The 55,945-nt window shown below is 65.9% G+C and carries 51 protein-coding genes; 32 read left to right on the top strand and 19 right to left on the bottom strand.

Going from position 1 to position 55,945, the window contains the following annotated elements:
• Positions 1-399 precede the first annotated feature (399 nt).
• The 5 genes from OEJ36_RS22290 (at position 400) to OEJ36_RS22270 (ending at position 6,120) form a co-directional block, all read left to right on the top strand.
• Positions 400-1,317, top strand: a complete 918-nt coding sequence (locus OEJ36_RS22290) for an AAA family ATPase (RefSeq protein WP_021220371.1) — start codon at positions 400-402, stop codon at positions 1,315-1,317.
• Complete coding sequence (locus OEJ36_RS22285) at positions 1,317-2,276, top strand: DUF58 domain-containing protein (protein WP_263403401.1); 960 nt, start codon at positions 1,317-1,319, stop codon at positions 2,274-2,276. Before OEJ36_RS22290 ends, OEJ36_RS22285 begins: the two co-directional genes overlap by 1 nt.
• Entirely contained in the window at positions 2,273-4,267 is a 1,995-nt protein-coding gene (locus tag OEJ36_RS22280; RefSeq protein ID WP_263403400.1) for a DUF3488 and DUF4129 domain-containing transglutaminase family protein, read from the top strand. Before OEJ36_RS22285 ends, OEJ36_RS22280 begins: the two co-directional genes overlap by 4 nt.
• A gap of 34 nt (positions 4,268-4,301) precedes the next feature.
• Positions 4,302-5,063 carry a CHAD domain-containing protein gene (locus tag OEJ36_RS22275; RefSeq protein WP_263403399.1) on the top strand — a complete coding sequence of 254 codons (762 nt, stop codon included), beginning with the start codon at positions 4,302-4,304 and terminating at the stop codon, positions 5,061-5,063.
• 259 nt (positions 5,064-5,322) lie between these two features.
• A complete protein-coding gene (locus OEJ36_RS22270) occupies positions 5,323-6,120 on the top strand; it encodes an acyl-CoA thioesterase (protein WP_263403398.1) in 798 nt (265 codons plus the stop codon).
• Between the two features lie 4 nt (positions 6,121-6,124).
• Here OEJ36_RS22270 and OEJ36_RS22265 read toward each other — a convergent pair whose 3' ends face one another.
• The 5 genes from OEJ36_RS22265 to OEJ36_RS22245 form a co-directional block, all read right to left on the bottom strand.
• Complete coding sequence (locus OEJ36_RS22265) at positions 6,125-7,699, bottom strand: GGDEF domain-containing protein (RefSeq protein WP_263403397.1); 1,575 nt, start codon at positions 7,697-7,699, stop codon at positions 6,125-6,127.
• Between the two features lie 5 nt (positions 7,700-7,704).
• Positions 7,705-8,208, bottom strand: a complete 504-nt coding sequence (locus OEJ36_RS22260; RefSeq protein WP_263403396.1) for an oxidoreductase — start codon at positions 8,206-8,208, stop codon at positions 7,705-7,707.
• A gap of 103 nt (positions 8,209-8,311) precedes the next feature.
• The gene (locus OEJ36_RS22255; protein ID WP_263403395.1) at positions 8,312-8,668 is read right to left on the bottom strand and encodes an Mpo1-like protein; all 357 of its coding nucleotides are present in this window, start codon (positions 8,666-8,668) and stop codon (positions 8,312-8,314) included.
• A gap of 90 nt (positions 8,669-8,758) precedes the next feature.
• Positions 8,759-10,240 (bottom strand): methyl-accepting chemotaxis protein, encoded by a 1,482-nt coding sequence (locus OEJ36_RS22250; RefSeq protein WP_263403394.1) that lies wholly within the window; start codon positions 10,238-10,240, stop codon positions 8,759-8,761.
• Positions 10,241-10,344: 104 nt separating this feature from the next.
• Positions 10,345-11,151: a TatD family hydrolase gene (locus OEJ36_RS22245; protein ID WP_263403393.1), complete on the bottom strand. Its 807-nt coding sequence runs from the start codon at positions 11,149-11,151 to the stop codon at positions 10,345-10,347.
• 229 nt (positions 11,152-11,380) lie between these two features.
• Here OEJ36_RS22245 and OEJ36_RS22240 point away from each other — a divergent pair, with 229 nt between their 5' ends.
• Positions 11,381-12,802 carry a transglycosylase SLT domain-containing protein gene (locus OEJ36_RS22240; protein WP_263403392.1) on the top strand — a complete coding sequence of 474 codons (1,422 nt, stop codon included), beginning with the start codon at positions 11,381-11,383 and terminating at the stop codon, positions 12,800-12,802.
• A gap of 111 nt (positions 12,803-12,913) precedes the next feature.
• Positions 12,914-13,348 (top strand): DoxX family protein, encoded by a 435-nt coding sequence (locus tag OEJ36_RS22235; protein ID WP_263403391.1) that lies wholly within the window; start codon positions 12,914-12,916, stop codon positions 13,346-13,348.
• Between the two features lie 48 nt (positions 13,349-13,396).
• Here the strand turns inward: OEJ36_RS22235 and OEJ36_RS22230 are convergent, their stop codons facing one another.
• Both OEJ36_RS22230 and OEJ36_RS22225 read right to left on the bottom strand, forming a co-directional pair.
• Complete coding sequence (locus OEJ36_RS22230; RefSeq protein WP_263403390.1) at positions 13,397-14,434, bottom strand: lipase secretion chaperone; 1,038 nt, start codon at positions 14,432-14,434, stop codon at positions 13,397-13,399.
• A 55-nt stretch (positions 14,435-14,489) separates the two neighbouring features.
• Complete coding sequence (locus OEJ36_RS22225; protein WP_263403389.1) at positions 14,490-15,422, bottom strand: triacylglycerol lipase; 933 nt, start codon at positions 15,420-15,422, stop codon at positions 14,490-14,492.
• A 603-nt stretch (positions 15,423-16,025) separates the two neighbouring features.
• Here OEJ36_RS22225 and OEJ36_RS22220 point away from each other — a divergent pair.
• Together OEJ36_RS22220 and OEJ36_RS22215 are read left to right on the top strand one after the other, a co-directional pair.
• Positions 16,026-16,886 carry a hypothetical protein gene (locus OEJ36_RS22220; protein ID WP_263403388.1) on the top strand — a complete coding sequence of 287 codons (861 nt, stop codon included), beginning with the start codon at positions 16,026-16,028 and terminating at the stop codon, positions 16,884-16,886.
• Positions 16,887-17,130: 244 nt separating this feature from the next.
• Positions 17,131-17,439 (top strand): hypothetical protein, encoded by a 309-nt coding sequence (locus OEJ36_RS22215; RefSeq protein ID WP_021220356.1) that lies wholly within the window; start codon positions 17,131-17,133, stop codon positions 17,437-17,439.
• An 11-nt stretch (positions 17,440-17,450) separates the two neighbouring features.
• On the opposite strand, the gene greB is transcribed toward OEJ36_RS22215, so the two are convergent.
• The 3 genes from greB to OEJ36_RS22200 all read right to left on the bottom strand — a co-directional run bounded on the left by greB (position 17,451) and on the right by OEJ36_RS22200 (position 21,221).
• Positions 17,451-17,948, bottom strand: coding sequence for a transcription elongation factor GreB (gene greB / locus OEJ36_RS22210; protein WP_263403387.1), 498 nt, complete (start codon positions 17,946-17,948; stop codon positions 17,451-17,453).
• An 85-nt stretch (positions 17,949-18,033) separates the two neighbouring features.
• A complete protein-coding gene (locus OEJ36_RS22205; RefSeq protein WP_263403386.1) occupies positions 18,034-20,538 on the bottom strand; it encodes an ABC transporter permease in 2,505 nt (834 codons plus the stop codon).
• Positions 20,538-21,221 (bottom strand): ABC transporter ATP-binding protein, encoded by a 684-nt coding sequence (locus OEJ36_RS22200; RefSeq protein WP_263403385.1) that lies wholly within the window; start codon positions 21,219-21,221, stop codon positions 20,538-20,540. The genes OEJ36_RS22205 and OEJ36_RS22200 overlap by 1 nt, the downstream gene beginning before the upstream one ends.
• Before the next feature lie 10 nt (positions 21,222-21,231).
• Here OEJ36_RS22200 and OEJ36_RS22195 point away from each other — a divergent pair, with 10 nt between their 5' ends.
• The 3 genes from OEJ36_RS22195 to OEJ36_RS22185 all read left to right on the top strand — a co-directional run bounded on the left by OEJ36_RS22195 (position 21,232) and on the right by OEJ36_RS22185 (position 23,227).
• Positions 21,232-21,837, top strand: coding sequence for an arylesterase (locus OEJ36_RS22195; RefSeq protein WP_263403384.1), 606 nt, complete (start codon positions 21,232-21,234; stop codon positions 21,835-21,837).
• A gap of 68 nt (positions 21,838-21,905) precedes the next feature.
• On the top strand, positions 21,906-22,187 hold the full coding sequence (locus tag OEJ36_RS22190; RefSeq protein WP_263403383.1) for a hypothetical protein: 282 nt from the start codon (positions 21,906-21,908) through the stop codon (positions 22,185-22,187).
• 74 nt (positions 22,188-22,261) lie between these two features.
• Positions 22,262-23,227 carry a L,D-transpeptidase family protein gene (locus OEJ36_RS22185; protein ID WP_263403382.1) on the top strand — a complete coding sequence of 322 codons (966 nt, stop codon included), beginning with the start codon at positions 22,262-22,264 and terminating at the stop codon, positions 23,225-23,227.
• 138 nt (positions 23,228-23,365) lie between these two features.
• On the opposite strand, the gene oprI is transcribed toward OEJ36_RS22185, so the two are convergent.
• Positions 23,366-23,617: an outer membrane lipoprotei OprI gene (gene oprI, locus OEJ36_RS22180; RefSeq protein ID WP_003448337.1), complete on the bottom strand. Its 252-nt coding sequence runs from the start codon at positions 23,615-23,617 to the stop codon at positions 23,366-23,368.
• Positions 23,618-24,070: 453 nt separating this feature from the next.
• On the opposite strand from oprI, the gene OEJ36_RS22175 reads away from it, so the two are divergent.
• Both OEJ36_RS22175 and OEJ36_RS22170 read left to right on the top strand, forming a co-directional pair.
• Positions 24,071-25,342, top strand: coding sequence for a hypothetical protein (locus OEJ36_RS22175; protein WP_263403381.1), 1,272 nt, complete (start codon positions 24,071-24,073; stop codon positions 25,340-25,342).
• Between the two features lie 19 nt (positions 25,343-25,361).
• Positions 25,362-25,643, top strand: coding sequence for a GNAT family N-acetyltransferase (locus OEJ36_RS22170; RefSeq protein WP_021220347.1), 282 nt, complete (start codon positions 25,362-25,364; stop codon positions 25,641-25,643).
• Positions 25,644-25,702: 59 nt separating this feature from the next.
• Here OEJ36_RS22170 and OEJ36_RS22165 read toward each other — a convergent pair whose 3' ends face one another.
• Positions 25,703-26,779, bottom strand: coding sequence for a 3-deoxy-7-phosphoheptulonate synthase (locus OEJ36_RS22165; RefSeq protein WP_263403380.1), 1,077 nt, complete (start codon positions 26,777-26,779; stop codon positions 25,703-25,705).
• A gap of 161 nt (positions 26,780-26,940) precedes the next feature.
• Positions 26,941-27,360, bottom strand: coding sequence for a PilZ domain-containing protein (locus OEJ36_RS22160; RefSeq protein WP_021220345.1), 420 nt, complete (start codon positions 27,358-27,360; stop codon positions 26,941-26,943).
• A gap of 51 nt (positions 27,361-27,411) precedes the next feature.
• Here OEJ36_RS22160 and OEJ36_RS22155 point away from each other — a divergent pair, with 51 nt between their 5' ends.
• The 5 genes from OEJ36_RS22155 (at position 27,412) to cysB (ending at position 31,259) form a co-directional block, all read left to right on the top strand.
• Positions 27,412-27,747: a hypothetical protein gene (locus OEJ36_RS22155; RefSeq protein ID WP_021220344.1), complete on the top strand. Its 336-nt coding sequence runs from the start codon at positions 27,412-27,414 to the stop codon at positions 27,745-27,747.
• Positions 27,747-28,703, top strand: coding sequence for a putative 2-dehydropantoate 2-reductase (locus OEJ36_RS22150; RefSeq protein WP_263403379.1), 957 nt, complete (start codon positions 27,747-27,749; stop codon positions 28,701-28,703). The genes OEJ36_RS22155 and OEJ36_RS22150 overlap by 1 nt, the downstream gene beginning before the upstream one ends.
• Positions 28,704-28,713: 10 nt before the next feature.
• Positions 28,714-29,619, top strand: coding sequence for a 5'-nucleotidase (locus OEJ36_RS22145; RefSeq protein WP_021220342.1), 906 nt, complete (start codon positions 28,714-28,716; stop codon positions 29,617-29,619).
• Positions 29,620-29,662: 43 nt separating this feature from the next.
• Positions 29,663-30,163, top strand: a complete 501-nt coding sequence (locus OEJ36_RS22140; RefSeq protein WP_263403378.1) for a universal stress protein — start codon at positions 29,663-29,665, stop codon at positions 30,161-30,163.
• 121 nt (positions 30,164-30,284) lie between these two features.
• Positions 30,285-31,259 (top strand): HTH-type transcriptional regulator CysB, encoded by a 975-nt coding sequence (cysB, locus tag OEJ36_RS22135; RefSeq protein ID WP_263403377.1) that lies wholly within the window; start codon positions 30,285-30,287, stop codon positions 31,257-31,259.
• Between the two features lie 44 nt (positions 31,260-31,303).
• Here the strand turns inward: cysB and OEJ36_RS22130 are convergent, their stop codons facing one another.
• Together OEJ36_RS22130 and OEJ36_RS22125 are read right to left on the bottom strand one after the other, a co-directional pair.
• Positions 31,304-31,579 (bottom strand): hypothetical protein, encoded by a 276-nt coding sequence (locus tag OEJ36_RS22130; protein WP_021220339.1) that lies wholly within the window; start codon positions 31,577-31,579, stop codon positions 31,304-31,306.
• A 4-nt stretch (positions 31,580-31,583) separates the two neighbouring features.
• The gene (locus OEJ36_RS22125) at positions 31,584-32,318 is read right to left on the bottom strand and encodes a phosphoadenylyl-sulfate reductase (protein WP_021220338.1); all 735 of its coding nucleotides are present in this window, start codon (positions 32,316-32,318) and stop codon (positions 31,584-31,586) included.
• A gap of 190 nt (positions 32,319-32,508) precedes the next feature.
• Between OEJ36_RS22125 and thrH the strand changes: the two genes are divergently transcribed.
• Positions 32,509-33,126: a bifunctional phosphoserine phosphatase/homoserine phosphotransferase ThrH gene (thrH, locus tag OEJ36_RS22120; protein WP_021220337.1), complete on the top strand. Its 618-nt coding sequence runs from the start codon at positions 32,509-32,511 to the stop codon at positions 33,124-33,126.
• Positions 33,127-33,201: 75 nt separating this feature from the next.
• Here the strand turns inward: thrH and pabB are convergent, their stop codons facing one another.
• A complete protein-coding gene (pabB, locus tag OEJ36_RS22115; protein ID WP_263403376.1) occupies positions 33,202-34,548 on the bottom strand; it encodes an aminodeoxychorismate synthase component I in 1,347 nt (448 codons plus the stop codon).
• 163 nt (positions 34,549-34,711) lie between these two features.
• Between pabB and OEJ36_RS22110 the strand changes: the two genes are divergently transcribed.
• From OEJ36_RS22110 to OEJ36_RS22080, 7 genes are all read left to right on the top strand, one after another.
• The gene (locus OEJ36_RS22110; RefSeq protein ID WP_263403375.1) at positions 34,712-37,426 is read left to right on the top strand and encodes a LuxR C-terminal-related transcriptional regulator; all 2,715 of its coding nucleotides are present in this window, start codon (positions 34,712-34,714) and stop codon (positions 37,424-37,426) included.
• Complete coding sequence (locus tag OEJ36_RS22105) at positions 37,423-40,131, top strand: helix-turn-helix transcriptional regulator (protein ID WP_263403374.1); 2,709 nt, start codon at positions 37,423-37,425, stop codon at positions 40,129-40,131. The genes OEJ36_RS22110 and OEJ36_RS22105 overlap by 4 nt, the downstream gene beginning before the upstream one ends.
• 240 nt (positions 40,132-40,371) lie before the next feature.
• Complete coding sequence (locus OEJ36_RS22100) at positions 40,372-40,818, top strand: DUF6160 family protein (RefSeq protein WP_263403373.1); 447 nt, start codon at positions 40,372-40,374, stop codon at positions 40,816-40,818.
• An 87-nt stretch (positions 40,819-40,905) separates the two neighbouring features.
• On the top strand, positions 40,906-41,667 hold the full coding sequence (locus OEJ36_RS22095) for a C39 family peptidase (protein WP_021220332.1): 762 nt from the start codon (positions 40,906-40,908) through the stop codon (positions 41,665-41,667).
• A gap of 43 nt (positions 41,668-41,710) precedes the next feature.
• Positions 41,711-42,715: a transporter gene (locus OEJ36_RS22090; RefSeq protein WP_263403372.1), complete on the top strand. Its 1,005-nt coding sequence runs from the start codon at positions 41,711-41,713 to the stop codon at positions 42,713-42,715.
• A gap of 16 nt (positions 42,716-42,731) precedes the next feature.
• Positions 42,732-44,324: an outer membrane protein transport protein gene (locus tag OEJ36_RS22085; RefSeq protein ID WP_263403371.1), complete on the top strand. Its 1,593-nt coding sequence runs from the start codon at positions 42,732-42,734 to the stop codon at positions 44,322-44,324.
• Complete coding sequence (locus tag OEJ36_RS22080) at positions 44,324-45,490, top strand: MalM family protein (RefSeq protein ID WP_263403370.1); 1,167 nt, start codon at positions 44,324-44,326, stop codon at positions 45,488-45,490. Before OEJ36_RS22085 ends, OEJ36_RS22080 begins: the two co-directional genes overlap by 1 nt.
• A gap of 162 nt (positions 45,491-45,652) precedes the next feature.
• Here OEJ36_RS22080 and OEJ36_RS22075 read toward each other — a convergent pair whose 3' ends face one another.
• The 3 genes from OEJ36_RS22075 to OEJ36_RS22065 are packed head-to-tail and all read right to left on the bottom strand — an operon-like array spanning position 45,653 to position 48,711.
• The gene (locus tag OEJ36_RS22075) at positions 45,653-46,639 is read right to left on the bottom strand and encodes an alpha-L-glutamate ligase-like protein (protein ID WP_043243282.1); all 987 of its coding nucleotides are present in this window, start codon (positions 46,637-46,639) and stop codon (positions 45,653-45,655) included.
• Positions 46,640-46,642: 3 nt separating this feature from the next.
• Positions 46,643-48,169, bottom strand: coding sequence for an inactive transglutaminase family protein (locus OEJ36_RS22070; RefSeq protein WP_263403369.1), 1,527 nt, complete (start codon positions 48,167-48,169; stop codon positions 46,643-46,645).
• Positions 48,170-48,174: 5 nt separating this feature from the next.
• The gene (locus OEJ36_RS22065; protein ID WP_263403368.1) at positions 48,175-48,711 is read right to left on the bottom strand and encodes an ATP-dependent zinc protease; all 537 of its coding nucleotides are present in this window, start codon (positions 48,709-48,711) and stop codon (positions 48,175-48,177) included.
• 285 nt (positions 48,712-48,996) lie between these two features.
• Here OEJ36_RS22065 and OEJ36_RS22060 point away from each other — a divergent pair, with 285 nt between their 5' ends.
• The 5 genes from OEJ36_RS22060 to prpF all read left to right on the top strand — a co-directional run bounded on the left by OEJ36_RS22060 (position 48,997) and on the right by prpF (position 55,816).
• The gene (locus OEJ36_RS22060; RefSeq protein ID WP_184489306.1) at positions 48,997-49,722 is read left to right on the top strand and encodes a GntR family transcriptional regulator; all 726 of its coding nucleotides are present in this window, start codon (positions 48,997-48,999) and stop codon (positions 49,720-49,722) included.
• Positions 49,719-50,606, top strand: coding sequence for a methylisocitrate lyase (prpB, locus tag OEJ36_RS22055; RefSeq protein ID WP_021220324.1), 888 nt, complete (start codon positions 49,719-49,721; stop codon positions 50,604-50,606). Before OEJ36_RS22060 ends, prpB begins: the two co-directional genes overlap by 4 nt.
• 101 nt (positions 50,607-50,707) lie before the next feature.
• The gene (prpC, locus tag OEJ36_RS22050; protein ID WP_263403367.1) at positions 50,708-51,868 is read left to right on the top strand and encodes a 2-methylcitrate synthase; all 1,161 of its coding nucleotides are present in this window, start codon (positions 50,708-50,710) and stop codon (positions 51,866-51,868) included.
• A gap of 30 nt (positions 51,869-51,898) precedes the next feature.
• Positions 51,899-54,508 carry a Fe/S-dependent 2-methylisocitrate dehydratase AcnD gene (gene acnD / locus OEJ36_RS22045; RefSeq protein ID WP_263403445.1) on the top strand — a complete coding sequence of 870 codons (2,610 nt, stop codon included), beginning with the start codon at positions 51,899-51,901 and terminating at the stop codon, positions 54,506-54,508.
• Between the two features lie 129 nt (positions 54,509-54,637).
• Positions 54,638-55,816 (top strand): 2-methylaconitate cis-trans isomerase PrpF, encoded by a 1,179-nt coding sequence (gene prpF, locus OEJ36_RS22040; protein ID WP_263403366.1) that lies wholly within the window; start codon positions 54,638-54,640, stop codon positions 55,814-55,816.
• Positions 55,817-55,945: the final 129 nt, after the last annotated feature.

Here is a 55,945-nt window from a genome sequence, read left to right as displayed (position 1 = left end):
TCTCGGGCCGCCGATGTGGGAGCGGTTTCAACCGCGAATGGCAGGGTGCCTGGGCAATCGGCGTAAACATCCACGTTCTCAGAACGTGGCTTTGCTTTTGGCCCTTTGGAAAGGGGAACAACCCGACCTCGTAGCATGCAACCGCCGCTCATTCCGGACGTAGGGTGTGCTGTGCGCACCTAGGGCTCGCCGGAGGCACCGAGCGGCGGTGCGCACGGCACACCCTACGGCACGAGCTCATCCTGTTGAGTCACAGGGGGTGCCGGAGCCCTCCGACGGCTCTGGCGTGCCGTTTCGCTGGGGCGGACCTGGCGCACGGTTTCGTCAGCAAAAATTGCAGGGCGCTTTGCCATCTCTGCGCTCGCCGGTAGCATCGGCCCATTGTTTCGGGAGCTTGCGATGCGAACCAGACTGGATGCCTGCCTCAACGCCGTTAACCAGGTCGTGCTGGGCAAGGAGCCCCAGGTGCGCCTGGCGCTGACCTGCCTGCTGGCCCGGGGTCACCTGCTGATCGAAGACCTGCCCGGGATGGGCAAGACCACCCTCAGCCATGCCCTGGCGCGGGTGCTGGGGCTGAGCTTCCAGCGCATCCAGTTCACCTCCGACCTGTTGCCCGGCGACATCCTCGGCACCTCGGTGTTCGACAAGGACACCGGCCAGTTCGTCTTCCACCCCGGCCCGGTATTCGCCGAGCTGGTGCTGGCCGACGAGATCAACCGCGCCACGCCCAAGAGCCAGAGTGCGCTGCTCGAAGCCATGGAGGAGGGCCAGGTGACCATCGAGGGTGCGACCCGGCCGCTGCCCGAACCCTTCTTCGTCATCGCCACGCAGAACCCGGTGAGCCAGGGCGGCACCTTCGCCCTGCCGGAATCGCAGCTGGACCGCTTCCTCATGCGCCTGTCCCTGGGCTACCCGGCCCGTGTGGCGGAGAAGGCCCTGCTGCTGGGCGAAGCGCGCCGGGAGATCCTGCCGCGCCTGGAGCCGGTGCTGGACCACGCCGAGCTGGCGCTGATCCAGGCCGAGGTGCCGAAGATCCGTGTCAGCGATGCGCTGGTGGACTATGTGTTGCGCCTGGTGGAGGCGACCCGTTCCCATGCCCAGTTCGCCTGGGGCCTGTCGCCGCGTGCCAGCCTGGCGCTGCTCGCCGCCGCCCGCGCCTGGGCGCTGCTGGCCGGGCGTGATTACGTGATCCCCGAGGACGTACAAGCCGTGCTGCCTTCGGTGGTCGGCCACCGCCTGCGTGAACAGGCCGACCCGGCCGGCCACGGCGGCGGCGCCCTGGTGCAGTGGTTGCTGCGCGAAGTCCCGGCGCTCTGATGCTCAGGCAGCGCGTGCGGCCGCGCTGGAACCGCTGGCTGGCGAAGCGGATTCCGCCCGCAGCCGAGGTGCGCCTCAACCAGCGACGCATCTTCATCATCCCTACGCGCACCGGCCTGGCCTTCGGCATCGCCCTGGTGCTGATGCTGCTGGCGGCGATCAACTACCAGAACAGCCTGGCCTATGGCCTGACCTTCCTGCTGCTGTCGGTGTTCATCCTGACCATCCTCCATACCTTCCGGAATCTTTCCGGCATGACCTTACGCGCCGCCGGGGCGCCAGCGGTGTTCGTCGGCGAGCGCGCGCGCTTCCGGGTGCGCCTGGAGAGCGAGCGCCAGCCCCACCAGGCCATCGCCCTAGGCTGGCCGCCGGCCGAGTTGCAGGCGCAAGACGTGCCCGCTGCCGGTTCCTGCGACTGCGAGGTGGACCTGCCGGCCGAGCGCCGTGGCTGGCTGCGCCCGGGGCGCCTGCGGGTGGAGAGCCGCTTCCCCCTCGGCTTGCTGGTGGCCTGGAGCTGGGTGGACCTGGACCAGGCGGCGCTGGTCTACCCGCGCCCGCTGCCCGGTGACCTGCCCATGGGCAACGGTGGCCGCCAGGATGATGAGGAGGAGGGCGTGCGCGTGCTCGGCCGTGGCGCAGACGATTACCAGGGGCTCAAGCCCTACCAGCCCGGCGATTCGCGGCGGCGCCTGCACTGGAAGGCCTATTCCCGGGGGCAGGGCCTGTTCATCAAGGATTTCGCCGCCCTCGCCGGTGCCGACCTGTGGCTCGACCTGGAGGGCCTGGAAGGCGAGCTGGAAAGCCGGCTGTCGCTGCTCTGCCACTGGGTGCTGACCTTCACCGAACGTGGCCAGCCCTTCGGCCTGCGCCTGGGTGGCCAGGAGCTGCGCCCGGCCGTCGGTGAGCCGCACCGCGATGCCTGTCTGCGCGCGCTGGCCCTCTATGGGGTGGCGCGATGAGCACGGTACAGCCGATTCCGCGCATCGCCCTGACCTGGCTGCTGGTGGCCCAGGTGCTGGTGATCCTGCCGCACCTGTTCCACCTGCCGCTGTGGATCATCGGCCTGTGGCTGGTGTGCGCCGGCTGGCGGGTGCAGGTGTTCCGCATGCGTGCGCGCTATCCCAGCGGCCTGGCCAAGGTGCTGCTGATGGTCGGCGCCGGCGCCGGGGTGCTGCTGTCCCGGGGCAGCCTGATCGGCCTGGACTCCGGCGTGGTGCTGCTGGTGGCGGCCTTCATTCTCAAGCTGGTGGAGATGCGCACCCGGCGTGATGCGCTGGTGCTGATCTTCCTTGGCTTCTTCACCGTGGTGACGGCCTACCTGTTCGACGATGGCATGCTCGCCGCCGTCTACAGCCTGTTGCCGGTGACCGCGCTGCTGGCGTCGCTGATCGGCCTGCAGCAGAGCGCCTTCGCCGCTCGCCCGCTGGCCACCCTGCGCCTGGCGGCGACCCTGCTGGCCCAGGCGTTGCCATTGATGCTGCTGCTGTTCCTGTTCTTCCCGCGAATGGGGCCGCTGTGGTCGTTGCCGCTGCCCAGCGACAAGGGCGTCACCGGGCTTTCCGACAGCATGGCGCCGGCCGATATCGCCGAGCTCAGCCAGTCCGCCGAGCTGGCCTTCCGCGCCAGCTTCGAGGGGCCACCGCCGCCGCGCCGTGAGCTCTACTGGCGTGCGCTGACCCTGGAGCGCTTCGATGGCCGCCGCTGGTCGCAGTCCGAAGCCAGCCAGTTCAACACCCCGGCGCAGTGGGAGAAGCGCGGCGAGCCGCTGAACTACAGCGTGGTGATGCAGCCCAGCGCGCGGCCCTGGCTGTTCGCCCTGGACGTGGGCGAGACCAGCCTCGAAGACACCCGGCAGATGATCGACTTCCACCTGCAGCGGCGGCGCCCCGTGGACCGCTCGCTGCTGTACCGGGTGACCTCCTGGCCGGACGCGCTGCGCGACCCGGCGCTCGACGACCGTGTACGCCGGCGCACCCTGCAGCTGCCCGAACAGGGCGACCCGCGCAGCCGCGCCTGGGCCGCCGAGCTCAAGGCCCGGCACCCGGCGACGGAGGACCTGGTGCAGGCGCTGCTGCAGCATTTCAATCGCGAGCCCTACGTCTACACGCTGAAGCCGCCGCCGGGCGGGGCGAACAGCGTGGACGAATTCCTCTTCGACAGCCGCCGGGGCTTCTGCGCCCACTACGCCGGGGCCATGACCTTCGTCCTGCGTTCGGCCGGCGTGCCGGCGCGGGTGGTGGCCGGCTACCAGGGCGGTGAGATCAACCCGGCGGGCAACTACGTGGCGGTGCGCCAGTTCGACGCCCATGCCTGGGTCGAGTACTGGACGCCGGAGAAGGGCTGGACCAGCGTCGACCCGACCTTCCAGGTCGCGCCCAACCGCATCGAGCAGGGGCTGGAGGAAGCGGTGGCCGAGGAGCAGAGCTTCCTCGAGAACTCGCCCTTCTCGCCGTTGCGCTACCGCCAGGTGGGCTGGGTGAACCAGCTGCGCCTGGCCTGGGACCAGCTCAATTACGGCTGGCAGCGCTGGGTCCTGGGTTACCAGGGCGAGGTGCAGATGCAGGTGCTGCAGCGCTGGTTCGGCTCGCTCGACGCCCGCACCTTCGCCCTGTTGCTGGTGGGCGGTGGCGGAGTCCTGGTGGGCCTGGTGGCGTTGTTCATGTTCAAGCCCTGGCGCCGCGAGCGTGACCCGCAGCTGCGCCTGTTCCAGGGCTTCGAGCGGGCCCTGGGCCGCCAGGGTGTGCGCCGGGGCAAGGGCGAGGGCCCGCGCGACTATGCGGCCAGGGCGGCCCACGCGTTGCCGGCGCAGGCGCCACTGATCGAGGAATTCGCCCGCCGCTACGAGGCGCTGCGGTATGCTGGCGAGCCTTTGCCACCGGCAGAGCTCGCGCAGGCATTGAAGGCCTTGCGCAGGGCGCTGCCCTGGCGTCTTACCCGCGTGGAGCGCTGATCGGAGCGCGCCCGCCCTCTCGGATGATCGCTCCATGCCCGCCATGCTCGACGACCTGATCGCCCAGGTCCTGACCCTCGAAATCAAGCTGCTGTCCTGCCGTGCACGCCTTGAGGCCGACACCGATGGCGAGGCGCTGCACGACCTGCGCATCAACATCCGTCGCCTGCGCAGCCTGCTGCGGCCCCTGCGCGACCTGCCCGCTGCCGACGTGCTCGATGCCGCCGCCCGCGAGGTGGGGGCGCTGAGTACGCCGCTGCGTGACCTGGAGGTGCTGATCGTCGAGCTGGAAAGCCACGGCCTGGTGCAACTGGCCGAGTTGCGCCGCCAGCGGGTGCGGGCGGGCTACACCGCGTTGCTGGCAGCGCCGGCCCTGGCGCAACTGTTCCGGGTGCTGGATGCCTGGCCGCAGCTGCTGCGCATCTCCCACCGCGAAGGCCTGCTGGAAAAGCCGCGCAAGAGCATCCGCAAGCGCCTGGCCAAGGATTGGAAGCGCCTGGAGCAGGCCCTGGCCGACCCGGCCCACGACCGTCACCGCCTGCGCCTGCTGATCAAGCGCGCCCGCTACGGCAGTGAGGCATACCCGCAGCTGGTGGACGTCACCGACAAGACCCAGCGTCTGCTCAAGGGCGCGCAGACCGCCCTCGGCAAATGGCACGACCGCCTGCAATGGCTGGCGATGGCCGAGCAGGAGTCCGACCTTGCACCCCGGGTGAAGGCCTGGAGCGTGGCCATGCACGGCGCCGAGGTGCGTTCGGAACGGGTGCTGGAGAAGCTGCAGGCGAGCCTGGGCTGATCCTGCCTCGTCGTCGATTCCGATGTAGGTCGGGTGTAACCCGACGATGCCGTGCAGGGTTGTTTCGTGGGTTCACCCGCCCGGCGGTGGGTGTTCCGAGAGGGCTCCTCCTACAGGAGCGCGTCGGCGCCATCAGTGCGCCTGATGGCCTGGCATTTTTCCCCTTCCCGTTGTCGCTACCCGCTTGAAGGTTGGCTTTCTAGCGCCGGGGCAATCCCCTAACATCCCCCCACTTTCGATTTCAGCGGGTGAGTTGAGCATGAAGTTTTCCCAGTTGATCCAGGCGGTGCGCAGCAACCCCGCAGCGGTGGTGGTGCCCAGTGCCTGGGCTCAGGGGCGGGCCAGCTTCGGTGGCCTGGTGGCCGCGCTGGCCTATGAGGCGATGAGCGCCAAGGTGAGCGACGGGCGCCCGGTGCGTTCGCTGGCGATCACCTTCGTCGGCCCGATGGAGGCCGAGGTGCCGGCCAGCGTCGAGGCCGAGGTGCTGCGCGAGGGCAAGGCGGTGAGCCAGATGTTCTGCCGCGCGGTGCAGAACGGCCAGACCGTGGCTGTGGTGCAGGGCAGCTTCGGCGCCTCGCGGGAGTCGGCCATCGATGTGGCGGCCGAGCCGGCGCCGGTGATCAAGCCCGCGGAGGAGTGCCAGGAGCTGCCCTTCCTGCGCGGCGTGACGCCGGAGTTCACGCGCTTCCTGGCCATGCGCTGGGGCATCGGCAGCATGCCGTTCACCAATAGTCCGGCCCGCGAAATGGGCGGCTGGGTGCGTTTCCGTGGTGATGTGGAAGACGAGCCCGTCGAGGTGGCGCACCTGCTGGCGCTGGTGGATGCCTGGCCACCGGCGGTGCTGCCGCACCTGCGCAGCCCGGTGCCGGGCAGCTCGCTGACCTGGACCATCGAGTTCGTGCAGCCGTTGCCGGCCGTGGGCACCCTGGAGTGGTGCCTGTACCGCGCCGAGATCGAACACGCCCGTGATGGCTACGGCCATATCTCGGCCCGCCTGTGGACGCCCTCCGGCGAGCTGGTGGCGCTGAGCCGGCAGACGGTCACCGTCTTCGGTTGAGCCCTCAGACGGGCGCGACTTCCACGCGGTTGCGCCCGGCCTGCTTGGCGCCATAGAGCGCCGCATCGGCGCGGCCAAGCAGGGATTCGAGGCTTTCGCCGGGGCGTTTCTCGGCGATGCCCAGGCTCAGGGTGACCCGCAGGACATCGCCACTGGGCAGGTCGACGCGCAGGGCCTCGATGCCGGCGCGCAGGCGCTCGGCCACCAGTGCGGCCTTGCCATCCCCCGTTTCCGGCAGGATCGCCGCGAACTCTTCCCCCCCCAGGCGCCCGAGCACGTCCACGCCGCGCAGGCAGTCGCGCATCACCCGTGCGGTGGCGCGCAGCGCGTCGTCGCCGATGGCGTGGCCGTGGCCGTCGTTGACCGCCTTGAAGTGGTCGATGTCCATCATCAGCACCGAGCACGGGTGCCCGAAGCGTTCGGCCTGGCGCAGCATGTCTTCGGCGCGCTGCATGAAGGCGCGGCGGTTGTCGAGGCCGGTGAGGCCGTCGGTGGTGGCCAGGGTCAGCAGCTCGTGTTCCATGCGCTTGCGCAGGCTGATGTCGTAGCTCCAGACCAGGTGCGCAGGCTCGCCCTCGAGCTCGACGATGCGGCCGAAGACCACGCCCCAGTAAGGCGCCGCCTTGCCCAGCAGGGCTTCCCAGTCGTCGATCTGGCGGCGCTCTTCGAGGGCGGCGCGGAAGCGATGGGCCTCGGATTCGGCGGCGAACAGCCGATCCAGGGAGAACAGCGAGCCCCGTTGCAGCCCCTGGCGGACGATCAGGCGCTGGTTGACGAAGTGCACCTTGCCGGACTCGGCGCCGATCAGGGCGACGTCGCTGGGGCTGGCTTCGAGGATGTGCTTGAGCAGCTCGCGGCCTTCGCTGAGGGCGAGGGTGCGGGCTTCGACACGGCTTTCCAGGGTGTGGGCGAGTTCGCCCAGGCTTTCGCTCAGCCGGCGGGCCTCGCGGAAGTTGTAGATCAGGTGGGTGACCAGCAGGGCGCCCCCCACCAGCAGCCCGAACAGGGCCCAGGCGAGCTTGCTGAAGTAGCCGTAGAGGCGCTGGCGCTCTTCGTCCAGCTCATTGGCCAGGGAAATGTTGGCCGCCACCATCACCTCGTGCATGGCGCGTTGCAGCGGCGGCAGCTCCTGGAGGATCTCGCCGCTGGTGGCCCGTGCGGAGGTCTGGTCGTTCCAGTCGACGCGGCTCAGCCAGCGCTGGCTGAGTTCGGCCACGCGCTGCAGGGTGCGGGTGGTGTCAGGGCGCGCAGTGGGCAGGAAGTCGAACAGGTGATGGCCTTCGATGGGGCGGGCCAGGCTGCGCAGCACGCCGAGGCGCACCACCAGTTGGGTGGCGCTGCTATGCCCCTGCTCGATGCGTTGCGCTTCCTCGACCAGGCGGTCCATGCCGTTGCGGATCTGGTAGACCTGCCACAGCTCGCCGTGGGAGCCGGGGCGGCCGAGCTGCCGCGCTTCGTTGACCACCAGCCATAGCGAACCACCGGCGGTGATCGCCATGACCAGCATGATGACCAGGAGGACCGCCATCACCAGCCGCTTGCGCGGCAGGGAAATACTGTCGGCAAAACTGTCGGGCATGGTCGCTACTCGATGTAGATATCACTCAGTTGCCAGATGGCACGGTTGTAGTACTTCTGCACGCGCAACTCGGCGTGGGCGTTGAAGGGGTACATGAGGAAGAGCGGGCCGTAGGCTTCCACCGCCATGGGCTGGCCGTCGCGGGAATAGGCGATCACCGGCTGGTAGCGCTCGATGTCGCTGGCGGGGATCACCACCGAGTAGTCGTTGAGGGCACGCAGGTGCAGTTCGGCGGGGTGCTGCAGGTTCGCCGGGAGCTGCTGGAGGAACTGGCTCAGGGGCACGCCGTACCAGTCGGAGACCTTGTCGTCGCTGGGCCCGCGTGCGCGCAGGTTGACGCCGGGCATCGCCTGGAGGTCGCGCAGGGTGAACACCAGGGGGCTGGCGCCGGGCAGGTGCAGGCGCAGGGCGGGGATATCCAGGGGATAGCTGGACTGCTCGCCCCGAGCGAGGGAGTACAGGGCGAAAGTCAGAAAAATGGTGACAAATATCTGTCGCTTTGACGGCATGCGACGTCCCTCATACAGCGTGGTGTCAGCATATCGTCATTTCTGCGGCCAGCTTGAGTCTTTCCGACGAAAGTAATGGCGCTTTGCTGGCAAGGATGCGGTGTCAGGGTCGGTTGCGCCAGTTGCGCCACCAGGCGCCGCTGAACAGGAAACGCGGGAAGGTGACGAACTGCTCGGTCAGCAGGCGGCCCACGGCGTCCTTGCGATCCTGGAAGGGCTCGGGGGCTTCCGCTTCCAGCCGGTGGCCGTGGGATTGCAGGCCCAGGGAGGCGACCAGGCCGATCACGCCGAGGACGACGGGCAGGAAGCGCCAGGTGAACAGGCCGTTGAGCAGCACCAGGGTGGCGACGATGAACAGCGGCACCGCCAGCAGGTGCAGCACCAGGTTGGTGGGGTTGCGGTGGTTCCTGGCGTAGGTGCGCCATTGCCAGGTGCGCATGTTGGGAAGACGTTTGCCCATGGTGCGGATTCCTTGAAGGATTGCGGGCAAGTCTAGGCCGGCCCCGGGAGGGCCGGCGAATGGGTTCTGACTATGGGCGGGATAGTTCGCTCAGAGCTTGAGCTGGCGGATGGCGCGAGACAGCTCGCTGGCGAGGTTGGCCAGCTCGGCGCTGGTGGAGGCGGAGCCGACGGTCTGGCTGACGGTGAGTTCGGTGACGTCGCGGATGCCGACCACGGCGCGGGTCATTTCCTCGGCCACATGGCTTTGTTGCTCCGCCGCCACGGCGATCTGCGTGTTGCTCTGGCGCATCTGCGCCACGGCACCGGTGATGGCGGCCAGGGCTTCGCCGGCTTCATGGGCCTGCTGCACGCAGCTGTCGGCCTTGAACGAGCTTTCCTGCATGAATTCCACGGCGTCGCGGGTGCCGGACTGCAGGGCGAGGATCATGCTGGTGATCTCGTCGGTGCTGTCCTGCACGCGCTTGGCGAGGTTGCGCACTTCGTCGGCCACCACGGCGAAGCCACGGCCCATTTCACCGGCGCGGGCGGCCTCGATGGCGGCGTTGAGGGCGAGGAGGTTGGTCTGCTCGGCGATGCCGTGGATGACGCTGACCACGCTGCTGATCTTCTGGCTGTCTTCGGCCAGCTTCTCGATCATCTCGGCGGTCTGCTGCACACCGCTGGAAAGCCCGGCGATGGACTCGCCTACACGGCTGACCACGCTCTGGCCGGCACCGGCGAGCTGGTCGGCGGTCTGCGACTGGTCGCGGGTGTCGGCGGCGTGCTGGGCGATGTGGTGGACGGTGGCGGACATCTCGTTGATGGCGGTGGCGGCCTGGTCGGTCTCGCTCTGCTGGCCGAGCATGCCCTGGCGCACCTCGCCCATGCTCGACGCCAGGCGCGCGGCCCCTTCGTCGAGGCGCTCGGTGACCTGGGCGACGGTGCCCACCACGCGCTGGAAGCCCGCCTGCATGGCATTGAAGGCGCTGGCCATCTGGCCCACTTCGTCGCGGCTGTCCAGCGGCACGCGGGCGGACAGGTCGCCGCTCTTCTCCACGTGCAGCATCACGTCCTTGAGGGTGTTGAGGTGGCTGAGGAGGAAGCGGATCAGCAGTTGCGAGGAGGCCAGCAGCGCCATCATCAGCAGGAACACGGTGACCGCGTAGTTGAACATGCGCGAGGCGAAGACTTCGGCGAGGCTCGGGGCGTGGGCCAATACGGCGATGCGCTGGCCGTCGGCGGCATCCTGCACCTGGGCGCCGATCACCGGGTCGCTGCCGAACAGGGCGTCGTGATCCAGTTCGACCCAGCCATTGGCGCGGGTCAGTGCGGCGCTGTCGACACCCTGCACCTGCGGCGCGCTGCCGGCGGCGAAGCGGACCACGCCGTTGCCGCTGGGCAGGGCCTGCCCGGCGGGCCAGGCGCGCAGCAGGGCTGCCTGGGCCTGGGCTGCTTCGCGGGCACTTTCCACGCGGGCGTCGCGCTCGAGGCTGATGGCGTGCAGCACCAGCAGCAGTGTGGTGATGAAGGCGACGGCGTTGACCGCCCAGAACTTGTACTTCAGGGAAAGATCTCGCATCCAGTTACCCATGTTCTGTTCTTTTTTCTCGGAGGCTAGGCAAGGTGCCAGCATTGTTTCGCAGCACTGTGACGTGATCGTTGATCCGTATCAATCTGCCTCTTTACAGGAACAGGTTAGGCGATGTTCGGCAGCCCGAAAAATGCGCGTGCACACGCGGTGGTGTGCTCGGCCAGGTGCTCGGGTGTTTCACCGCGGTGACGGGCCACTTCCATCAGCACCTCGGGCAGGAAGGCCGGCTCGTTGCGCCCGCTCTTGGGTTTCGGTCGCAGGCTGCGTGGCAGCAGGTAGGGCGCGTCGCTTTCCAGCATCAGCCGGCCCTGGGGAATCTCGCGCACCAGCGGGTGCAGGTGGGTGCCCCGGCGCTCGTCGCAGATCCAGCCGGTGATGCCGATGTGCAGGTCCAGGTCGAGGTAGGAGAAGAGGGCGCGCTGCTCGCCGGTGAAGCAGTGCACCACGGCTGCCGGCAGGCGGTCGCGGAACTGCTTGAGGATGGCCAGCAGGCGCTCATTGGCGTCGCGCTCGTGGAGGAACACCGGCAGGCCCAGTTCGACGGCCAGGGCCAGTTGCTCTTCCAGGGCCTTTTCCTGTTGCGGACGCGGGGAGAAGTCGCGGTTGAAATCCAGGCCGCATTCACCCACGGCGCGTACTTCCGGCTCGGCCAGCAGGGCGCGCAGGTGGCGGGCGCTGTCGGCGTTCCACTGGCTGGCTTCGTGGGGGTGCAGGCCGGCGGTGCTGAACAGGTGGCCGCCTTCGGGGTCGAGCTGACGCACCAGCGCCAGGGCTTCTTCGGCATCGGCCACGCTGGTGCCGGTGAGGACCAGTTGCGCCACGCCAGCGGCGAAGGCGCGTTCGAGCAGTGCTTCACGCTCTGCGGCAAAGCTTGAATGGGTCAGATTGACGCCAATGTCGATGAGTTGCATGGTGCTACCTCGGACGCGAGCGGAGCAGAATAGCAAAGCTTGTCGAATAGAAGAAAAGCCAATACTTACAATTGCTTATGGGTGTTTGTTGAAGTTGTTACAGCATTGTGGCTGGCGTCGACGGCCGAGCTGTGACACTCTCCGCGCCCCTCGCACGCCCGGAATTCCGTCCAGGCGTTGCGCTCTCAGACGGTCGGTTCGCACCCTGCAGCCCTGACCGGGAGATTCGATGACCCGACCGCTGCTGCTTCTGTTGTGCCTGCTCGCCCTGCTGCCGTTCCCGGCGGCAGCGCGCCTGGCTGGCCCGCCGGAAGCCTGGCAGCAGCCGAGCGAGGCCCGTGACCTGGCGCAGATCCGCCGCAGCGGTGTGCTGCGTGTGCTGGTGAACCAGAGCCGCAACAGCTCCGGCGAGATCAAGGGTGAAGCCATCGGCATCGAATACCACCGCATCCGCGCCTTCGAGCAGTACCTCAACCGCAATGCCCGCGACGGCCGTGAGCTGGAGGTGAAGATCATCCCCAGGGCCAAGGACCAGCTGCTCGCCGCCTTGCAGCGCGGCGAGGGCGACCTGGTAGCCCCCGGCGAGCTGGTGGACCCACGCAGCGGCGGCGAGGTCAGCGCCAGCGCCCCGATTCGCCGCCATGTGCCGCTGCTGCTGGTGAGCCGCAGTGGCGACCGTCGCTACCAGCGCCTGGAGCAGCTTTCCGGCCGCAGCATCGCGCTGCCCGCCGGCAGTGCGGCGGCCGAGGCCCTGCGCCGGGTCAACCAGCAACTGGCACAGCGCAAGCTGGCGCCCATCGTCATCGAGTGGGTCGATTCGAGCCTGGCGGTGGAGGACGTGCTGGAGATGGTCCAGGCCGGCATCTTCCCGCTCACCGCCGTCGAGCAGCCCATTGCCGAGCGCTGGGCCAAGGTGATGCCCAAGCTGCGTATAGAGAAGCACCTGGTGCTGGACAACCAGCGCGACATGACCTGGTTCGTGCGCCGTGACGCGCCGATGCTGCGGGCCAGCATCGACCGCTTCCTCGCCAGCTACAACGCGCCCTCCGACCAGGACGCCACCTTCCAGCGCGTCTATCGCCGCCTGTACAAGGTGCATAGCCCCCTGGCCCGAGCCGACCGGCAGCGTCTGGAGAAGGTGCGCCCGGTGCTGCAGCGCTTCGCCGACCAGCATGCCTTCGATTGGCTGAACCTGGCCGCCGTGGCCTTCAAGGAATCCAGCCTCAACCCGGCCGCCCGTGGCGCCAGTGGGGCCACCGGGCTGATGCAGATCACTCCGGGGGCGGCGCGCACCGTGGGCGTGGGCAATATCCATGCGCTGGAGAACAACGTACAGGCCTCGGCCAAGTACCTGGCGATGCTGCGCAAGGGCTTCTTCAACAGCGCCCAGCTCAATGAGCGCGAGCGCATGGCCTTCACCCTGGCGGCCTACAACGTCGGCCCGCAGCGGGTGCAAAGCCTGCGCGCGGAGGCCCGGCGCCGGGGGCTGAACCCCAACCAGTGGTTCTTCCAGGTGGAGCGCATCGCCGCCGAGCAACTGGGCATGGGGGTGGTCAGCTACGTCAGCGCGGTGAACAAGTACTACCTGGCCTATGACCGCGAGCGCTATCTGCTGGAGCCGCAGAAGAAAGTGGCTAGCAGAGGGAAATAATCGATTTTATCGATTTCAATACTGCGTTTTTTGCGGTTTTAATATCGAAAAAATCTACTAAGATGGCTTCCGTCTGAACCCACACACTCCTCACACGAAAGGAAACGCGACATGAGCAACCCGATCAAACGCATTCTCTCCACCAACGCCGGCATCGGCATCACCCTGCTGCGCGTGGTGACCGGCCTGACCTTCGCCGCCCACGGTTCGCAGAAGCTCTTCGGCCTCTTCGGCGGCTACGGCCTGGAAGGCACCGGCCAGTGGATGGAAAGCATCGGTCTGGCTCCTGGCTACCTGCTGGCCCTGATGGCAGGCAGCGCCGAGTTCTTCGGTGGCCTGGCCCTGGTGATCGGCCTGCTGGTTCGCCCTGCCGCTGCGTCGCTGATCGTCGCCATGGTGGTCGCCATCTTCAGCGTGCACTGGGCCAGCGGTTTCTTCATCACCAACGGTGGTTATGAGTACGCGCTGATCCTCGCCCTGATCTCCGGCACCCTGCTGATCGAAGGCGCCGGCCGCTTCTCCCTGGACCACAAATTCAGCCAGTAACCCGCTGCGAACTCGAAGAAGGCCCGCCATGTGCGGGCCTTCTGCGTTTCAGGGCTGCTGCGCGCGGGCGGCGGCCAGTTCCAGGGCGGCATCCAGGCGCTGGCGCTCGTGTTCGTCGAACTTCTCCTCGGCCAGGCGCTGGATGGCGGCGCGGCGGTCGCTATCGCTGAGCCCCTGGTTGGCTTCGATGCGTGCCTTTTCCGCCTGGAAGGCGCCGATCCGCTGCTTCCAGCCCTGGCGCTGCTGGTCCAGTGCCTCCAGGCGCTGGGTGGCTTCGCCGCCGACCAGTTGCTGGCGCAGACGGCGGATCTCGGCAGGGGTGGCGCCCTTGGCCTGCAGCTGCTCGGTCTGGACATGCAGCTCGGCCTGTAGTTGTGGCAGCACGCTGTCCTGCAGCTCTTCTGGCAGGTCCTGGCGCAGGCGGTCGACGGCGGCGGCCTTGGCGGCGTCGTCGAGGGCTGCATCATGGACGATGGCCAGGCGATCGAGGGTGAAGCGGTTGTAGGTTTCCTCGCTGGCGAAGAACACCTGGTGCACCTCGGCGCTGAACAGGCGGGCGCGCAGGGCATTCACCGCGGCTTCGCGCTGGCGCATGGCGTCGAGGTCCGCCAGTTGCGGCAGGTCCTTCTCCAGTTGCACCAGCTGCCGTTTGTAGTCCAGGTATTGCTCGAGCAGCGCCAGGGCCTGGCCTTCGGCCGGCTCCTGCAGCTGGGCGGTGATGTAGCCGCGCAGGCGCTGGATGGAGATGCCGATGGGTTCCTCGCCTATGGCGCTGAGGAAGTAGTCGAAGATGCGGCGGATGTCTTCGGTGATCAGCAGGTTGCCGCCCGCATCCAGCTGGAAGCGCCCATCGACCTGGGTACCGGCGAAGGAGGCGGGCAGGGCGGGCACTTGCACCGGCAGGGCAGGCGGCAGGTTGTCGGTGGAGGTTGGGGCATCGGCGATGGCGATGGGCTCATCGCTGGCGAGCTGCTCGGCACCGCCCGGTGCACGGTGGGCGCTGCCGTCGGAGGCGGATTGCAGGTAGAGGATCGCGGCCAGGCAGCCGGCGAAGACCAGGGGCAGGGACAGCAGGACTCTTTTCACGGTGGTCGCTCGCAGGTCGGCAGGAGGCGGGGCCCGCAGGCCCCGCCGGGGCGGCTTAGAGGCCGTCGTTCTTCAGGCGGTTGGCGTGCTGGCGGTAGACGGTCACCGGGTCGGTCTCGAACAGGCTGGTGAGGCCGAAGGTCTGGTTGACCTCGTCGAGGTGGTTCATCCGGTAGTTGTCACGCACCACCTTGCCCAGGTGGGAGCTGCAGCGGCCCACCAGGCCGTCGGTGGCTTCGCCCTTGAAGGTGAGGGCGGTGGCGCCGAGCAGTACGTCGCTGATGTCGAGCACGTTGGTCAGCGGGCTGGTGCCGCTCCAGGAGTAGTAGCGCACGCCATTGACCTGGTAGGCGCCCTCGCCACAGGCGCTGGTGGGAATGCCTTGGGGGAACTTGGCGTTGAAGCGGGCCGCGCCCTGGCTGTTGAGCGATTCCAGCGATCCAAGGCCGTTCTGTGGCAGGGTGCTCTTGCTGCCGGAGAGGAAGTTGATCAGCGAGCCGAGGCCGTTGACGATGCCGGCGACGATCGCCTCGCTAGCGGAGCCGGGCGGGATCTGGCGCAGGAAGTCGGCGGTGGCGGAGCCCTTGTGCGGGCCGCCGACGCTGGTGGCGGAAGCGACCAGGTCCGGGCGCACGCCGGCCACGTAGCGGATGGTCGGGCCGCCGTGGCTGTGACCGATCAGGTTCACCTTGCGTTTGCCGCTGATGGCGACGATTTCCTCGACCTGTTCCAACAACTCTTCGCCGCGGGCTTCCGAGGTGTTCAGCTGGCTCACTTCTGTGACGTAGACCGAGGCGCCATCACGACGCAGTGCCGAGGGGATTCCATACCAGTAGTCGATGCCGAGGATGCTGTCGAAGCCAAGCATGCCGTGGGCGAGGACCACGGGGTACTTGGTCTGGGTGTAGCCGGTGGCGGCAAGGGCTTCGCCGGAGGCGGCGAGGCCGACTCCCAGGGCGAGGGCGAGCATGATCTTGTTGTTGTTCATTGGTTGCTCTCGGTGATGGTGGAACAGGCAGTGGGTGCCTCCCTGCAAAGCCGCCGCGCCCATCCCGGACGCGTACAACAGCTGATGAGCACGGGGCAGGAACCATGCCAGCGGCGCCGTTCGCGCGGCGCCCTGTCTGGGCTGGGTGTTTCACCGTTGTTTACAGCCGTTCACCGAAAGTTGACGGGCGTTTCCCTGTTACTGAGTGAAACGCTCGTTTGAGTCCTGGGGCAGCAGCGGCCAGCTCCCGAGGGCGCGGTAATGGGCGCCGGAGGCCGTATTTTCCGAGGCGAAGAGGGCGAACTGGTTCACAGGCCAATCGAAGGTTTGGGTGCCTTGTTTCGGATAATCGCGGCTGGTGTTGGCAGTTGGCGTGTAGAGGTCTAGGTTTTCAGTCCGGGTGGACTCTTGATCGCGACTGCAGGATTCAAGATGGCCAGCCTGGCGATATGGATTTCCTGTTGAAGCGAGGGATACGCGGAAATGACCTTCTACAACTGCCCCAATTGCCCCAATCCGGTACAGCCCCTGGTCACGCCTACACGCAGCACCAATGGGGCATGCCCGAATTGCGGAGCCGTTATCACGTATAAACGAAGGGCCATGACGTATAACCCCTATGTCGGCATGAATCTCGCTCCTCCTCCGGCCAAGCGGCGGAAGGTCACCCCTGTTTTCGTGTCGCCTGGGCGCAGCCTCGCCGCGCCAGTACGCACCCTGTGGCCAGGGGCAAACCTGAATCCAAACGTCACGCATGTTTCATTGTTATCCGCCGCCTGGACGGGGGCGGGTGCAGGCACTCTCTGCATGGCCTACCACGATCTCGTGCCCGGCTCTGGGGTTACGGGCGGGATCCTGATCGATTGCCCGCAGGCGGTTCCGCAACCCGGTGTGATTCGGCATTTCGCCATGGTGAAAAATCAGCTGACTCATGTGAGGAAACTGACGGATATCGCCGAAGCGACAGGGGAGGCGGCAGCGGCGTTGTGCATCCTGCAGAAGACCAGTCTGAGCGGCGGCGGAACGGTGCTGGTGCTAGCGGGTTTCGAGATGTGCTGGGGAATGCATGTACACAGCGGCGCGGGTATCGACCAGATCTGGAAGCGTGGCAACCAGTACCTGATCGTCGAGGCGAAGGCACCCAATCAGATCCTCAGTCTCAATAAATGGATGCCGCCCAATTTCCAGCAGATGGGCACCCGCTGGATCATGCATAACCTGATCACCATGAAGAAGCAGGGAAATCAGGACGCCATCGACATACTGACGGGCATCGGTGCAACCACCGGGACTCGCTGGCCTAATTACAACAATGCATCCAAGAACTATTACGGCGTTACCGGCGTCAGCGGTGTGGAAACCTGTGAGCTCTATGGTGTGACGGTCACTGCGGTGTGGCAGCCGGACGGAATGCTTCACTACTCATGTTCGGGCTTCAAGCGTTACACGAACTTCGCGTATTGATGATCCGAAGAAGCTGTTACCTGGGAGGGCTTCTGGATGGCGGTGTTGGCGGGGAGCAAGGCACTTCGGCCTTGTATTGACAGTATTGCGGGCGCTTCTCTAGGATGCCGACCCATGCGCCGATTTAAGACAGCTACTTGCGGGGCGCGGAGATGGAATCCATCTCGAAATACCGCTAAAGCGCTGGTTCGGTGTCGCCTCTCACCGCTGCCCAGCGGGATCAACGAGGCGGAGACATGACACCATGACCTGTCCCCAACCGCTCATTCGCCTGGCCCCCATCACCACGGGCCTGGTTTTGCGCAACCCCAGGGTTCTTCTCAGCGGCCCCCACCAGCCGACCATGCTGCGTTATCTCGACGGCTGGCCGAAACGTTGGGCCGGGCCACGCAACCTGCTTATCCAGTTCGCCCTCGATGCCGCGTCGTTGCAGCGCTATGCCGCTGACAGCTTCGATATGGCCGTGGTGCAGGCGCCGCCCCGTGACGAGGTGGCGCTGATGGTCCGCGAGCTGGTGCGCGTTTCACGCCAGGGCCTGATCACCCTGCGCTGAGGCACCGGGCTTCAGGGGTATTCGATCTCCACCACGTACCAGCTCTTCTCGCCCGTCGGGGTGTGCACCAGCACCTCGGCATCCAGCGCCTTGCCCACCAGGGCGCGGGCCAGGGGCGAGTCGATGCTGATGTGGTGCTGCTTCAGGTCGAGTTCGTCCGGGCCGACGATGCGATAGCGGGACTGTTCGCCTTCATCATCTTCCAGGGTCACCCAGGCGCCGAAGTAGACCTTGTTCGGGTCGGACGGGCGTTCGCTCACCACCTTGAGGCTTTCCAGGCGTTTGGTGAGGAAGCGCACGCGGCTGTCGATCTCCCGCAGCATCTTCTTGCCGTAGGTGTACTCGGCGTTTTCCGAACGGTCGCCCTGGGCGGCGGCCTCGCTCACCGATTGGGTGACCTTGGGGCGCTTCACGTGCCAGAGCTCGTGCAGTTCGGCGCGCAGGCGGGCTTCGCCTTCGGGGGTGATCAGCGGGGTGCCGGCAGAACGTGGGGGGCGATAGCGACTCATGGCGTGATGCGACGGGCTCTAGGCGGGCGAAGAGGGGCGGAGTCTAGCAAGAGGCCGGCCCACCTTGTACAGGTGGGCCGGGCCATCAGGCTTCGCGCAGCACCTGCAGCGGGCTGGCGTTGAGTGCACGACGGGTGCCGAGCACGCCGGCCCCACCGACCAGCAACGCGCCCAGGGGCGGCAACAGCAGCAGCCAGGGGTGGGGGTGCCATTGCAGGTCGAAGGCCAGGGTGTAGAGCAGGGCGCTGACCAGCTCGCAACCCAGGGCGGCGAGCAGGCCGGCGGTGGCGCCGAGCAGGGCGAATTCGGCGCGTCGTGCCTTCTGCAGCAGATTGCGTTCGGCACCCAGGGCCCGCAGCAACGCACCCTGGCGGATGCGTTCGTCGAGGTTCGACTGCAGGCCGGCGAAGAGCACCGCGAGGCCGGCGGCGAGCACGAACAGCAGGACGAACTCCACCGCCACCGTGACCTGGGCGAGGATGCTGCGCAGCTGCGCGAGGATGGCTTCCACCTCCAGCAGGGTCACCGCCGGGAAGGCGCGGGCCAGCTCCACCAGCTCGCGGTCGTGCTGCGGCGGTAGGTAGAAGCTGGTGAGGTAGGTGGCCGGCAGATCGGCGAGGGAGCCGGGGGCGAAGATCATGAAGAAGTTCGGCTGGAAGTTGTCCCAGTCCACTTCCCGCAGGCTGGTGACGCGCACGTCGCGGCTGATGCCGCCGACGCTGAAGCTGAGGCGGTCGCCCAGCTGCAGGCCGAGGTTGGTGGCGAGCTTGGCTTCCACCGAGACGCCGGGCAGGTCGCCGGCCGGCACCTGGTCCCACCATTGCCCGGCCACCAGACGGTTGCCGCTGGGCAGGTCGGCCGCCCAGGTGAGGCTGAGGTCGCGCTGCAGGGCACGCTCGCCCTGGGATTCCTTGCTGGCGTGCTCCTTCGCCGGTTCGCCGTTGATGGCGGTGAGGCGGCCGGGCACCACGGGGAACAGCGGCGCCGGGTGGGGCGAAAGCTGGGCGATGCGCTCGGCGAAGGCGTCCTTCTCGCCGGGCAGCACGTTGAGCACGAAGTAGTTCGGTGCGTCGGCGGGCAGCTGGTCCTGCCAGGTGTCCAGCAGTTCGCCGCGCAGCAGGGCGATCAGCGCCATCGCCAGGAGGATCAGGCCGAAGGCCAGGGATTGCCCGGCGGCGGCCAGCGGGTGGCGCAGCAACTGGCCGAGGCCGAGGCGCCAGGGCAGGGCGGCGCGGGCCAGCAGGCGGCGCAGGGCGTTGAGGCCGAGGAGCATGAGGCCGCCGAGGATCAGGGTGGCGAGCAGGCCGCCGCCGAGCAGGGCGAGGGTGAGCGCCAGGTCCAGGCTCAGGCGCCACATGATCAGCCCGAGTGCGAGCAGGGCGGCGCCGTACACCAGCCAGGAACTGGGCGGCACCGGCAGCAGGTCGCGGCGCAGCACGCGCAAGGGCGGGACGCGGCCCAGGGCGGCCAGCGGTGGCAGGGCGAAACCGGCCAGGGCCACCAGGCCGGTGGCGATGCCGGCGAAGGCGGGCAGCACGCCGCCGGAGGGCACTTCCGCCGGCAGCAATTCACGCAGCAGGTGGAACAGGCCGAGCTGGGCGAGCCAGCCGATCAACGCCCCGAGAATGGCGGCGGCGAGGCCGAGCAGGCCCAGTTGCAGGGTATAGAGGAGGAGCGCTTCGCGGCGCGACAAACCCAGGCAGCGCAGCAGGGCGCTGGCGTCGAAGCGGCGGGCGGCGAAGCGGGCCGCCGACAGGGCCACGGCGACACCTGCCAGGAGTACGGCGGCGAGGCTGGCGAGGTTGAGGTAACGCTCGGCGCGGCTGAGTGCACCGCCGACCTGGCGGTTGCCGTCGCGGGCGTCTTCGATGCGCTGGTTGGCCGCCAGGGTGGGCTTGAGGGTGTCGCGGTAGCTTTTCAGTGCTTCTTCCGGGCCGCTCCAGAGTTCGCGGTAGCGCACCCGGCTGCCGGGCTGCACCACGCCTGTGGCGTCGAGGTCGGCATGGTTCATCAACAGGCGCGGGGTGAGGCTGTAGAAGTCGCCGGCGCGATCGGGCTCATAGGTGAGCACGCGGGTGAGGCGCAGGGTCTGCTGGCCGACGTCCACGCTGTCGCCGGGCTTGAGGTTCAGCGCGGTGAACAGGCGTGCCTCGGCCCAGGCTTCACCGGGGGCGGGGCCGTTGCCGGGCTCTTCCGGGGCGTAGGGGGCGGGTGCGCTCTTCAGCTCGCCGCGCAGGGGGTAGGGTTCGTCCACTGCCTTGACGCTGGCGAGCTGGATGCCGGCGTCACCGGCGATGACGCTGGAGAATTCGACGGCGCGGGCATGGCGCAGGCCGAGCTGTTCGCCCGCCGTGATCTGCTCCGGGGTGGCGGGGGAGGAGCCGCTGAGCAGCAGGTCGGCGCCAAGGAATTCGGTGGCGCGCAGGAGCATGGCACCGTTCAGGCGGGCACCGAAGTAGCCGATGGCGCTGCTGGCGGCCACGGCCACCACCAGGGCGAAGAACAGTACGCGCAGCTCGCCGGCACGGGCATCGCGTCGCAGTTGCCTGGCGGCCATGCCCAGCAGGCGCGAGAACGGCAGGCGCCCCATCAGGGTTCCACCCTGTCGACCAGGCGGCCGGACTCCAGGCGGATCAGGCGGCGGCAGCGATGGGCCAGGCGCTCGTCGTGGGTGACCAGGACCAGGGTGGTGCCGCGCTCCTGGTTGAGCTGGAACAGCAGGTCGCTGATGCGCTCGCCAGTGTGGCTGTCGAGGTTGCCGGTGGGCTCATCGGCGAACAGCACGTCGGGTTCGGCGGCGAAGGCGCGGGCGATGGCGACGCGCTGCTGCTCGCCCCCGGACAGCTGGCGCGGGTAGTGGCCCAGGCGCTGGCCGAGGCCGACGCGATCGAGCAGGTGGCGGGCGCGTTCGCGGGCATCCGTACGGCCTTCGAGCTCCAGGGGCAGCATGACGTTTTCCAGGGCGTTGAGGCTGTCGAGCAACTGGAAGGACTGGAAGACGAAGCCGACATGCTCGGCGCGTACGCGGGCACGCTGGTCCTCGTCGAGGCGGGCGAGGGCGTGGCCGGCCAGGCTGATGTCGCCGGAGCTGGGCAGGTCGAGCCCGGCGAGCAGGCCGAGGAGGGTGGATTTGCCGGAGCCGGAGCTGCCGACGATGGCCAGGCTGTCGCCCTGTGCCAGATCCAGGTCCAGATCGTGGAGGATGGTCAACTCGCCTTCCGCGCTGGGAACCACTTTGCTAAGGTTCCGCGCATTGAGAATGCTTGCGCTCATGGAGAATCCGATGCGTGCTTGGTTGTTGGGCAGTTGCCTGGCGTTGATGGTGATGGCCCAGGAGGCTGCGGCGGGGACCGTGCTGGTCGTCGGGGATAGTATCAGCGCCGCTTTGGGGCTGGAAACCAGCCAGGGCTGGGTCTCCCTGCTGCAGAAACGCATGGATGACGAGGGTTTCGAACACCGTGTGGTGAACGCGTCCATCAGTGGCGACACCAGTGCTGGCGGTGCTTCCCGGCTGCCTGCGCTCCTCGGCGAGCACAAGCCGGAACTGGTGATTATCGAGCTGGGTGGCAACGATGGGTTGCGCGGCCAACCCCCTGCACAATTGCAACAGAATCTTGCCGGCATGGTGGAGCGATCGCAGCAGGCGGGGGCCAAGGTGCTGCTGCTGGGCATGCGCCTGCCGCCCAACTACGGCAAGCGCTACACCGATGCCTTCGCCCAGGTCTATCAGGACCTGGCGAGCGCCCAACAGGTGCCGCTGGTGCCTTTCTTCCTCGAGGGCGTGGGCGGTGTCGAGGGGATGATGCAGGCCGATGGCATCCATCCGGCGGCGGGCGCCCAGGGCAAGTTGCTGGATAACGTCTGGCCGACCCTGAAGCCGTTGCTCTGAGCCGCCTCGGGAGGCTTTTCCGGGGCACGCCTTTCGGCTAAGGTTGCGCACCCGCCCTGGAGTCCTTCATGCCGCGCCCCGCCTGGTCCCTGCATGCCTATAAGCTGATCGAGCCCGACGAGCAGCTCGACCTGTTCGCTTGCCGCGAGGTGCGCCTGCACCTGGTCGCTCGCCAGCTCGAACTCGGCGGCCATGCGGACCGGACCCTGTGCGGGGGATTGCTGCCGGCGAAGCCGCGCTGGTGCGTGCTGGAAAAACCGCAGTTGCAGGACCGCCGCCTGTGCCCGGCCTGCCGCGCCGAACTGGACTCCCAGCGGGACGGCCAACGGCCCGAATGGTCCGACGGCTGAGCCCTCCCGGCGCGCTGCGTGCCGGTGTACAATCCCGAGTCTTTTAATCAGCCACTTTTGCCAAGGATTACCGGATGTTGTCGCGCGTTCCTGCCGTCGCCCGTTCCCTGTCTCTGATCGCGCTCGCGCTGGCCGGTCACGCTGCAGCGCTGGAGCTGCCCCTGCCGCCTCCCGGCGAGGATATCGTCGGCCAGGTCCAGGTGATCAAGGCCAAGTACGAAGACACCTTCGCCGACATCGGCGTCGCCAATGACCTGGGTTACCTGGAGATGGTCGCGGCCAACCCGGGCGTCGATCCCTGGCTGCCGGGCACGGGCACCGAGATCCTCCTGCCGACCCGTTTCATCCTGCCGCCGGGCCCGCGCGAAGGTATCGTGATCAACCTGGCCGAGTACCGCATGTATTACTTCCCGAAAGGGGAGAACGTGGTGCACACCTATCCGCTGGGCATCGGTCGCGAGGGCTGGGGTTCGCCGATCAACACCACCAAGATCACCGCCAAGACGCCGAACCCGGCCTGGTATCCGCCCAAGTCCATCCGTGAAGAGCACGCCGCCGATGGCGACCCGCTGCCCACCGTGGTGCCGGCCGGCCCGGACAACCCCCTGGGCCCGTTCAAGTTCACCCTGGGCCTGCCCGGCTACCTGATCCACGGTTCGAACAAGAAGTTCGGTATCGGCATGCGCGTCAGCCACGGCTGCTTCCGCATGCTCAACAACAACGTGCTGGAGCTGGCCAAGATGGCGCCGGTGGGCACGCCCGTGCGCATCATCAACGAGCCCTACAAGTTCGGCGTGAGCGGCGGCAAGGTCTACATCGAGGCGCACACCCCGCTGAACGACCATGGCGACCCGTCGGTGGTGGACAAGCACACCGCCGTGATCAACGCGCTGCTCAAGCGTGAAGACCTGGTCAACAGCATCCGCCTGGATTGGGAAGTGGTGCGTGAAGTGGTCGCGGCCGAAGACGGCCTGCCGGTGGAGATCGCCGAGCCTTCCGCTGCCGTGGCCAACAGCGAGCCCGCTGCCCCCAGCTTCTAAGCGGCGCTGAAAAGCCCGCCTGCCCTTATGAGGCGGCGGGCTTTTTCATGCCTGTGGAAATGTGCCGGGGTGGAATCGCAGGCATAAAAAAACCGACCCAGTGAACTGGGTCGGTTCGTGTAAAAGCCTTGTGGGCTATTACTTGCGGCTGGCTTTTTCCAGCATACGCAGAGCGCGCTCGTTAGCCTCGTCAGCAGTTTGCTGGGCTTTCTGAGCGGCGGCCAGAGCTTCGTCAGCCTTGCGGTAGGCTTCATCGGCACGGGCTTGAGCGCGAGCGGCTGCATCTTCAGTTGCAGTCAGACGGGCTTCGGTTTCTTTGGAGACGCTGCTGCAACCGGTGGCCAGAACTGCTGCCAGAGCCAGAGCAGAGAATTTCAGAACGTTGTTCATCGTGTTCCCCTTAAGGTGGACATTTCCATAAAAGCAATTCCCCGAGCTTGGGAAATTAGCCGGCGTACATACTACCCATAACTTGTAGTAAGTAAACTGACGAGGTGCAAGGAGGGGTGTTTTTTTTCACCTTCCCAGCCATTTCCGACGGTGCCTGTTCAAAAAGCATCCAGTTGGATAGTCCGTGAGCAGGCGAAGTTCAAAGTTTAGCCGAAGATGACGGAAATACCCTGCCGGCCCCGGCCTGGTTGAGTGGGGCTGTTTGTCGAGAAATGACAGGCGTCGGTCGTTTTTGCATGTTTGCTGCTGTGCGCGGATGTAAAGACCACAACTTCCCGTTCGTTACAGTGAACTGGTTCTTCATATTGTGGGAAATGCCGTGGATGGCCCATGAGCGCACTGATAAGCTGCGCCGGTTTTCATCCCGCATTCCAGGACATCAAGGACGGCGTAATGGCAAGACTACTTAAGTGGGTGGTGCTCGCGGCGCTCGCGCTGGCGTTAATCATCAAACTGTCCCTGTACCTTTCGGTCAGGTCGATCATGAATGACGCGATCCAGCAGCTTTCGCCGATCATGGACATCAGCTACGGCGGCATCACGTCGTCCTTCGACGGTCGCGTCGGCCTGGAGAACCTCAAGGTCCGCGTCCCTGCGCTTGGCGACAGCGTGCAGGTGACCCATGCCGAGCTGAAGTTCAATGGCCTGCGCGAGCTGCTCAGCTTCAAGGAGCGCCTGGACGAGGGCAAGTTCCCGAAACAGATGGCCATGCGCCTGAAGGGCCTGATGCTGGAAGTGCATGGTCCCTTCATGCAGCAGCTCTACGATGCGCCGACCGAACGCAGCATCTTCACCGCGATGAGCGAAGTGGCGTGCGGCAAGATCAACCATATCGGCACCAATGAGCTGCTGGACATGGGCTACCGCACCTTCGAGACCGACGCCGAGTTCTCCTACCTGTTCGAGCCCGGCGCGCAGAAGCTGACCTTCAACCTCACGTCCGATACCCGTGACATGGGCGAGACCCGCGTCAGCATGGCGCTGTCGAACATGTCCGAGAAGCCGGGCGACCTGCGGGTCAACCCGCCGCGCCTGTCCAGCGTCGTCTTCGAACTCAACGACAACCAGTACCAGCGCAAGGTACAGGAATACTGCGCCGGTAAACTGGGCCAGCCCGCCGATGTCTATCTGAAGACCGCCGTGGAGCAGCTCGATCGCGTGCTGCGTGCGCAGAAGATCGCCCTCGAGCAGCCGCTGCTGGATGCCTACGGGCGCTACCTGAAGGACCCGCAGTCGCTGCGCGTCGAGCTGACCCCGACCGAGGGCATGAGCTGGGACGGCCTGCAGTTCTTCGAGCCCAAGGATGTGGTCGGCATGCTGCGTCCGGTGCTGCTGGTCAACCAGCAGGCGGTGCAGCCGATCGCCTTCGCCTGGGTCGACCCGGGCAAGCGTCCCGAGATGGGGGTTAACGAGATGGTCTCGGTAACGTCGGAAAATACCGACGCCCCAGGTGCCTTGCCGAAGTACGAGTTCGTCAAGGTATCCAGCCTGCAGGACTACGCGGGCAAGCGACTGCAGTTCATCACCTTCGATGGCGCCTATTACCAGGGTGTATTACATAAGGTGGAGAACGGTAAGGCTTTCCTGAGTGTCCAATTTGGCTCCGGCTCCGCCGAAATGTTTCTTCGGCTGGAAAAGATAGATAAGGTACGGGTGTTGTTCTAAAACCCCCTGAGGAGTTGCGATGAGCGAGGCGCTGTCCATCCACCATGACCAGGCAGGTCATCAGTTCGAGACCACCGTGGACGGTCATCGTGCTTACCTTGCCTACATGGACCTGGGCAAACAGACATTGGACATCTATCGCACCTTCGTGCCGAACGCGCTGCGTGGCAGGGGCATCGCCGCGGCGCTCACCGAGCGCGCACTGGGCTTCGCTGAAGACCAGGGCTATACGGTGATCCCCTCCTGCTCCTATGTGGAGCGCTACATCGAGCGTCGCCAGCGTCACGCCCCCAAGGGCTGAGCTGGAAGCTGAAACGAAAACGCCGGGCAGATGCCCGGCGTTTTTCATTGCACGATCGATCAGCCGCGCTGGCGCTTGGGCAGCACGTCCTTGAGTTTGGCGTGCATGCTGCGCAGGGTCTTCTCGGTGGCTTCCCAGTCGATGCAGGCATCGGTGACCGATACGCCGTACTTCAGCTGGTTCAGGTCCTTGGGAATGGACTGGCTGCCCCAGCCGAGGTGGCTTTCCACCATCAGGCCGACGATGGAGCCGTTGCCTTCGAGGATCTGGTTGGCGACGTTGTCCATCACCAGCGGCTGCAAGGCCGGGTCCTTGTTGGAGTTGGCGTGGCTGCAGTCGACCATGATGTTCGGCTTGATGCCGGCTTTGGTCAGTTCCTGCTCACAAATGGCAACGCTCACCGAGTCGTAGTTGGGCTTGCCGTTGCCGCCGCGCAGCACGACATGGCCATAGGCGTTGCCCTTGGTGGTGACGATGGAGACGCCACCTTCCTGGTTGATGCCGAGGAAGCGGTGCGGGCTGGAGACCGATTGCAGGGCGTTGATCGCCACGGTCAGGCTGCCGTCGGTGCCGTTCTTGAAGCCGACCGCCGAAGACAGGCCCGAGGCCATCTCGCGGTGGGTCTGGGATTCGGTGGTGCGGGCGCCGATGGCGGACCAGCTGATCAGGTCCTGCAGGTACTGCGGGGAGATCGGGTCCAGCGCCTCGGTGGCGGTGGGCAGGCCTTTCTCGGCCAGGTCACGCAGCAGTTGGCGACCGATGTGCAGGCCATCCTGGATCTTGAAGGAGTCGTCCAGGTACGGGTCGTTGATCAGGCCTTTCCAGCCGACGGTGGTGCGCGGCTTCTCGAAGTACACGCGCATGACCAGGAACAGCGTGTCGGAGACCTCGGCAGCCAGGCCCTTGAGGCGATCGGCGTATTCGTGTGCGGCCTTGATGTCGTGGATCGAGCAGGGGCCGACCACCACGAACAGGCGATGATCCTTGCCATCGAGGATGTTGCGCACCACTTCGCGGCCATGGGCGACGGTGTGCAATGCGGCGTCGGTGAGCGGAATCTCGCGTTTCAGTTGCTCCGGCGTGATCAGGGTCTCGTTGGAGGCAACGTTAAGGTCGTCGATCGGTAAATCAGCCATCGTGCTAGTCATCAGGTCAGTCGTCAGGTCACAGGTGCGGGCCGCCAGCCATCCCGGAGCGGCGGGGCACGGCATTTGAGTGCGCGTCGGGGACGCGGAACCTTAACGCGTTACACGCTGGCTCGACAATGGCGCGAAGGGAGCAAATAGGCGGAAAATGCTCAGTTCAGGCTGGCAGCGGAGAACTCGGCGGCGTGTCGGGCGATCCATTCCTGGGCGATGCGCTCGATCGGCAGTTCCTCACCGGCCTCCAGCTCGCGCTGCTTGCGGTAGACCTCGATCTGGCAGACCTGCTCGACCATGCGGGCGCGGAACAGGGTTTCCTCGTCGGTGAAGCAGATGCCCACCAGGTAGTCGTCGGGCTGCTTGCGGCACCAGGCGACGATGCCGGCATAGCGCGCCTCGTCGCCCAGCAGGGGGATGCGCAGCTCGATCGCGGTGCCCTTGCGAAAGCCCCGCAGCGAGTTGCAGGCAACGCCGCCGAGGCTGATATTGTGCAGCCGCTGTCGCGGCAGGAAGCTGTGCTTGCGCAGTACCAGCTCTACAGGCAGATCGCTGGGGTGACGCAGGAATCGACGCATTTTTTGTGAACTCCGGATGCCATTATTCTGGCATCTCTTAGGGGCAGTATAGTGCGCGAACTGGAACTGACTGATTTCGATGCGGACCAGCAACTGCTGGGCCTGCCGGGCACCTCCCTGGTGATATTCACCAGCATAGGTTGTGCCAGTTGCCGCTGGGCGCGGCGCCATCTGTCGCAGATGCCCCTGGGCATCGACAGATTGTGCTGGATAGACGCCGGCAATAATGGTGGCCTGGTGCAACGCTACGAGGTATTCCACCTGCCTGCACTGTTCGTGGTGCGGGATGGACAATTTCTTGGCGCCCTGCGCAGCACGCTGCAGGGCGACGACCTGAACCGCAACCTGGACGAGGCCCTGGCCCGCCAGGCAGAGGAGCTTCCCTGATGACCCAAACCCAGCAACCGCGCATCGGCATCATCGGTACCGGTGCCATCGGCGGCTTCTACGGCTTGCTGCTGGCCCGCGCGGGCTTCGACGTGCACTTCCTGCTGCGCAGCGAGTACGAGGCCGTGCGTGCCAATGGCCTGCAGCTCAACAGCGCTGTGCACGGCGCCCTGACCCTGAACCCCGTGCAGGCCTACCGCGACGTGGCCGAGATGCCGCCCTGCGACTGGCTGCTGGTGGGCGCCAAGACCACCAGCAACGCCGATCTGGCGCCGCTGATCGCCCGTGCCGCAGCTCCGGGCGCCAAGGTGGTGTTGCTGCAGAACGGCCTGGCCGTCGAGGACGCGCTGCGCCCGCTGCTGCCGGATTCGCTGCACCTGCTGGGCGGGCTCTGCTACATCTGCGTCCACCGCGATGCACCGGGGGTCATCGAGCACCAGTCCCTGGGGGCGGTGAACCTCGGCTACCACTCCGGCCCGGCCAGCGATGATGGCGCGCGCCAGGCGCTGCTGGAGGAGGGCGTCGGGCTGTTCCGCGCGGCGGGGCTGGACTCCACCGGCATGCCCAACCTCGACCAGGCGCGCTGGCAGAAGCTGGTGTGGAACGTCCCCTACAACGGCCTTTCGGTCCTGCTCGACGCCGGCACCACGGCCTTGATGCGCAACGCCGACGCCCGCGAGCTGATTCAGGCGATCATGCAGGAAGTGGTGGAGGGCGCACTGGCCTGTGGCCACAGCCTGCCGGAAGGGTTCGCCGGCAAGCTGTTGGCCTCCACCGACCGCATGCCCGACTACCTGCCCAGCATGTACCACGACTTCGCCCAACGCCGGCCGCTGGAGCTGGAGGCCATCTATGCTGCCCCCCTGGCAGCGGCCGCTGCGGTCGGCAAGGAATTGCCGCGCATCCGCGCGCTGTACCAGGCCCTGCGTTTCATCGACGCGCGCAACCAGCAATAAGGAGAGGGGTATGGCGGGAGGACTGGCGGACAAACTGGTGCTGGCGATTTCCTCGCGGGCGCTGTTCGACCTCAATGAAAGCCACCGGGTGTACGAGGCCGAAGGCATCGAAGCCTACCGCCAGTATCAGATCGAGCACGAGGACGAAGTGCTCGAGCAGGGCGACGCCTTCCCCCTTGTGCAGAAACTGCTCGGCCTCAACAGCGAGTTGGGGCAGGCGCGGGTCGAGGTGATCCTGGTGTCGCGCAACAGCGCCGATACCGGGCTGCGCGCCTTCAACTCGATCCAGCAGCATGGCCTGGCCATCTCCCGCGCGGCCTTCTCCGGTGGCCGCAGCCCGGGGCCTTATCTCAAGGCGTTCGGTTGCCACCTGTTCCTCTCCACCCATGTGGACGACGTGCGCGCTGCACTGCAAAGCGGCTTCGCCTCGGCGACCATCCTGTCCGGCGGTCCGCGCCGGGCCGCCAGCAACGAACTGCGCATCGCCTTCGACGGTGATGCGGTGCTGTTTTCCGACGACTCCGAGCGCGTCTACCAGCGCGGCGGGCTCGAAGCCTTCCAGGCCTATGAGCGCGAGGCTGCGCTGACGCCGCTGGACGGCGGCCCCTTCAAGCCCTTCCTCTCGGCGCTCAACCGCCTGCAGCAGGAGTTCCCCGCCGACGCCTGTCCCATCCGCACGGCCCTGGTCACTGCGCGCTCGGCGCCGGCCCATGAGCGGGTGATCCGCACCCTGCGCGAATGGGACATCCGCCTTGATGAATCCTTCTTTCTCGGTGGGCTGGAAAAGTCCTCGATCCTCGATGCCTTCGGCGCCGACGTGTTCTTCGACGACCAGGCCGGGCATTGCGAGAAAGCCCGCGAAGTGGTCGCTACGGGCCATGTGCCGCACGGTGTAAGCAACGAACCGCAGATCTGACTAAGCTGAGACGAGGCCCGCCACCCAGGCAGTAGGAGGCCTCATGATCCGTTCGATTCTCTACGCCACCGACCTCGGCCTCTACGCCCCCTACGTGCTGCAGCACGCGCTTTCGCTCGCCCGGGTCTACCAGGCTGAGCTTTACGTGGTGCACGCGGTGGAGCCCCTCGGGCTGTTCGCCGAGTCGGTCCTGCAGACCTACCTGGATGAAGAGCGCCTGGCCGAGCTGCGTAGCAAGGGCCTGGGCACCGTCATGGCCAGCATCGAACAGCGCGTGCTCGAGGGCTTCCGTGACGAGATGGGCGACGCCCAGAGCGAACTGGGGATGATCCGCGCGGTGCGCGTGGTGCAGGGCGACCCGGCCCAGGTGATTCTCGAGGAGGCGCAGAAACTCGGGGTGGATTTGCTGGTCGTAGGCAGTCATAGCCATGGCGCTGCGCTCGATACGCCCCTGGGGCGGACGTCGGCGCGCCTGGTGCAGTTATCCGATGTGCCGGTGTACCTGGTGCCCATGCTGCAGCACCGGGGCAGGGGAGAGCTGTGACGGCGATTACGAATGACGTGCAAAACTGAAAAAAACGTCTAGTTTTATCCATCAAACCATTAATATGGTTATAAACGTCGCTGACCATCCATTGCGTCGTCATTTGCTTTGAGGGACATCTATGAAGCTTCAGCAACTGCGCTACATCTGGGAAGTGGCGCACCACGACCTCAACGTGTCGGCCACCGCGCAAAGCCTGTACACCTCGCAACCGGGTATCAGCAAGCAGATCCGCCTGCTCGAGGATGAACTGGGCGTCGAAGTATTCGCCCGCAGCGGCAAGCACCTCACCCGCGTGACGCCTGCGGGCGAGCGCATCATCACCACCGCCGGGGAAATCCTGCGCAAGGTGGAAAGCATCAAGCAGATCGCCCAGGAATTCTCCAACGAGAAGAAGGGCACCCTGTCCATCGCCACCACCCACACCCAGGCGCGTTACGCGTTGCCGCCGGTGATCAGCAACTTCATTCGCCAGTACCCGGACGTGGCGCTGCACATGCACCAGGGCACGCCGATGCAGATCGCCGAGATGGCCGCCGACGGCACCGTCGACTTCGCCATCGCCACCGAGGCTCTGGAGCTGTTCGGTGACCTGGTGATGATGCCCTGCTACCGCTGGAACCGCTGCGTGATCGTGCCCCAGGGCCACCCGCTGACCAAGCTGCCGAAGCTGACCCTGGAAGCGCTCGCCGAGCACCCCATCGTCACCTACGTGTTCGGTTTCACCGGCCGTTCGAAGCTGGACGAAGCCTTCAGCCACCGCGGCCTGACGCCGAAGGTGGTGTTCACTGCGGCCGACGCCGACGTGATCAAGACCTATGTGCGCCTGGGCCTTGGCGTGGGCATCGTCGCCAAGATGGCGGTGGACCCCAAGCTCGACAGCGACCTCGTGGTGCTGGATGCCAGCGAGCTGTTCGAATCCAGCGTGACCAAGATCGGCTTCCGTCGCGGCACCTTCCTGCGCGGCTTCATGTGCGACTTCATCGAGAAGTTCGCCCCGCACCTGACCCGCGACATGCTGGCCAAGGCGGTGCAGTGCCACAACAAGGCCGAACTGGATGACCTGTTCCACGACGTCGAGCTGCCGACCTACTGAGTCGACGCCCGCAAACGAAGAGCCCGGCATCTGCCGGGCTTTTTTCATTCTGCTTCGAGTACCTGGTGCAGGAACTCGTGGAACACGGTGTAGACCTGCTCGCTGCCGTCGTCGCGGCGTACCACGAAGAAGGGCGCGGTGTCGATGCCGTAGTGCTGGGCGACCATCCAGCCGCTGCTGGCCGGGTTGCGCTCGTCGGCCACCATCACCCGGTCGATGCGCCCCATGTAGCCGCCACGTTCCAGCAGGCGCTGCACATCCTTGCACTTGTCGCAGTCCTCGCCATCGGCCAGGACCTTCTTCACCAGGGTGATCTTCATCGGCTCAGTTCTTCGCGATCAGGTTGCCGGCGTGCAGCCCGCATTCCTTCTGCGTGGCTTCTTCCCACCACCAGCGGCCTTCGCGCTCGTGCTGGTTGGGCAGCACGGGGCGGGTGCAGGGCTCGCAGCCGATGCTGATGAAACCGCGCTCGTGCAGCGGGTTGTAGGGGATCTCCAGCATGCGGATGTAAGCCCAGACTTCGTCGCTGGGCATCTGCGCCAGGGGGTTGAACTTGTACAGCGGGTTGTCGGGCGTGGAGAAGGCTCCGTCCAGTTCCACCGCCGCCACCTTGCTGCGGGTGCCGGGGCTCTGGTCGCGGCGCTGGCCGGTGGCCCAGGCACGCACGGTGGACAGCTTGCGCCGCAGCGGCTCGATCTTGCGGATGCCGCAGCACTCCTCGTGGCCGTCCTTGTAGAAGCTGAACAGACCCTTCTCGCGAACGAAGGGCTCCAGCTTGGTGGCGTCGGGGGAGAGCAGTTCGATGGCGATGCCGTAGTGCTCGCGGACCTTCTCGATGAAGCGGTAGGTTTCCGGGTGCAGGCGACCGGTATCCAGGCTGAACACCTTGACGTTCTTGTTGAGCTTCCAGGCCATGTCCACCAGCACCACGTCCTCGGCACCGCTGAAGGACAACCACAGGTCGTCGCCGAAGTGTTCGAAGGCGAGCTTGAGGATGTCCTGGGGGGATTTGCTGGCGTAGGCCGCGGCGATCTCGGCGACGTCGAAGGGTTGGCTCATCAGGCGGTTTTCCTAGTTGAAATGGCGCTACGCGCTCTATGGCGCGGATGGTAGCAAAAGCAACTTATGCGCCTAAATAACCATAAGGAAGGGCAACTGCCCTGTTTGGGTATAAGCGCCGCGTTGCGTGGCTGCGGGTGAAAAGCTAGAGTGCCGCCTCCCCAACAAACCAATAACCGAGGAATGTCTCGTGGAAATCGCCTGTCTCGACCTGGAAGGTGTGCTGGTTCCGGAAATCTGGATCGCCTTCGCCGAAAAAACTGGAATCGACGCGCTCAAGGCCACGACCCGCGATATTCCCGACTATGACGTGCTGATGAAGCAGCGCCTGCGCATCCTCGATGAGCACGGCCTCAAGCTGTCCGACATCCAAGAAGTGATCGCCACCCTCAAGCCGCTGGAAGGCGCGGTGGAGTTCGTCGACTGGCTGCGCGAGCGCTTCCAGGTGGTGATCCTCTCCGACACCTTCTACGAGTTCTCCCAGCCGCTGATGCGCCAGCTCGGCTTCCCGGCCCTGCTGTGCCACAAGCTGATCACCGACGACACCGACCGTGTCGTGGGCTACCAGCTGCGCCAGAAGGACCCGAAGCGCCAGTCGGTGATCGCCTTCAAGAGCCTCTACTACCGTGTGATCGCTGCTGGCGACTCCTACAACGACACCACCATGCTCGCCGAGGCCCACGCCGGCATCCTGTTCCATGCCCCGGAAAACGTGATCCGCGAGTTCCCGCAGTTCCCGGCGGTGCACACCTACGAGGACCTCAAACGCGAGTTCCTCAAGGCGTCCGATCGCCAGCTGAGCCTCTGAGCCCAGCCATGAAAAAGCCCGCGAAAGCGGGCTTTTTCGTTTCTGCGCCTGCATGGCGCTGGGCGAATGGAGCCCCTACAAGCCTTCCAGGGTGCGCAGCAGCACCTGCACCTTGGTGATGGATTCGCGGTACTCGTCCTCCCAGCGGGAGTCGGCGACGATGCCGCCACCGCCCCAGCAACTGGCCACGCCGTCCTTCACCAGCAGGGTGCGGATGGCGATGGAGCTGTCCATCTCCCCGCGCACGTCGAGGTAGGCCAGCGAGCCGCAGTAGATGGTGCGACGGGTTGGCTCCAGCTCGTCGATGATCTGCATGGCGCGGATCTTCGGTGCGCCGGTGATGGAGCCGCCGGGGAAGCTGCCGAGCAGCAGGTCCAGCGCGTCCTTGCCCGCGGCCAGGGTGCCGCTCACGGCGCTGACCAGGTGGTGCACGTTGGGGTAGCTCTCCAGGGCGAACAGCTCGGGCACCTTGACGCTGCCGGTGGCGCAGCTGCGTCCGAGGTCATTGCGCAGCAGGTCGACGATCATGAGGTTTTCCGCCCGGTCCTTGGGGCTCGCCAGCAGCTCTGCGGCCTGTTCGGCGTCCTCTTCCGGCGTGCGGCCCCGTGGGCGGGTGCCCTTGATCGGGCGGGTTTCCACCTGGCCCTTGCTCAGCTTGATGAAGCGCTCCGGCGAGAGGCTGAGGATGGCGCCGCCACCGGCCAGGGCCTGGTAGGCGGAGAAGGGCGTGGAGCAGGCCTCGCGCAGCGCCAGGTAGGCTGCCCAGGGGTCGCCTTGGCAGGGCGCCTGGAAGCGCTGGGCGAAGTTCACCTGGTAGCAGTCGCCGGCGGCGATGTACGACTGAATACGTTCGATGGCCGTTCTGTAAGCCGTTTGCGACAGATCGGCCTGAAAGGCGCGGCTAAGGCGAAATTCCTCGACGTTGTCGGGATTTTCCGCACGCTCGAACAGGTCTATCAGTCGCAGTCGCTCGCTTTCGGCGAGGCTCGGGTGGAATACCAGCTGGCTGGTACGGTGCTGATGGTCGCTGACCAGGGCCCAGGCATAGAGGCCGAGTTGGGCGTCCGGCAGGTGGCGGTCATCCAGGGCCTGCTCGGGCAGTTGTTCCAGCCGGCGACCGAAGTCATAGGAAAAATATCCCATCAATCCGCCCGTGAATGGCAGTTCCACGGTATCGGGGGAATCCGCCGGGCCCAGCTGCTGCAAGGTCCCGCGAAGGCGGCAAATAAAGTCGTTGGCCGATTCGTCGGGTCCCGGCGCCAGTTCTGCCAATGGCCAGGCGCTGAATAGGTCATAGCGTCCACGACTGGCAATGGGCCGGCCGGCGTCGAGCAGCACCGCTCCGGGTGCATGGCGGACGAGGGCGAAACGCTGTCCCGGGTGTTCGTGGTAGGGCAGAGGGTGTAAGAGGCAGTTGGGCATGATGGACGCAAAGAGGGCGCGAGTGAGGATTCTAGACCGCCTAAATTGTCGATCCTAGAGCCGTTTCTTAAGTTTACGCAGGAAATGCATTCTGATAATTATGGATAAATCCCGCGGGGTTATATCCCCGTCCCACAACGATAAAGATACAGGGATACAGGCCGTGGATGCAGTTCTCGACCCCGCAGCCGGCAGCCTACTGCGCTCAAAACTGATGACGCCCCAAGCGTCTGCCGACTATTTGCCACGACCGCAGGTGCAGGCGGTCCTGGCTGCACACCCTCACGCGCGCCTTTTGCTGTTCTCGGCGCCCGCAGGCTTTGGCAAGACCACCGCCCTGGCGACCCTCGCAGAACAACGGCGTGAGGCCGGTTCCGCTGTCGCCTGGTTCTCCCTCGGCAGCGAGGATGACAACCCCTCGCGCTTCTTCCAGCAACTGATCAAGACCCTGGGCGCCGCCGTGCCCGGCATCGGTGCCCATGCTGCCGGCTTCCTGCAGAACACCATGCAGGTGCCGGTCGCTGCCGTGCTGGAAAGTCTGCTGGTGGAACTGACCGCCCTGGAAGGGCCGCTGCTGCTGGTGCTGGACGACCTGCACCTGCTCAGCGACGCGGAGATATTCACCGCCCTCGGTCGCCTGGTGAAGATGGCGCCGGCCCACTTCACCCTGGCCATCGGCAGCCGCTCCCTGCCACCGATGAACCTCGCCACCCTGCGTGCCAAGGGCTGGTTGCTGGAAGTCGGGCTGGATGAGCTGCGCCTGACCGAGGACGAGACCCGTGACTACCTGGACCGCAGCGGCCTGGAGCTGGACGAGGCGACCCTCGCCGCGCTGCACAGCCAGACCGAAGGCTGGCTGATCGGCGTGCACCTCGCCAGCCTCTGGCTGCGCCACCAGCCCCAGGCTTCCGACCAGGTGCTGGCCATGGGCGGCGACCAGGCGGCCGTGGGCGACTACCTGCTGACCACCGTTTTCGAGCAGTTGCCGGCGGACCTGCAGGACGCCCTGCTGGCCCTCGGCATCGCCAGCCAGCTGAGCGGCGACCTGGCCAACGCCCTGACCGGGCGCAACGACGGCCAGGCCCTGCTGGAGCAACTGGAAACCATGCAGCTGTTCCTCCTGCCCCTGGACCGCGAGCGCCAGTGGTACCGCTTCCATCACCTGTTCGCCGACTTCCTCCGGGCCCGCCTGGTGGCCCAGGAGCCGGAACGCTTCAAGCAGCTGCACTTCAATGCCAGCCTGTGGTTCACCAACCACCACATGCAGAACCTCGCCATCGAGCACGCCTGCCTGGCCGAAGACCCGGAAATGCTCGCCGCGCTGGTGGACGGTTGCGGCCTGGAGCTGATCAACCGTGGCCAGCTGAACCAGATCTACCGCTGGCGCCAGTTCGTGCCCGACGACATCGCCGAGCGCTACCCGACGCTGATCCTCGCCGATGTGTGGAACCGCGCCACCGAGCTGGCCCTGCCCGAAGCCAACCAGATGCTCGACGAGCTACTGGCGCGCTGGGGCGGCACCGGCGCCCAGGCGCCGCTGAGCGACAAGTACCTGGCCGCGCTGGCGGTGAAGGCTGCCATCGCGTTGCAGAAGGACGACCTCGACCTCTGCGTGAGCCTGGCGCGCAAGGTGGAGGGCCTGCTCGGCCAGCACGAGGCCTTCCTCGAAGTGGCCATGCTGGTGATCGGCGCCCTGGCCCTGGTGATCCTCGCCCAGCCCGAACAGGCACGGCGCCTGCTGGCCCTGGCGCAGCAACGCAACCACTTCCTCGAAGGGCGCTACCTCGACATGCAACTGGGCAACGTGGAGGTGCTTCTCTCCCTGGAGCAGGGCCAGGTCAAGCAGGCCCAGCTGCTGCACGAGCAGATGCGCGCCCAGTTGATGCCGCTGTTCGGCGAGAAGTCCCGGGCCCTGGCCCTGCCGGTGATCATCGAATCGCTGATCGCCTACCAGCAGGGGCGCCTGGATGGCCTGGAAGAGCGCCTGCGCTGGGCGCTCAACCATGTGGACGTGATCAAGCCCATCGATATCTATGCCCAGGGCATGCTCTTCCTCGCGCGTATCCAGCGCATGCAGGACAAGCCCAAGGAAGCCCTGGCCAGCCTGGTGCTGATGCAGAACCTGGCGGCGCGCAACCACTCCTGGCGCTTCTACGTGCAGGCGGTGGCCGACGAGGTGACCCTGATCCTCCAGGAGCCGGCGACCGACCGCATCAAGCGGGCCGAGCTGCGCCTGAAGGCGGTGGACTGGACCAAGCTCGCCGCCGACTACGCCAAGCGCGGGTTCAACCCGGTGCTCTGGACCCAGGGGCTGATCCGCGTGCGCCTGCAGCAGGCGCGTGGGCATTACAGCGAGGCGCTGCACGAGATCAACCAGCTGCGTGCCCAGCTGCAACCCGGCTGGCATGGCCTGCAGCGCCTGCGCCTCGACCTGCTGGCCGCCCTCAGCTACCAGCGCTTGGGCTACCAGGAACGGGCCCAGAGCCTGCTGGTGCAGTGCCTGCTGAGTGCCGAGCGCGAGGATGTGCGCAGCCTGTTCGTGGAGGAGGGCGATGCCATCCGCCTGCTGCTGCAGCAACTGGAAGCCGCCGAGCGCCAGCCCGCGCTGCAGGGGTTCATTCGCAGCCTGCTGGCCATCTGGCCGGGCCAGGACGTACGCAAGTCACAGGATGTGCTGGAAGAAGGGCTCACCGACCGCGAACGCGAGGTGGTCCTGCTGGCGGCCAAGGGACTTTCCAACGAGGAAATCGGCCAGCAGCTCTCGCTGGCCCTGGGGACCGTGAAATGGCACCTGCACAACATCTACGAGAAGCTCAAGGTGCGCAATCGCACCCAGGCGATACGCCGGGCGCGGGAACTGGGGCTGCTGGAAGCATGAACGCCCCGTCCAGCGATGCGCTGCCCTTCCCGATGCTGCGTACCAAGCTCTTCCCGCCGGATTCCGGCGGCCGTCCGCGCCTGGCGCGCAAGGCCCTGATCGACCGTCTGTTCGAGGCTCGCAGCCAGCGTGTGATGGTGCTCAGCGCTCCCGCAGGATTCGGCAAGAGCACCGTGCTCAGCCTGTTCCGCGAGAAGCTGCAGCAAGCCGGTGCACGGGTCGCCTGGCTGTCCTGCGATGACTCCGACAGCGAGCCCCAGCGCCTGCTGCAATACCTGGTCGCTGCGGTCGAGGCGGTGAAGCCGGGCTTCGGCAGCAACACCGCCGGGTTGTTGCGTGGCGAGGTGAACTGGCCGGTGGAGGCGATCATCGACGCCTTCGTCAGTGACCTGCAGCGCCTCGACGGCGAGCTCTACGTGATGCTCGACGACTTCCATCGCATCCGCCACGCCAGCCTGGAGCAGGGCGCCCGTCACCTGGTCGAGCGCCTGCCGCGCAACGTGCACCTGGTCAGCGCCACCCGCTTCACCCCCCGCAGCCTGTTCATCGAGGGTGAGGCCTTCACGCTGCAGGCGGAAGACCTGCGCCTGTCCCTCGAGGAAACCGAGGCGTATTTCCGCGAGGTCCGTGAGCTGGAGCTGAGCCGCAGCGAGCTGAAGCAGCTGCATGCCCGCACCGAGGGCTGGATCACCGCGCTGCACCTGGCCAGCCTGGCCCTGGCGCGGCACCCGGACCGCAAGGCCTTCCTCGCCAGCCTCACCGGTACCGAGCGCAATATCGCCGACTACCTGGCCGAGGACGTGGTCAACAGCCTGCCCCTGGCCCTGCAGCAGTTCCTTGACCAGACCTCGGTGCTCGATGAGTTCTGCGCCGACCTGTGCAACGCGTTGACCGGCCGCCGCGACGGCCTGGACATGCTGATGCGCCTGCAGCGCGAGCAGCTCTTCGTCATCGCCCTGGACGAGCAGGGCGAGTGGTTCCGCTACCACCACCTGTTCGCCGAATTCCTCCAGGGCCGCCTGCAACGCCACACCGACAGCGCCACGCTGTTGCATGCCGCCGCGCGCTGGTGCGAGAGCCACGACCTGCCGGACCGCGCCATCAAGTACGCCCTGCGTGGCCGTGACTACGGCTTCGCCGCCGAGTTGCTGGAGCGCCAGGGTGCTCGGCTGATCGCCGGCAACCGCGTCTACGGCATCCTCTCGATGCTCAAGGAAGTGCCCGCCGATGTGATCCGCGAGCACCCGGTGTTCCAGATCTTCTACGCCTGGCAGCTGGCCTTCGAGCAGAAATTCGCCGAGTCCGAGGCGCTGATCGAAGAGGTCAGCACCCGCCTGCTGCAGGGGCGCGGCAAGGTCATTCACTTCGGCCTCGGCGAGCTGCTGGCCGCCTCCCAGGTGCTCAAGGCGCTGGTGCTGCTGTACCAGGACAAGCTGGAAAGCTGCCTCAAGGTCGCCCGCCAGTGGCTGGCCATGGTGCCGGACAACCAGCCGGTGTTCCGCGCCAGCCTGTCCTGCGTGCAGGCGGCGGCCTATGCGTTGCTGGGGGAGTTCGGCGACGCGTCGAAATCCATCGCCACCGCGCGGGATTGCCTGCGCATCGTCGACAGCGAATACCTGCATGTGATGACCAGCCTGATCGAGTCGCTGATCTGCAAGGAGAGTGGCGAGCTGGAACGCGGCCGCTCCATCGCCGAGATCGCCCGTGGCCGCGTCGAGCGGGTCTTCGGTCGTCGCAGCCGCGTGGGTGGGCCGCTGGTGCTGGCGTACGCCGACCTGCTTTACGAACAGGATCGCCATGCGGCGGTGCTCGCCGAACTGCCCCTGGCCACCACCTGGCGCGACGTGGCGACGCCGGTGGAGCTGATCAGCCGTGGGCAACTGGTGATGGCGCGGGCGCGCTTCTTCGCCGGTGAGCCGGAGCAGGCGCTCAATCAATTGGATGACTGGCTCGCCGGCCTCCAGGGGCCGGGTTACGAGCGGGTGTTCGCCCACGGCATGGGTTGCAAGGTGCAGTTCCTGCTGTGGCTGCGTCGCCCCAATGAAGCCGAGCGCGTGTGTCTGCAGCTGGAGCGCCACCTGGCGGCTTTGCCGCTGGCGCGCTATGCCGATGCCCATACGGCGCTGGCCTTGTCCGTCGCTCGCCTGGCCCTGACCGAGCGGCGGCCGGAGAAGGCGCAGAGCGCGCTGGAAACCTGCCTCGCCCGCCAGGGCGCCGAGCACCAGCGCGACCGGCGCCTGCGCCTGTCCCTGTTACTTTCCGTGGCCTACTGGCGCAAAGGTAACAGCGACAAGGCCTTCGCCCTGTTCCTGCCCACCATCGAGGAAGCCTGGAACCGCGGCTACCGGCGCCTGTTCCAGGACGATGCCCTGTGGCTGCTGCCGCTGTGGGAAGCCTGGCGTGCCGCCGAGCCCAAGAAGGCCGGGGCCTGGCAGGGCATCGCCGAGACGCTGCGCGAGCAGTGCCGGCGCCTGGCGGTGGACCCGGAAACCTTCGACGAGAACCAGGATGTGAGCCACCGCGAGCGGGAAATCCTGCGTTTCGTCGCGGCCGGCCTGTCCAACCGGGACATCGCCCAGGCGGTGCACCTGTCGGAAGCGACCATCAAATGGCACCTGCACAACCTGTTCGCCAAGCTGGGCGTGCGCAGCCGCACCCAGGCGGTGCTCAAGGGCAAGAGCCTGGGCCTGCTCAGCGAGGCCTGATGCCACTAAAAAAACAGCAAGTTGCCATCCTCCATCCCTTGGATGGGCTGGCAGCGGAGCGGGGGCTCAGTAACGTGAGAACCAGGTCGAGAAGCCTAGTGCTTCACGAGTCCAGACCGGCGCGCATAGGGAAGCAGCGCTCGTGCTGGAGGTCGGTGCAAACCGACCCGACTGCCGCTGACAGGAGGTAGGCGGCAGGCCCCCGGGGCAACCCACCTGTGAACCTTGGAGATAACAACAATGAAAAGCTTCAAACAACTGGCTCTCGCCGCTGCTGTGCTCGCTGCTCCCTTCATGGCCCAAGCCGACCTGAAAGCCATGGATGACTCCGCTCTTTCCAGCGTTACCGGTCAGGATGGCATCAGCATCTCCGGTAACTTCAACGGCACCATCGGCAGCGTGGTTTACAACGACAAGGAAGGCAGCGCCACCGGCAGCCTGCGCCTTGAAACCATCGCCTTCTCCGGCTTCAACATCTCCGACAGCGCGCCGATCCTGGTTGACGTGATCGACGGTGGCTCCGCCGCCGGCGCCAGCGACAAACTGCAGATCACCCTGCCGACCATCACTGGCGAGCTGAGCGTCGGTGCCATCCGCATGGGCGACGCCTCTGCCGCCAGCATCGGTTCCCTGGCCGTCAGCGACCTGAACCTGGCCGGTACCACCATCAAGGTCTGGGGCCACTGATAGGTCGCTCCATCCTGTGATGCGGAAGGTCCCGTCGGCTTCGGCCGGCGGGCCTTTCTTTCGTAAGCCCTGCATTTCGGAACGGCAATGATCGAGATCCTGGTCGGCAGTCTGCTGGGGTTGTTCGGGTTCACCCAGGCCGTGGACACCAAGCCACAGCCCAAGGGCTCCGTGAACATCACCCAGGCCATGGTGCCCAACGGTCCCTACCGGGAGACCGTCAATCCGGAGCCCATGAGCCAGCTGCAGTTCCGCAACGTCATCCGCCAGGCCTATGACTACAGCTGCGGTTCCGCCGCGCTGACCGGGCTGCTGGACTACTACCTCGGGCGCAACCTCGAGGAGCGCCAGGTGATGGAAGGGCTGTTGCGTTATGGCGAGGCCGACAAGATCGTCGAACGACGCGGTTTCTCGCTGCTGGACATGAAACGCTTCGTGGGGGCGCTGGGCTACAAGAGCGGAGGATTCCGGGCCGAGTTCGAGGACCTCGACCAACTGGAGCACCCCGCGCTGGTACCCATTCACTACGGTGGTTTCAAGCATTTCGTAGTGGTGCGCGACGTCTACAACGATCACGTGTTCATCGCTGATCCCGCCCTGGGAAACATCAGCTTCACCCGCACCCGGTTCGAGGAGGTGTGGGATGGGAACGTGCTGTTCGTGATCTACCCGACAGGCAACGAACCGCCAAACGCCATGGCCTTGACCGAGCGCGACCTGCGCCTGGTGGACGATCGTACCGTCAGCCTGCTGGCGTTCCAGCAGTTCCCGCAGATCACCAAATTCACCGAGAACCAGATCGACCAGCTGGGCTCGGGAGGCGACATCCAGTACATAAGACGCAAATAAAAAAACCCGCATAAGTAAGAATAAAACCAGGGGTAAAGGTGCCATGGGAGTGAGGGGATACGCATGGCTGGCCGTGCTGGCGCTGGGCGCCTGTGGGCCGCTGTGGGCCGAGGAGAGCTCGGTGGACGATGCGCGTGAGGCGCTGACCAAGAAGGAAGGGGATGCCGACAGCGCCAAGGCGCTGGAGCAGGTATTCCAGGCCTCGGAGAAGAGCTACACCCTGCTGAAGAAAGGCGAGCGCACGCTCACCTACGGCTTCGATTATTCGTTGGTGCGTGATGTGCAGATCGAACAGGTCCGCACCGGCACCAACGTCTACAGCGTGATTCCCCGCAGCGAAGCCCAGCACACCTTCACCAACTCCTTCACCTTCGACTACGGCATCTGGGACAACCTGACCTTCAGCGTGCGCCTGCCCTTCGTGGCCAAGTACGACACCGAGCGCGACGTCAACGTCTACAGCCTCGGCGACGTATCCGGCAGCCTGCGCTGGCAACCCTGGTCCGCCACCCGCGGGCGCCCGGTCACCACCCTGTTCGCGACCCTCGGCCTGCCCACCGGCGAGAGCCCCTTCGACATCAACAACGAGACGGACCTGTCCACCGGCAACGGCTACTACAGCCTGGGCGTGGGGGCCAACACCTCCTATGTGATCGACCCGGTCGTGCTGTTCGGCTCGGTCGGATACACCTACAACATGCCGGTGCACGACATCCACCAGAACCGTGGCGGCCGCCTGCTGGAGGACGTGGACCCGGGCAACACCCTGTCCCTGAGCATGGGCTTCGCCTATGCGCTGTCCTACGACGTGTCCCTGGCCACCTCCTACCAGATGGCCTACACCACCAAGCCGACCTACACCTTCGGCGACGCGGAATTCGAGGGCACCGAGCAGACCAGCGCGATCATGAACTTCTCGCTCGGCCTGCGGACCTCTCCCGACTACATCGTCAACATCAACGCCGGTTTCGGCATGACCGAGGACTCCCCGGACGTGATGCTGGGGTTCTCCGTTCCTCTGGACATCAAGGGCCTGAAGGCCCAGTAACCGGCGAGGCAGGGACATGACGATGCGAATTTCGCCGCTGGCCTTGGCGCTGGCGGGGTTGGGGGCCGGTTGGGCGGGTGGCGTGCAGGCGCAACTGGCCAACGACCTGACCATTGGCAACCCCAAGGCGATGGCCATGGCCAACGCCGTGACCGCCGACTCCACCGGGATCGACGCGGTGCACTACAACCCGGCGGCGCTGACCAAGCTCAAGGGCCGCCAGACCACGGTGAAGATGATCGCCGGGGTGATGGATATCCGCGCCGAGTTCGACGCACCGGAGGGCTACAATGTCATGGGGTTCACTGACGACCCCGTGGCCAACTCCAGCAGCCGCACCCTGACGCCGGCCATGTACCTGCCCGGCATGGGCGGCATGACCGACATGCCGCTGCTGGTGGCACCCCTGGCGGGCCTGTCGATCAACCCGCCGGGCTCCAAGTTCACCTTCGCCACCAACGTCTATGCACCCATGGCCCTGGGCTATTCGCGGGACTCGGACAGCGATCCGGGCCGTTACCAGGGGCGCGAGGTGGCCATCCAGCGCATCACCTATTTCTCGCCCTCCGTGGGATACCAGGTGAACGACGAACTGGCGGTGGGTCTGTCGGTGGGGTTCTCCCACCAGGCCCTGGCGCTGAACGAGGACTTCCGTAACCCGAGCATGCTTACCGGGTTGGTGGGCTTGCTCAACAAGGTGCTCTGCGAGCCCGGGCTGGAAGAGATGATCGGCACGATCATCAACGTATGCGGTGGTCGATTCGGCCCCTTCGATACCCTGGCCAATATCGACCTGGACCTGCAGCAGTCGCTGTCGCCCACATGGAACATCGGCGTGCTCTGGGAGCCCACCGACTGGTTCGCCTGGGGCGCCACCTACCAGAGCGAGGCGCGCATGCACCTCCAGGGCAAGTACCGGGTGGATTACTCCAAGGACTGGCAAGGGTTCTGGACCGGCTTCCAGGGCGCGATTTTCGGGCAGATCCTCAGCCCGCTCTTCCCTTACGGCAATGTCGACGAGGAAGTGGGCAATGCCAGCCTGACCATGACCTACCCCGACAACTTCTCCACCGGCATCAAGATCCGGCCCTTCGAGCGCTGGCAGTTCAACGCCGACCTGAAATGGAGCGGCTACAGCGACTGGAACGAGTTCGAGATCGAGTTCGACCGCGAGCTGGACGTGCTGCGCATCGCCAAGAACTTCGGCGGTGGCAAGGCCACGGCCACCACCCTGACCCTGGATCGCGGCTACCGCGACACCTGGAGCTGGGCCGTGGGCGCGCAGTACGACGTCACCGACCGCCTGGCCCTGCGCGCGGGCTACGAATGGCGCCCCTCGGCCATCCCTGGTAACAAGGCCGACGTGCTGGCGCCCATCGGCGATGCCCAGCTCTACGGCCTGGGCCTGGGCTATCGCTGGGACAAGGACACCACCATCGACCTGGGCTTCAACTACTTCGTCACCACTCAAACCACCAAGGCCAACACCAGCTGCAACCTCAACTGCACCGGCATCGACAATCTGGTCTACAACCCCTATGCGGGCCAGGACGTGACGACCTCGGTGAAGGCCTACATCGTGGCCATGACCTACACGACGACATTCTGATGAAGACCCGTGCTGCTCTTTTCCTCATCACCGCCCTGGCGATCCAGCCCCAGGTTCAGGCTGCCAGCGGGCGCTACCTGACCTGGATCGACGACAACGGCCGGGTGCACAACAGCTTCGTCGGCGAGCGCTACGGCGAGCAGCAGCGCCAGGCGGCCCAGCGCATCAGCCGCAGCGACCTGGCGCGCCTGCAGGAGCAGGGCGCTACGGGCTGGCCGGGCAGCAACAACGGTGGCGAGCAGAAGCGTCGCTACTTCACCTGGGTGGATGCCAGCGGCAACCTGCAGAACAGCTTCTACGCGGCGGGCCAGGTGCCGGCGGGGCAGCGCGACTACCTGCTGCCCAGTGGTGCACGCTCCACCGAGTACATCGATGCGGATGTGCTGGAAGGGCGCGGTTATTCGCGACCGGAGAACGGCGCGGGCTATTTCACCTGGGTGGACGAGCAGGGGCGTACCCACAACTCCAGGGTGCCGGCCAAGGGTGACGAACCCCAGGCGGAGGAGGGCGCCGGGCAACCGGTGGCCTATACCGAGAGCCGGCAGGTGGAGTTCGAGCGCAAGGCGGCCATCCTGCCGTCGCTGGACGGCCAGCCCAGCGAGGCGATGAAGGCCTTGCTGGAGGGCAGCGAAGAGCGCGACAAGTCGCTCTACCAGGGGCTGGTCGACCAGTGCTGCGGGCAGTTGCCGGAGGGCGATTTCACCGAGCTTTCCGCCGAGGAGCCGCGCTACGAGGAGCTCAACCGCTTCTCCCCCAGCTTCGCCTTCCCCATGGGCCGCAGCTACTACGCGGCCCTCAAGCTGCCGCGTTCCGGGCGCGCCTATGGCCTGCGCATTCGCAGCTTCGCCAACCGCCAGGTGGTCTACCCCTCGATCCTCTTCCTCGACGAGGCCAAGCGCCCGACGCGCCTGGTGAGCGACGCCGTCTACCAGCTGCATGGCGAGACCTGGTACCGCTACGCCTACATCGAGGGCACTGTGCAGGTCCGCGCCAACCAGGGCGAGCGCTACGCGCTGCTGCTCACCACCGACGAGGACCGCAGCCTCAACACCCTCGACAACAAACCCTTCAAGCGCCCGATGCAGGACCTGGCCGTCAGCGAGGCCGGCATGCAGGTACACGAGCACGTGGACGAGGGCGCATTCGAGCTGGCGATCGTCAGGTAGTGGGGCTGAGGGGGGTGGCGTAGGTTGGGTGCAACCCGACGATCCCCTGCATCGAGCCTTCGCGGGTTTCACCCGCCCTACATCTCTGCGCACCTCCACTCCGAATCCCTGGCATGAAAAAGCCCGGCACATGGCCGGGCTTTTTCATTGCAGCAAGGCGGATCAGAGTTCGGCGGGGTGCACGTGGCCGAACAGTTCCTGGGAGAAGCGCACGCGCTCCTCGGGCGTTTCCACGATGCCCTTTTCCTGCAGCTCGGCGATGCGGGCTTCCACCGCGTGGGCGCGATGGGTGAGGCCGCAGTCGTTGGCGATCTGGATGTTCAGGCCGGGGCGGGCGTTGAGCTCGAGGATCAGCGGGCCCTTTTCCTGGTCCAGCACCATGTCGACACCGATGTAGCCCAGGCCGCACAGCTCGTAGCAACCGGCCGCCAGCTTCATGAAGCCGTCCCAGTTGGGCAGCTGCACGCCGTCTACCGCGTTGGTGGTGTCCGGGTGCTTGGCGATCTTGTTGTTCAGCCAGGTGCCGCGCAGGGTGACGCCGGTGGCCAGGTCCACACCCACGCCGATGGCGCCCTGGTGCAGGTTGGCCTTGCCGTTGGACTGGCGGGTGGGCAGGCGCAGCATCGCCATCACGGGGTAGCCCATGAGCACGATGATGCGGATGTCCGGTACGCCCTCGTAGCTGATGCTCTTGAAGATCTGGTCCGGGGTCACGCGGTACTCGATCAGCGCGCGGTCACGGTGCCCGCCGAGGGAGTAGAGGCCGGTGAGGATCGAGGAGATCTGATGCTCGATCTCCTCGTGGCTGATGATCTTCCCGGAGACCGTCTTGTAACGGCCTTCGAAGCGGTCGGCGATCACCAGGATGCCGTCACCGCCGGCACCCTGGGCGGGCTTGATCACGAAATCGTTGCGCTCGCCGATGATCTCGTCGAGCTTGTCGATTTCCTTCTCGGTGGAAATGATCCCGTACATTTCCGGCACGTGGATGCCCGCCTCGATGGCGCGCATCTTGGTGATGATCTTGTCGTCGACGATCGGGTACAGGTGCCGTTTGTTGTACTTCAGCACGTAGTCCGCGTTGCGACGGTTGATGCCCATGATGCCTTTGGCTTCCAGGGCTTTCCACGTCTTGATCAGGCCGAACATGGCTCAGTCCTTCAGGAAGGCTTTGAAGCGGAACAGCTCCGTCAGGCGGTAGCCGCGGTAGCGGCCCATCGCCAGCATGAAGCCCACCATGATCAGCAGCACGGCCGGGAAGGTGAAGATGAAGTAGGTCAGCTCCGGCACGGTCATCAGCAGGTGCGCCAGGGTGGCGGCGAACAGGGTGCCGATGGCGACCTTGAAGGCATGGCCACCGCCACGCTCTTCCCAGGTGATGGACAGGCGTTCGATGGTCATGGTCAGGATCACCATCGGGAACAGCGCCACGGACAGGCCGCGTTCCAGGCCCAGCTTGTGGCTGAGCAGGCTGATGACCGCAATCAGGATCACCACGAACGTCAGCACCACCGATAGCCTGGGCAACATCTGTAGCTTCAGGTGTTCGAGGTAGGACCGTAGTGACAGGCCCAACGCCGTGATGATGGTGAACAGCGCGATGCCGAAGCCCAGCTGCGTCTCGCGGAAGGCGAGGGCGATCAGCACCGGGGTGAAGGTACCCAGGGTCTGCAGGCCACCGAGGTTGCGCAGGATCAGGATCACCAGCACACCGATGGGGATCATGATCATGATCTGGTAGGTCTGCTGGGTCTGCAGCGGCAGGCCGTAGAGCGAGTATTCGAGGAAGTCGGCGTCGGTGTTCTCGTCGGTCAGCTTGGCCAGGCGGATGGCGTTCATCTCGCTGTTGTTCAGGCTGAAGGTCACCTGGGCCTTTTTGCCGCCGTCGACGGTGATCAGGTTGTCGTCACCGGTCCACCACACCAGGCGGTCGGCAGGCAGGCCCTGTTCGCCGGTATCCGGGTTGAAGTACAGCCAGTTCTCGCCGTTGAAGCTGCGCAGCCAGAGCTCGGGGCTCTGCGGCTGGTCGGCGGCCAGGCGGATGGTGTGCACGCGTTCCATCGGTACGTGGGCGATGGACAGCAGCAGCTCGATGGCCTTGGCCTTGTTCGAGGTGCTCTGGTCGCCGGCGAGCAGCAACTTGACGTTGTCGTCGTTCAGGTTGTTGGTGCGCTTGATGGTTTCGCTGATGAAGGTCTCGACGTCGGCCGAGTGCTGGCGGATAGGGGCCAGCAGGGCTTCAGCGGCGATCTTCTCGGCGCCCTCGACCGGGATGCTGTCACGGAAGATCGGCCCCTTGTCCTTGGGCTTCTCGCCGCTGTAGCGCTTGGTCAGCACCAGGCGGTAGTAGAGGGTCTGGTTGCCGTTGGCGCGGCGGGCGGACCAGGTCACCTTGCGGTTGCCGTCCACGCGATTGATGCTCACGCCGTAGTTGTTGGAGATGAAGCTCTCATTGAGGCTGACGTAGTCCCGGTTCAACGGCGGCACGAACATCTGCACCTTGATCGGGTCGCGCGGGCTGGCCTGGAATTCGACCTTGGCGTCGATGTTCCAGAGGTCGTCGGTCTCATCCTCGGTGATCGGGATGCCCTGAATGAAGATCTGGTAGGCCGTTATCAGAATGCCCAGGGTCACCAGCAGGGTGATCAGGACTTTCAGATGCAGGGTAAGAGAGCGCATGTGAGTTACTCGGCAGAGTTTGCGTCAGTGGCACAGCCGGGTTGGCCGGCAGCGTATTTAAGGCTCGGGTCGACCAGTGCATCGAAGCGTTTGAGCGCCTCGGAACCGATCAGAAGCGGGTATTGGAAAGCACTACGGTCGGTGAGGTTCACTTCGATCGTGCGCAGGGCGCTGCCCATGCAGATGTCGAGCTCGATCACCGGGCGCGCGGTGTAGGTCTTGTCTTCATCCGGGTCGTAGTCGCCGGCGCGGCGCTTGATCTTGCTGATACGTGCCAGCGGCCGCTCGATGGGGTGCGCGTGGGCGTCGTCGATGGCCAGGTAGAAGCGCACCCAGGTCTCGCCATCACGCTTGAAGCGCTTGATGTCGCGGGCACTGAGGGAGGCTGTCTTGGCGCCGGTGTCGAGCTTGGCGGCGACCACCAGGTCGAGGCCGGCAAGACGGGCGTATTCGTTCAGACCATAGATGGTCTTGTCGGCGGCGAGGCTGAGGCCTGGCAGTGCTAGCAGGCATATGAGCAATGCGAAGGGCTTGAGAGTCATGAGTCCTTGGGTAGCGTTCGAGGTGCTGATGCCCGATGCCTGGCCTGATGGCCTCGGCGCCTGGCGTACGAGTCTAGCAGCGCCCCGCCAGGCGCATGAGCGGCGCATTCTAACACGCAGGTTTTCCGGGGCGACAGACGCTTATGACGCTTTGTTAAGGCTGTGACGGGTTCAAATGAATTTTTTGCGATCTACGACGATTGTCGACAATGGCTGTGTTTTGGTTTGACTGGACTGCTTGTAGGCGTTAATTTTGCGGGGTGATTTTTCAATGTGTCGACAATCATGCTTGATGCAGCAGAAGCACCCGTCACCCAGGCCGAAGACTCGGAAACCCTCTCCGAGCACGTCTTCCGGCGCATCCAGGCGGCCATCGTCAAGGGCGAGATCGCGCCCGGCAGCAAGATCTCCGAGCCGGAGCTGGCCCGCGCCTATGGCATCAGCCGGGGCCCGCTGCGCGAGGCGATCCACCGCCTGGAAGGGCAGAAGCTGCTGGTTCGCGTGCCCCACGTCGGTGCGCGGGTGGTCTCCCTCAGCCATGCCGAGCTGATCGAGCTCTACGAAATCCGCGAATCCCTTGAGGGCATGGCTTGCCGCCTCGCCGCCGAGCGCATGACCCAGGCGGAGATCGACGATCTGCGTGCCGTGCTGGAGACCCACGAGCGCGACGCCGCTTTCCAGGCCGGCGTCGGCTACTACCAGCAGGAAGGCGATTTCGACTTCCACTACCGGATCATCCAGGGCAGCGGCAACCAGACCCTGACCCGCATGCTCTGCGGCGAGCTCTACCAGCTCGTGCGCATGTACCGCCTGCAGTTCTCCAGCGTGCCCAACCGGCCGCGCCAGGCCTTCGCCGAGCACCACCGAATTCTCGATGCCATCGCCGACCGTGACGGCGAGCTGGCCGAGCTGCTGATGCGCCGTCACATCGGTGCTTCCAAGCGCAACATCGAGCGCCACTACCAGGGCGCCGTCGCCAAACTCCCAGAAGAACAACGAGGTGAGTCATGAGTCAGAAATCCGCCGGCCTGCGCTTCCGCGACGCCATTGCCGAGGAAAGCCCGCTGCAGGTCATCGGCGCCATCAACGCCAACCATGCGCTGCTGGCCAAGCGCGCGGGCTACAAGGCCATCTACCTCTCCGGTGGTGGCGTGGCGGCGGGCTCCCTGGGCCTGCCGGACCTGGGCATCAACACCCTGGATGACGTGCTCACCGACGTGCGCCGCATCACCGACGTCTGCGACCTGCCGCTGCTGGTGGACATCGACACCGGCTTCGGCCCCAGCGCCTTCAACATCGAGCGCACCGTCAAGAACCTGATCAAGGCCGGCGCCGCCGCCGCCCACATCGAAGACCAGGTCGGTGCCAAGCGCTGTGGACACCGCCCGGGCAAGGAGATCGTCTCCTGCGAGGAAATGGTCGACCGCGTGCGTGCCGCCGCCGACGCCAAGACCGACCCGGACTTCTTCCTCATCGCCCGTACCGACGCCATCCAGGCTGAAGGCGTGGACGCCGCCATCGAGCGCTGCCTGCGCTACGTGGAAGCCGGTGCCGACGGCATCTTCGCCGAGGCCGCCTATGACCTGCCGACCTACCAGCGCTTCGTCGACGCCCTGAAGGTGCCGGTGCTGGCCAACATCACCGAGTTCGGCGCCACCCCGCTGTTCACCCGCGATGAGCTGGCGTCGGTCGGAGTGGCCATCCAGCTCTACCCGCTGTCGGCCTTCCGGGCCGCCAACAAGGCCGCCGAAGCCGTCTACACCTCGATCCGCCAGAACGGCCATCAGAAAGACGTGATCGAGCTGATGCAGACCCGCGCGGAGCTGTACGACCGCATTGGCTACCACGCTTTCGAGCAGAAGCTCGACGCGCTGTTCGCCGCCGGCAAGAAATAAGCACTGCAAGCTAGGGATGCAGGGTGGGCCGGGCGGCGATCCGCTTCAGCCCACCGCATCAGCTGAGCGCACCAGAACAAAAAGACTCGAGGAGATACCCGATGAGCACCACCGAAACCACCACTCCGGGCTTCAAGCCGAAGAAGTCCGTGGCCCTGAGCGGCACCGCCGCCGGCAACACCGCCCTGTGCACCGTCGGCCGCACCGGTAATGACCTGCACTACCGTGGCTATGACGTGCTGGACTTCGCCAACCGCTGCGAATTCGAAGAGATCGCCCACCTGCTGGTCCACGGCAAGCTGCCCAACGTGGCCGAGCTGGCCGGCTACAAGGCCAAGCTCAAGGCCCTGCGCGGCCTGCCGGCGGCGCTGAAAACCGCCCTGGAACAACTGCCGCCGTCGGCCCACCCGATGGATGTGATGCGCACCGCCGTGTCGGTGCTCGGCTGTGTGTCGCCCGAGAAGGACGACCATAACCACCCCGGCGCCCGCGATATCGCCGACAAGCTGATGGCGTCCCTGGGCTCGGCCTTGCTGTACTGGTACCACTTCAGCCACAACGGCAAGCGCATCGAGGTGGAAACCGACGATGACTCCATCGGCGGCCATTTCCTCCACCTGCTGCACGGCGAAAAGCCCCGCGAGTCCTGGGTGCGCGCCATGCACACCTCGCTGAACCTGTATGCCGAGCATGAATTCAACGCCTCCACCTTCACCTCGCGGGTGATCGCCGGCACCGGTTCCGACATGCATTCCTGTATCGCCGGCGCCATCGGCGCGCTGCGTGGCCCGAAACACGGTGGCGCCAACGAAGTGGCCTTCGAGATCCAGAAGCGCTACGACAACCCGGACGAAGCCGAGGCCGATATCCGCGCCCGCGTGGAGAAGAAGGAAGTGGTCATCGGCTTCGGCCACCCGGTTTACACCGTGGCCGACCCGCGCAACAAGGTGATCAAGGAAGTGGCGCGCGAGCTGTCCGCCGAGCAGGGCAACAGCAAGATGTTCGACATCGCCGAGCGCCTGGAAAGCGTGATGTGGGACATCAAGAAGATGTTCCCCAACCTCGATTGGTTCAGCGCCGTCAGCTACCACATGATGGGCGTGCCCACCGCCATGTTCACCCCGCTGTTCGTGATCGCCCGCACCTCGGGCTGGTCCAGCCACGTCATCGAGCAGCGCATCGACGGCAAGATCATCCGTCCGAGCGCCAACTACACAGGCCCCGAAGACCTGAAGTTCGTGCCGCTCAAGGACCGCAAATAACCAATCATGGAAAACACCATGAACGACACCGTGAATAGCCAACACCGCAAACGCCTGCCCGGCACTGCGCTGGATTACTTCGACGCCCCCGAAGCGGTCGAGGCGATCCAGGCCGGCGCCTGGGCCAAGCTCCCCTACACCTCGCGCGTACTGGCCGAGCAGCTGGTGCGCCGCTGCGAGCCGGCTGAGCTGGCCGCTGCCCTGGAGCAGCTGGTCTACCGCAAGCGCGACCTGGACTTCCCCTGGTACCCGGCCCGCGTGGTCTGCCACGACATCCTCGGGCAGACCGCGCTGGTGGACCTCGCCGGCCTGCGTGACGCCATCGCCGAGCAGGGCGGTGATCCGTCCAAGGTCAACCCGGTGGTGCCGACCCAGCTGATCGTCGACCACTCCCTGGCCGTGGAAGCGGCGGGCTTCGACCCGGACGCCTTCGAGAAGAACCGCGCCATCGAGGACCGCCGCAACGAGGACCGCTTCCACTTCATCGACTGGACCAAGACCGCGTTCAAGAACGTCGATGTGATCCCCGCCGGCAACGGGATCATGCACCAGATCAACCTGGAGAAAATGAGCCCGGTGATCCAGGCGCGTGGCGGTATCGCGTTCCCCGACACCTGCGTCGGCACCGACTCGCACACCCCGCACGTGGATGCCCTGGGCGTGATCGCCATCGGCGTCGGCGGCCTGGAAGCCGAGACAGTGATGCTCGGCCACCCCTCGATGATGCGCCTGCCCGACATCGTCGGCGTCGAGCTCACCGGCCAGCGCAAGCCGGGCATCACCGCCACCGATATCGTTTTGGCGATCACCGAGTTCCTGCGCAAGGAACGCGTCGTGGGGGCCTATGTCGAGTTCTTCGGCGAGGGCGCGGACAGCCTGTCCATCGGCGACCGCGCGACCATCTCCAACATGTGCCCGGAATACGGTGCCACGGCCTCGATGTTCTACATCGACGAGCAGACCATCGACTACCTCAAGCTCACCGGCCGCGAGCCGGAGCAGGTGGCGCTGGTGGAGCACTACGCCAAGACCCTGGGCCTGTGGAGCAGCGCGCTGAAAACCGCCGAGTACGAGCGGGTGCTGAGCTTCGACCTGGGCAGCGTGGTGCGCAACATGGCCGGCCCCAGCAACCCGCACCGCCGCCTGCCGACCTCGGCACTGGCCGAGCGTGGCATCGCCGACGAAGCCAAGCTCGAAGCGGGCCGTGGCGAGGAAGCCCAGGGCCTGATGCCCGATGGCGCGGTGATCATCGCCGCCATCACCAGCTGCACCAACACCTCCAACCCGCGCAACGTCATCGCCGCCGGCCTGGTGGCGAAGAAGGCCAACGCACTGGGCTTGCTGCGCAAGCCCTGGGTGAAGACCTCCTTCGCCCCTGGCTCCAAGGTCGCCAAGCTGTACCTGGAAGAGGCCGGGCTGCTGGCGGAGCTGGAGCAGCTGGGCTTCGGCATCGTCGCCTATGCCTGCACCACCTGTAACGGCATGTCCGGCGCGCTGGACCCGGTGATCCAGAAAGAGATCATCGACCGCGACCTGTACGCCACAGCCGTGCTGTCGGGTAACCGCAACTTCGACGGGCGCATCCACCCCTACGCCAAGCAGGCCTTCCTCGCCTCGCCGCCACTGGTGGTCGCCTATGCCATCGCCGGCACCGTGCGCTTCGATATCGAGCAGGACCCGCTGGGCACCGACGCCCAGGGCAACCCGGTCACCCTGAAGGACCTATGGCCGAGCGACGAGGAAATCGACGCTATAGTCGCGGCCTCGGTGAAGCCGGAGCAGTTCAAGCAGGTCTACATCCCGATGTTCGACCTGGGCAGCGTGGAGGAAGCGGAAAGCCCGCTGTACGACTGGCGCCCGATGTCCACCTACATCCGTCGCCCGCCCTACTGGGAAGGCGCGCTGGCCGGCGAGCGCACGCTCAAGGGCATGCTGCCGCTGGCGATCCTGCCGGACAACATCACCACCGACCACCTGTCGCCGTCCAACGCCATCCTGCTGGACAGCGCCGCTGGCGAGTACCTGGCGAAAATGGGCCTGCCGGAGGAGGACTTCAACTCCTACGCCACCCACCGTGGCGACCACTTGACCGCCCAGCGCGCCACCTTCGCCAACCCGCAACTGGTGAACGAGATGGTCGTGGTCGACGGCCAGGTGAAGAAGGGCTCGCTGGCCCGCGTCGAGCCGGAAGGCCAGGTGATGCGCATGTGGGAAGCCATCGAGACCTACATGAACCGCAAGCAGAACCTGATCATCGTCGCCGGTGCCGACTACGGCCAAGGCTCGTCCCGCGACTGGGCGGCCAAGGGCGTACGCCTGGCAGGCGTGGAAGTGATCGTCGCCGAGGGCTTCGAGCGCATCCACCGCACCAACCTGGTGGGCATGGGCGTGCTGCCGGTGGAGTTCAAACCCGGCACCACGCGCCTGACCCTGGGCCTGGACGGCACCGAGACCTACGACATCAAGGGCGACGTTTCGCCTCGCTGCGACCTGACCCTGGTGGTCAACCGCCGCAACGGCGAGGTGGTCGAGGTGCCGGTGACCTGCCGCCTGGACACCGCCGCCGACGTCAGCGTGTACAAGGCCGGCGGCGTGCTGCAGCGCTTCGCCAAGGACTTCCTCAAGGCGACCGCGGCCTGACGGGAACGCGGGGTGGGCGAGGCGATGCCCCATGGGTATCGCTTCGCCCGACCCAACCTGCGCAGCGCGTGCAGCCCTTGGGCTGCGTTGAGCGCGGCGATACCCAACAGATTCCAGGATGACGAAGCCATGGCTCATCTACCCCAAGTGAAAGTCCCTGCCACCTACATCCGTGGCGGCACCAGCAAGGGCGTGTTCTTCCGCCTGCAGGACCTGCCCGAGCCTTGCCAGGTGCCGGGTGCGGCCCGTGACCGGCTGTTCATGCGAGTGATCGGCAGTCCCGATCCCTACGCCGCGCACATCGACGGCATGGGCGGCGCCACCTCCAGCACCAGTAAATGCGTGATCCTGTCGAAGAGCAGCCAGCCCGACCACGATGTCGACTACCTCTACGGCCAGGTCTCCATCGACAAGGCCTTCGTCGATTGGAGCGGCAACTGCGGCAATCTGTCTACGGCGGCGGGCTCCTTCGCCATTCACGCCGGGCTGGTCGACCCGTCGCGCATTCCGGATAACGGCACCTGCGTGGTGCGCATCTGGCAGGCGAATATCCAGAAAACCATCATCGCCCACGTACCGGTCACCAACGGCCAGGTGCAGGAAACCGGCGACTTCGAGCTGGACGGGGTGACCTTCCCGGCGGCGGAGATCGTGCTGGAGTTCCTCGACCCGTCGGACGACGGCGAGGAGGGCGGCTCGATGTTCCCCACCGGCAACTTGGTGGACGACCTCGAAGTGCCGGGTGTCGGTACCTTCAAGGCGACCATGATCACTGCCGGCATCCCGACCATCTTCGTCAACGCCCAGGACATCGGCTACACCGGTGCTGAGCTGCGCGAAGCGATCAATGGCGACCCCGAACAGTTGGCGCGTTTCGAGAAGCTGCGCATCGCCGGCGCCCTGCGCATGGGCCTGATCAAGACCCCGGAAGAAGCCGCGACCCGCCAGCACACGCCGAAGATCGCTTTCGTCGCGCCGGCGAAAAACTACGTCACCTCCAGTGGCAAGGAAGTGCAGGCCGGCGACATCGACCTGCTGGTGCGCGCGCTGTCCATGGGCAAGTTGCACCACGCGATGATGGGTACTGCCGCCGTTGCCATCGGCACGGCGGCCGCCATTCCCGGCACCCTGGTCAACCTCGCGGCCGGTGGCGGTGAGCGCAGCGCCGTACGCTTCGGCCACCCCTCCGGCACCCTGCGCGTAGGCGCCGAAGCCCGCCAGGTGGATGGCCAGTGGCAGGTGACCAAGGCGATCATGAGCCGCAGTGCGCGGATATTGATGGAAGGGTGGGTAAGAGTGCCGGCGTAGCCGGAAGCTTCAAGCTCCAAGTTTCAAGCGGCAAGAAAAAGCCCGGGCTCCTTGCGAGGCCCGGGCCATGATTGTCTTGCAGCTTGCAGCTTGCAGCTTGCAGCTTGCAGCTTGCAGCTTGCAGCTTGC

The organism is Pseudomonas sp. PDM13 (genome assembly GCF_025685765.1).
In the GTDB taxonomy this organism is placed as follows: Bacteria; Pseudomonadota; Gammaproteobacteria; order Pseudomonadales; family Pseudomonadaceae; genus Metapseudomonas; species Metapseudomonas solani.
This window is presented reverse-complemented; position numbering and strand designations above follow the sequence as displayed.

Excerpts from the sequence above, each read along its gene's own strand:
- OEJ36_RS22290 (WP_021220371.1), top strand. The coding sequence starts at position 400 with ATGCGAACCAGACTGGATGCCTGCCTCAACGCCGTTAACCAGGTCGTG.
- OEJ36_RS22285 (WP_263403401.1), top strand. The coding sequence starts at position 1,317 with ATGCTCAGGCAGCGCGTGCGGCCGCGCTGGAACCGCTGGCTGGCGAAG.
- OEJ36_RS22280 (WP_263403400.1), top strand. The coding sequence starts at position 2,273 with ATGAGCACGGTACAGCCGATTCCGCGCATCGCCCTGACCTGGCTGCTG.
- OEJ36_RS22275 (WP_263403399.1), top strand. The coding sequence starts at position 4,302 with ATGCCCGCCATGCTCGACGACCTGATCGCCCAGGTCCTGACCCTCGAA.
- OEJ36_RS22270 (WP_263403398.1), top strand. The coding sequence starts at position 5,323 with ATGAAGTTTTCCCAGTTGATCCAGGCGGTGCGCAGCAACCCCGCAGCG.
- OEJ36_RS22265 (WP_263403397.1), bottom strand. The coding sequence starts at position 7,699 with ATGCCCGACAGTTTTGCCGACAGTATTTCCCTGCCGCGCAAGCGGCTG.
- OEJ36_RS22260 (WP_263403396.1), bottom strand. The coding sequence starts at position 8,208 with ATGCCGTCAAAGCGACAGATATTTGTCACCATTTTTCTGACTTTCGCC.
- OEJ36_RS22255 (WP_263403395.1), bottom strand. The coding sequence starts at position 8,668 with ATGGGCAAACGTCTTCCCAACATGCGCACCTGGCAATGGCGCACCTAC.
- OEJ36_RS22250 (WP_263403394.1), bottom strand. The coding sequence starts at position 10,240 with ATGGGTAACTGGATGCGAGATCTTTCCCTGAAGTACAAGTTCTGGGCG.
- OEJ36_RS22245 (WP_263403393.1), bottom strand. The coding sequence starts at position 11,151 with ATGCAACTCATCGACATTGGCGTCAATCTGACCCATTCAAGCTTTGCC.
- OEJ36_RS22240 (WP_263403392.1), top strand. The coding sequence starts at position 11,381 with ATGACCCGACCGCTGCTGCTTCTGTTGTGCCTGCTCGCCCTGCTGCCG.
- OEJ36_RS22235 (WP_263403391.1), top strand. The coding sequence starts at position 12,914 with ATGAGCAACCCGATCAAACGCATTCTCTCCACCAACGCCGGCATCGGC.
- OEJ36_RS22225 (WP_263403389.1), bottom strand. The coding sequence starts at position 15,422 with ATGAACAACAACAAGATCATGCTCGCCCTCGCCCTGGGAGTCGGCCTC.
- OEJ36_RS22220 (WP_263403388.1), top strand. The coding sequence starts at position 16,026 with ATGACGTATAACCCCTATGTCGGCATGAATCTCGCTCCTCCTCCGGCC.
- OEJ36_RS22215 (WP_021220356.1), top strand. The coding sequence starts at position 17,131 with ATGACCTGTCCCCAACCGCTCATTCGCCTGGCCCCCATCACCACGGGC.
- greB (WP_263403387.1), bottom strand. The coding sequence starts at position 17,948 with ATGAGTCGCTATCGCCCCCCACGTTCTGCCGGCACCCCGCTGATCACC.
- OEJ36_RS22205 (WP_263403386.1), bottom strand. The coding sequence starts at position 20,538 with ATGGGGCGCCTGCCGTTCTCGCGCCTGCTGGGCATGGCCGCCAGGCAA.
- OEJ36_RS22200 (WP_263403385.1), bottom strand. The coding sequence starts at position 21,221 with ATGAGCGCAAGCATTCTCAATGCGCGGAACCTTAGCAAAGTGGTTCCC.
- OEJ36_RS22195 (WP_263403384.1), top strand. The coding sequence starts at position 21,232 with ATGCGTGCTTGGTTGTTGGGCAGTTGCCTGGCGTTGATGGTGATGGCC.
- OEJ36_RS22190 (WP_263403383.1), top strand. The coding sequence starts at position 21,906 with ATGCCGCGCCCCGCCTGGTCCCTGCATGCCTATAAGCTGATCGAGCCC.
- OEJ36_RS22185 (WP_263403382.1), top strand. The coding sequence starts at position 22,262 with ATGTTGTCGCGCGTTCCTGCCGTCGCCCGTTCCCTGTCTCTGATCGCG.
- oprI (WP_003448337.1), bottom strand. The coding sequence starts at position 23,617 with ATGAACAACGTTCTGAAATTCTCTGCTCTGGCTCTGGCAGCAGTTCTG.
- OEJ36_RS22175 (WP_263403381.1), top strand. The coding sequence starts at position 24,071 with ATGGCAAGACTACTTAAGTGGGTGGTGCTCGCGGCGCTCGCGCTGGCG.
- OEJ36_RS22170 (WP_021220347.1), top strand. The coding sequence starts at position 25,362 with ATGAGCGAGGCGCTGTCCATCCACCATGACCAGGCAGGTCATCAGTTC.
- OEJ36_RS22165 (WP_263403380.1), bottom strand. The coding sequence starts at position 26,779 with ATGGCTGATTTACCGATCGACGACCTTAACGTTGCCTCCAACGAGACC.
- OEJ36_RS22160 (WP_021220345.1), bottom strand. The coding sequence starts at position 27,360 with ATGCGTCGATTCCTGCGTCACCCCAGCGATCTGCCTGTAGAGCTGGTA.
- OEJ36_RS22150 (WP_263403379.1), top strand. The coding sequence starts at position 27,747 with ATGACCCAAACCCAGCAACCGCGCATCGGCATCATCGGTACCGGTGCC.
- OEJ36_RS22145 (WP_021220342.1), top strand. The coding sequence starts at position 28,714 with ATGGCGGGAGGACTGGCGGACAAACTGGTGCTGGCGATTTCCTCGCGG.
- OEJ36_RS22140 (WP_263403378.1), top strand. The coding sequence starts at position 29,663 with ATGATCCGTTCGATTCTCTACGCCACCGACCTCGGCCTCTACGCCCCC.
- cysB (WP_263403377.1), top strand. The coding sequence starts at position 30,285 with ATGAAGCTTCAGCAACTGCGCTACATCTGGGAAGTGGCGCACCACGAC.
- OEJ36_RS22130 (WP_021220339.1), bottom strand. The coding sequence starts at position 31,579 with ATGAAGATCACCCTGGTGAAGAAGGTCCTGGCCGATGGCGAGGACTGC.
- OEJ36_RS22125 (WP_021220338.1), bottom strand. The coding sequence starts at position 32,318 with ATGAGCCAACCCTTCGACGTCGCCGAGATCGCCGCGGCCTACGCCAGC.
- pabB (WP_263403376.1), bottom strand. The coding sequence starts at position 34,548 with ATGCCCAACTGCCTCTTACACCCTCTGCCCTACCACGAACACCCGGGA.
- OEJ36_RS22105 (WP_263403374.1), top strand. The coding sequence starts at position 37,423 with ATGAACGCCCCGTCCAGCGATGCGCTGCCCTTCCCGATGCTGCGTACC.
- OEJ36_RS22100 (WP_263403373.1), top strand. The coding sequence starts at position 40,372 with ATGAAAAGCTTCAAACAACTGGCTCTCGCCGCTGCTGTGCTCGCTGCT.
- OEJ36_RS22095 (WP_021220332.1), top strand. The coding sequence starts at position 40,906 with ATGATCGAGATCCTGGTCGGCAGTCTGCTGGGGTTGTTCGGGTTCACC.
- OEJ36_RS22090 (WP_263403372.1), top strand. The coding sequence starts at position 41,711 with ATGGGAGTGAGGGGATACGCATGGCTGGCCGTGCTGGCGCTGGGCGCC.
- OEJ36_RS22085 (WP_263403371.1), top strand. The coding sequence starts at position 42,732 with ATGACGATGCGAATTTCGCCGCTGGCCTTGGCGCTGGCGGGGTTGGGG.
- OEJ36_RS22080 (WP_263403370.1), top strand. The coding sequence starts at position 44,324 with ATGAAGACCCGTGCTGCTCTTTTCCTCATCACCGCCCTGGCGATCCAG.
- OEJ36_RS22075 (WP_043243282.1), bottom strand. The coding sequence starts at position 46,639 with ATGTTCGGCCTGATCAAGACGTGGAAAGCCCTGGAAGCCAAAGGCATC.
- OEJ36_RS22070 (WP_263403369.1), bottom strand. The coding sequence starts at position 48,169 with ATGCGCTCTCTTACCCTGCATCTGAAAGTCCTGATCACCCTGCTGGTG.
- OEJ36_RS22065 (WP_263403368.1), bottom strand. The coding sequence starts at position 48,711 with ATGACTCTCAAGCCCTTCGCATTGCTCATATGCCTGCTAGCACTGCCA.
- OEJ36_RS22060 (WP_184489306.1), top strand. The coding sequence starts at position 48,997 with ATGCTTGATGCAGCAGAAGCACCCGTCACCCAGGCCGAAGACTCGGAA.
- prpB (WP_021220324.1), top strand. The coding sequence starts at position 49,719 with ATGAGTCAGAAATCCGCCGGCCTGCGCTTCCGCGACGCCATTGCCGAG.
- prpC (WP_263403367.1), top strand. The coding sequence starts at position 50,708 with ATGAGCACCACCGAAACCACCACTCCGGGCTTCAAGCCGAAGAAGTCC.
- prpF (WP_263403366.1), top strand. The coding sequence starts at position 54,638 with ATGGCTCATCTACCCCAAGTGAAAGTCCCTGCCACCTACATCCGTGGC.